This window comes from Gloeothece verrucosa PCC 7822, from assembly GCF_000147335.1.
In the GTDB taxonomy this organism is placed as follows: Bacteria; Cyanobacteriota; Cyanobacteriia; order Cyanobacteriales; family Microcystaceae; genus Gloeothece; species Gloeothece verrucosa.
This window is the reverse complement of the sequence record NC_014501.1, coordinates 4,929,290-4,984,955: the sequence shown is the minus strand read 5'-3', so window position 1 is coordinate 4,984,955 and position 55,666 is coordinate 4,929,290. Positions and strand designations below refer to the sequence as shown.

Genomic DNA, 55,666 nt, shown 5'->3' with positions numbered 1-55,666 from the left:
CTTTTGCCACTCTAGCCAAAGCTTCCAAGCATCAACAATAATTTCTTCTGGGTTAATTAAAATAATAGGAGTAGAGCAAGATTTATCAGATTTAAGAATATAAGTGACTTGTTGAGCTTGAGTTAAATCAAAGAACATTTCGCTAACTAAACCGCGAATGAGACGGAAAACTTGTTCTCGGTTAATCTTTTTCTGTTTTAGCCAGGAAGACAATAGGCGATATTGCCAACTCATTTCTTCGGTTTCAGGGGTAGGAATAGACTCATTGGCATCTATAACATTTAACTCACAAGCCAGCGCCGGACAGTACAATTTTAAATTACGAGTCCAGCGTTTGCTGGGTTGGTGTCCACCTGTCACAAAAACGATACGCCCATGAAACAGATGAAAGATAGACACCACGCCTTGTGGGTCCCAAAAAATCAACTGGCCACTAAACTGGTTTTGTTTTAAGCTTTTAAACAGGTTTGCTTGTTTGATGCCGCTAAATTCATCAATAGTTATCGGTTGGGCTGTAGAAATATCACTATTAACGGTTGGAGTCAAAGCTGGTTCTGAGATAGAAGAGAGAGCAGTAAGTGCGTTAGTCATAAGAACATTAAACTATTAGCTTATATTCCCAGAATCTCATTAATTCCCAAAAAGATCGGTGATGTCAGTCTTTTTACCCTGTGATCTATATCATACTCAAATAAAAGCTCCCGTACATTCACTCAAAGCTATGGTTAAAATTCAAGAAATTCCCCTAAACCAGATCCGTCGCCCCCTTCCCCGGCAAACTGATCCCCAAAAAGTAGAAGCCTTAATGCAGTCGATCGCCTCAGAAGGCTTAAGAGAACCGATCGATGTGCTAGAAGTGGACGGACAATATTATGGCTTTTCGGGGTGTCATCGTTTTGAGGCTCATCAACGCCTCGGTAAACAAACAATTAAATGTCGAGTTCGTCAAGCGCCGCGTTCAGTGTTACAGAAACATTTAGCATAATTGTGTTGTGATTTTTGTACTTGACCATGAGCAAATCCATCTACATTAAAAACCATCAGCAGTTAGAACACCTGATGCAACAGGTGGGAATTCCCACTGTAAAAGAATTAAGCCGCCTTTCTGAGGTATCGGAGTGGCAAATTACTCGGATCGAATACGGATTAATCCTGAAGATACCTGTAGAAATCTTGCTAAAATTAGCCAATACGCTAGAAATTTCTCTCAATGATTTCCTGACTCGATTTAGCTCTGATGAAGCGGTTTCTCTTCCTCTACCCGAACAGATGAGAAGTGATACTTACGCACTCGAGTCTCTAGAAGAAGACTATCAACAGTTACAACAACTGATAGAACAAGAGCGAGAAACCTCAAGAAATGAGTTTCATCGGCTGCAACAGCAAATGGAGCAACAAAAAGAAACTTTGAAGCAAGAGTTTCAACGCTCGAGTTTACAGACTCTAGAGTCATGGTTACTGCAATGGCCGACTGCCGCCCTATCGGCCCAGAAAAATCCCAAGTTACCCGCGATCAAATTATTACCGTTGCTTAAACCGATGGCAATTTTATTAAAGCAGTGGGGGGTAGAAGCGATCGCCTCTGTGGGTGAGTTAGTGCCTTATGATCCTCAATATCATCAATTGATGGAAGGACAAGCGGAACCTGGGGAGCGGGTACGGGTGCGTTATGTGGGATATCGTCAGGGTGATACGCTATTATATCGCGCTAAAGTGAGTTCTCTTGAGGCGGTAGCGGCTCCCAAAACAGAAAGCGTGAAAACAGTAGAAGATACAGAAGAGAATAAAGCTCCTACGACGGTGCTTGATATTCCTCAAAGTTCTACACCAACTAATTTAGATGCTCCTGATGATTCGTCGGCGACTATTTTAGATGTTTCTGAAGATGCGGCTGTGGATGAAGCAACAGCGAAGAAGATCATTCAATGATTGTAGAGTGCGTTAGGCGGTTATCCTCATCGGAAAAAACCTAGGTTGAAATATCCGTCGTAACGCACCATCTTAGCTGAAGATTTTGCCTTTTAAGACGGTTGAAGACCTGAACCTACCGGCGCAGTAGAAGTTAATTCTAACTTAGGATGGTCTTCCTTCACTTGTTGTAAATTCCACTCATTCTTAAACAACAAAACCGGACGACCCCACCCATCTTTAACCGTCATCGTATTAAATAATCTGCCTACCTCCTCCAAAGCTTTCCATCCGCCAGCCACCCAACGGGCTACACTATAAGATAAAGGTTCTGTGCGGGTTTCTACTCCGTATTCATTGAGCATCCGAAATTGCACCACTTCAAACTGTAATTGTCCCACAGCCGCCAAAATCGGATCGCGGATAAAATCATCCACAGAAAACATAATTTGAATGGCTCCTTCTTCGGTTAATTCCTGTATTCCTTTTTGGAACTGTTTAAACTTAGAAGGGTTCGGGTTTTTCAAATAGGCAAATAGTTCTGGTGAAAAGCAAGGAATGCCCTCATATTCCAACTTTTTGCCATTATAAATCGTATCTCCGATAGCAAACACACCCGGGTTATTTAATCCGATCACATCCCCCGGGTAAGCTTCTTCTATGGAAGCGCGATCTTGAGCAAATAATTTTTGCGGACGAGACAGCCGCACGGTTTTACCGGTTCTGGCATGATTAACGGTCATGTCTTTCTCAAATTTTCCTGTACATACCCGCACAAATGCTACCCGATCTCGGTGTTTAGGGTCCATATTGGCTTGCAGTTTAAAGATAAAGCCGCTAAATTCTGGATAGGTGGGATCAAGTACACCTGCCGAGGAATATCTGCCTCCGGGTTTGAGTGCATAATCTAGAAACGCTTCTAAGAAAAGCTTAACGCCAAAATTGGTCATCGCACTGCCAAAAAACACAGGTGTCATTTTTCCGGCGTGAACCTGTTCTAAATCTAGTTCTGAGCCAATTTCTTCGAGAATTTCTAAATCTTCTTTTAGCTGATAATAGAGGTCTTGTGGCAGATAATCCTCAATTTTGGGGTCACCAAGCTCGATCACCGTTTCTCGGGCTTCCTGGGAGCCGTGAGCGCGACGTTCAAACAGGTGTATCGCCTTGCTGCGTCGGTCATAAACGCCTTTAAAGCGGTCCCCTGTGCCAATGGGCCAGTTTACCGCATAAGTTTGTAATCCTAATTCCTGTTCTATCTCATCGAGTAATTCTAGGGGTTCTCGTCCGGGGCGGTCTAATTTATTGACAAAGGTAAAGATCGGCAATGACCGCATTTTACACACTTCAAACAGTTTGCGGGTTTGAGGTTCTAACCCTTTTGCCGCATCAATTAACATCACAGCATTATCGGCGGCGGCTAGGGTGCGATAGGTATCTTCACTAAAATCTTGGTGTCCTGGGGTATCGAGTAAATTAATTTGGAAATTTTTATAATCAAACTGTAAAACCGTAGAAGTGATAGAAATTCCCCGTTGTTTTTCCATTTCCATCCAGTCTGATGTGGCTTTACGTTGATCTCGTCTCGCTTTAACGGCACCGGCTTGATGAATGGCCCCTCCGTAGAGTAAAAGTTTTTCTGTTAGAGTCGTTTTTCCTGCGTCTGGGTGAGAAATAATCGCGAAGTTGCGTCTATAATTTACAGCCTGTTCGAGTTCGGTTTGGATCTCTGTTGTCATTGGGTTATTAATGGAGAGGTTTTCTTGATTAATTACTATGGGTTAAGTCTTAAGCTTACTTCTTCGTTTCATTATAACCTCTATTCACGGATGCCGGAAATTTGTTCGGGGTTAGACTTTTTTAGACTTAGGTGCGAATTTGCCTTTAAAAAGTGTGCCAAAATAGAGGGCTGCCGCACTTCCAAGCCAAGTTATCGGTTCAGGTGTCGGTGTCATGGCAAGCGGTTTCTTTGTCAAGAAATCTATTTCTCCCTCGTATTCGCCACTCACATAGCCCTGACCAATTTCTATCAAAACTAGCTCCCTATCAAAAACCCATTCTTGTTTCTCTTCATTCCAATAAAACTTGTCTTGCAGTTCATAGCGCTTAACTTCCCCTACTCCTTGGTTATAAAAGCTATTTCCTGTCCAGGTTGTGCTAAAATTTCCCTCAAAATCCGCACCAAAGTCATCATGGTAAGTGCCGATGGACAATGGCTGACTATCACTATAGTTAATCCCTACTAACGAGCCTAAACCTTTCTGAAATTCAAAAATAAATTCAGCGTCTTTGTCTTCTTTTTTCTTAAAATTAATGGTGGTTTCCCCATAGCCAAATCTAGCAGTATCCTTTAAGACAAAATTAAATTCTAAGTTAATTTTAGGGAGTTTAGCCAAATTCGATAAGTAAATTCTCTTTTCTCCATTTTCAGGCAGGATCAAATTCTTCCCTAGGCTTTTGAGAGCTAAATTATTAAACCGCAAGTATCCCGACCCCGAAGCCTGATAACCCTTAAATTTCATCTCAATGTTAGCCGCTTTTACCTCTTGTAGATGAACCCCATTTAAAGCTAAACTTATTCCCAAAACAACCCCATTTAATTTTTTCATTTTCCTCGTTTTTTTTACTTTATTAAAAGTGTTTTCTAAGTTAACATAAAATATTATCTAAGTCAAACAAAAAAGATTTTTTTAAATAAATGTTAACTCAAACCATTCAAGAAAGAGAAATAATTATTATTGGCAGTGGAATAGGCGGCTTAAGTTGTGCGGCGCTTCTGGCCAAATATGGCTTTAAGGTTACGGTTTGTGAAAGTCATAATCTGGCCGGAGGGGCTGCCCACAGTTTTGAGTATCAGGGTTATAAGTTTGATAGTGGCCCCTCTTTATATTCGGGTTTATCTTACAGTCCTTCTGCTAACCCCTTAAGACAGGTTCTAGACGCAATAGAAGAAGATTTATCCTGGTTGAATTATGATACTTGGGGTTGCTGTCTGCCCGAAGGGGATTTTAACACCTCTGTCGGCGTAGATCAATTTTGTCAGGTGGTGGAAAGGTTGCGAGGAAAAGAAGCTCTTAGAGAATGGCGTTCACTGCAAAAACTCATGCAGCCTTTAAAAGATGCGGCTATTGCAATTCCGCCGGCGAGTATTCGTTTGGATGCGGGGGTTTTGTTGACTATCGGTCAATTTTTGCCTTCTCTTGTGGCCCAAGCCCCCAATATGTTTAAATTAACTGGCCCCTTCAGTAATATTATCGATGGAACGATTCGAGACCCTTTTCTTCGCCACTGGTTAGATTTACTCTGTTTTCTTCTTTCTGGACTTCCTGCAAAAGGAACCATTGCCGCAGAAGTGGCGTTTATGTTTGCAGATTGGTATCGCCCTGGCGTAAGTTTAGATTATCCTATGGGCGGAAGTGGGGCACTCGTTGAGGCGTTGGTACGCGGCTTAAAAAAATACGGGGGTGAATTGTTACTTAATGCCCATGTTGAACAAATTTTAGTCAAAAATAAGCGAGCCGTAGGAGTACGTTTACGCAATGGCCAAGAACTTAGGGCAAAAAAGGCTGTCATTTCTAATGCTTCCATTTGGGATACTCTCAAATTAATTCCCGAAGGAATCATCCCAAATGCCTACAGAAAACAAAAAGAATCCACTCCTCAATGTGATAGCTTTATGCACTTTCATTTAGGGATTGATGCGGCCGATATGCGTCCTGATTTAGCTTGTCATTATATTGTGGTCAATGATTGGGAAAAAGGCATAACAGCGCCGCTTAATGTCATTTTAGTGTCTATTCCCTCTGTACTTGATCCGGGTTTAGCCCCACCTGGAAAGCATCTGATTCATGCTTATACTCCCGGCAATGAACCCTATCAATTGTGGCAAGGACTAGACCGCCGTTCTCCGGCTTATGCTCAACAAAAACACGAGCGTTCACAAGCGATTTGGACAGCTTTAGACAGAATTATTCCTGATATTCGTTCTCGTTGTGAGGTGACGTTAATTGGCACTCCTTTAACCCATGAACGTTTTTTAAGACGAAATCGCGGCACTTATGGGCCAGCTATTGCCGCCGGCACAGGCTTTTTTCCAGGGGCAAATACCCCTCTACCCGGCTTATTTTGTTGTGGCGATTCGACTTTTCCAGGCATTGGCTTACCGGCGGTGGCAGCTAGTGGCATGATAGTGGCTAATACTTTTGCTTCTTTATCTCAACATTTATCGATGCTAAAAGAAATTGGCATTCGCGGCTAAATGATTCATTGAAATCAAGTCAACTCGTAAAATGTAGTGAAAGTTACACTATTTATTAAAAAAATGATTAAAAAAAGACAAGGTTTGTCTCAAATTTTGATAAGATAATAAATAAAGAATCGTCTCAAGACATAGATATGATTAAGAATGACTAAGCTAACAATAGGATTAGGTGCTGTAATCCTGGGGATTGGATTATGGGGATGTAGTAATGTTTCTAATCAAATGACTCCACCCATGACCCAAGTCACTGTACAGATATGTGGAGAACAACTGGTCAGAAACAAGATCGAAGAAGATTGTCTCTCCAATACCGGAGTTTACTGGGGAGAAGTGACTGAAAAAGATATAAAACTGGTAGGCATGGCCCGAGAAAATAAAGAAGAATTAGACTATTATTTTGTCGTCGTCTCGGCGGCTGGATGTGTGGCAGATTGGGCGGCACCGAGAGCCAAAGCAACAGAGATAGTGGCGATTAACTCGATGTATTCGGGAAAATTTTCCGGTCAAACGCCTAAAATTAAAAAGATAAACCTAGTTCAAGTAAAAGATGAAAAAAGAAAATTGCTAGTAGAAGAGACGAAAGAAAAATTGGCCTTTGCAACCTTAATGGGATCACAATCTACTTATACTCAACAGACTTGTCAAAACTTTAAGCAGTTTCAACACGCCCTAAAATTAAAAGGATATGAAGAAACAGTCTATTAATGGGCTTATTCTCCTTGCGGATATCTAAGCCATAAATCGGTAATTTGTCGTAAACTTTGATGATTCCCATTGCCTAAAATAAGATGATCCAAGATAGGAATATTTAAAAAAGTCGCTCCTTGTAATAATTGTTCAGTCAGATCAATATCTTCTTGAGAAGGTTCGACATTACCGGAAGGATGATTATGTCCTATAATAAGTTTGGTCGCTCCCTGTTTAATCACTTCTCGAAAAATTTCTCTAGGATGAACTAAGGTTTCTGTTGCTGTTCCAATGGTAATCACTTTAGTGGCGAGAAATTGACTTTTGACATTGAGTAGAACAATAGCAAACCGTTCTTGATTTTGCCACATTAAATCATGACTCAATGCCGCCGCCGCCGCCACAGGATTATCTATCACCATCTTCTCCATCGGACGTAATTGAAACGAGCGCTTTCCCAGTTCAATGGCGGCTAAAATAGTAGTGGCTTTAGCAGGGCCAATGCCATGAATGGCCATTAATTCTTGGGGACTAATATCTCGCAACACATCCAGGGGTTCACGCTTATATTTACTTAACTCAGAAAGAATATATTGCCCTAACCCCACTGCGGAAAGTTTGCCCTTCCCTTGTCCAGTGGCTAATAAAATCGCCAAGAGTTCAGCATCCGATAAGCTTTTTGCCCCAAGAGAGAGTAAACGTTCCCGGGGTCGTTCGGTGAGGGGAAGATCAGCAATTCTAATATTATAGCTCATAAACTCGGGTTTTTAGGCATAAATTTAGTTATATTAACCCATTTATAGCTGATAATCATCAGAAAAATCACCAATTGTACAAAGGCAGAAAAAACCCATCTAGGAGGAAATGGAAGCTTACAATAGTTAAAAAGCACTCTCCCTCATCCATGATACCCATTGTCTACCATCCCAACTATGTCACCCCGTTACCCGATGGTCATCGTTTCCCGATGCCGAAATTTAAATTACTCTACGACCTATTAATTACAGACGGTATCACTACACCCGAACACACTCACATTCCCGAAGTCCCCGCTAGAGAAATTATCGAATTAGTTCATACTCCCGAATACGTTCAAGCATACTATGGGGGAACCCTCGACCCCAAAGCACAACGCCGCATCGGTTTACCCTGGAGTCCCGGTTTAGTCACTCGTACCTGTACCGCCGTTGCAGGAACCATTCTCACTGCACAACTCGCTTTAAAATATGGCCTTGCTTGTAATACTGCCGGCGGAACTCATCACGCTTTCCCCAGTTTCGGATCGGGGTTTTGTATTTTTAATGATTTAGCGATCGCCACTCGTCGGCTACAACAACTCGAACTGGTTAAAAAAGTGCTAATTATCGATTTAGATGTTCATCAGGGAGATGGTACAGCTTATATATTTCAAAATGATGAGAGTGTTTTTACGTTTTCCATGCACTGTGAAGCCAATTTTCCCGGCACAAAACAAAAAAGCGACCTTGATGTTCCCCTCGCTGTGGGATTAGATGATGAAGGCTACTTAAAAATACTATCCCAATATTTACCCGATCTCCTGGGAGAGGTTAACCCTGATCTGGTCTTGTATGATGCTGGTGTAGACACTCATATTGAGGATCGCTTAGGCAAACTTTGCATGAGTAATATAGGTATTTACCGCCGAGACATTCAAGTTTTAAGCACCTGTGTCGCCGCAGGATACCCAGTGGCCGCCGTCATTGGAGGAGGTTATGCTAAAGATTTTCAGAACTTGGTTTATCGTCATTCTCTATTACATCGAGCCGCTAGAGATATCTATCATCAATATTTGTGACCTTGAGATTTTAAGCGCTGCGACCAACTGACTTTTTTCAAGGCGTAGTGTACTACCATCACTAAATTTTTGCAAGATATGGAGGATTGAGCTAATAAACCTTTTTGTTGAAGAAATAGCTGTAATTCTTGCAGGGCCTTTTTCGCTTTTTGGTACTGTATATGAGCTTCAGAAACAATCGGTTTTGATGTTCTTAGGGGATCTCGTTCCACTGCGGCTATAGCTCGACGCACAGCTAAGGTAATCTGTTGTTGATACTTTTTGCCTAATGCTATTTGATAATTTTTTCCATCAATAGTAGACGCATATAGGGCCGGTAATCGATTGAGTGCAAAAGTCGCTACTTCAACTCGATTAAGGTAGGGTTTTAGCCGGCAAGAATAGTCTCTCAGTTGCTTTTCTATTTCTTGCTGAACCAGTACCTCCATAACATTTATATGAATACATGACTGATTCACAGCTTGAGGTTCTTCGGTTTGAGATAGATTGTTCATTTTTTTTAGTCTCCCTTTTGGCTATTTTTATCAATATTAATCCTCAATTTTTTCAAGGTTTAACTAATAAAACTTGAATCCCATCCTAGACTCGATTCCTCATCGATTTCCTCCTCTTTAAAATTCCTAGAATCCGATTTTTTATTTTCCTTCCAATACAATCTTTTTAAAGCTTTTTCAACGACACTCACTAAATTATCCCAAGATAAGTCTGTCGGGTAACCGTCGATTAATTGAGTTTGAATCAGGAGATCTTCTAGCATTTCTAAAGCACTTTGAGCTTCTCGACATTTGCTCTCTATTTCTGAAAAAGAAACCAATGGCTTTGAGTGTCTTTTGGGATTTTTTTCCACTGTAGCTAAAGCTCGGCGTACAGCTATACCGATCTCTTTTCGATATTTTTGTTTGCCGATTTCTTTTTGCATATCTCTTCCTTTTTCGCTAGAAGCATACAGAACAGGAAGCCGGTTAAGCGCATAAGCTTCTATCTCTACTATATTAAAAGATGACCTAATCTGTGCAGGATAAATTTTTAGTTGCCTTTGTATCTCTTCTTTTACCAGCACCTCCATGATATTTTGATAAATTTGCTCCGTTTTAAAACTATTGTCTTTTCTGTTCATCATTTTTCTGCCTCAGTTTTTTTTGTTTATTTTTTTCATCTCGTTTATAGAGACTTGAGCAAAATCAAATAAATGTTAAGATGGTAATATTTCGGACAAGATTCATTAGCTAATTTTATCTTTTAGCCGGATGCACAATGCTTGAAATATTATTATAACTAGAAATACGTAGAATTGTCTAGATTTTTTGGGGAGTTTTGAATTGATAAAAAAAACTACAGTCTGCAATATTTAAGCCTAGGTATCATCAGTTAGATCGAGCCATAAAAGTTCTGTAAAAACACTGATCTAATGGGTAATAAAAATTAACTTTTATCAAAACTGTCAGCGAATTTTATAAAAACTTAAAAAATAGAATGAATAATTTACGTGAATTCCGTCAGGAGTGAGATAATAAGAATCCACTGTAGCAAAAGAAAAAACGATGCGACTATCTCAAATGCTTTTTGTCACGCTGCGAGAAGATCCTGCCGAAGCAGAAATCAAGAGTCATAAACTTTTATTACGGGCGGGGTATATTCGTCGAATTGGTAGCGGAATTTATGCCTATCTCCCTTTAATGTGGCGAGTTTTGCAAAAAGTCTCTCAAATTGTTCGAGAAGAAATGAACGCCATTGGGGCACAAGAATGTCTCCTTCCCCAACTACAACCCTCAGAGTTATGGAAAGAGTCGGGGCGTTGGGATACTTATACCAAAGCAGAGGGCATTATGTTTGCGCTTGGTGATCGTCAAGAGCGAGAATTAGGGTTAGGTCCAACCCATGAAGAAGTGATCACCTTTATCGCTCGAGAGATGATTCGTTCTTATCGTCAATTACCTCTAAATCTCTATCAAATTCAAACCAAGTTTAGAGATGAAATTCGTCCTCGGTTTGGTTTAATGCGAGGGCGCGAATTTATCATGAAAGATGCTTACTCATTTCATACGGATGAGACAAGCCTGAAAAAAACTTATCAAGATATGGACCAAGCTTACCGTAATATGTTCAGACGTTGCGGACTAGCGTTTAGAGGCGTAGAAGCGGACTCCGGTGCCATCGGCGGCTCAGGTTCTCAAGAATTTATGGTCTTAGCGGATGCCGGAGAAGATGAAGTCCTCTACACAGCCGATGGAAACTATGCCGCTAACGTAGAAAAAGCCGTCTCTTTACCCCCCGATGTCCAAGCATCCCCCTTTAAAAGTTACGAAAAGCGAGAAACCCCAGGCACAGACACCATCGAAAAGTTAGCCGAATTTCTCAACTGTTCTGAGACCGTCATTGTGAAAAATGTTCTCTATCAAGCGGTTTATGATAACAGAATGTCGGTATTGGTATTAGTCCATATCCGAGGAGATCAAGATGTTAACGAAGTAAAACTGCAAAATGAATTAGTCAGACAGGCTTCCCGTTACCAAGCTAAGAGCATCTTAGCGCTGTTGGTTCCTGATGAGTCCGCGCAACAAAAATGGGCGGCTAAACCCTTACCTTTAGGATATATTGCCCCCGACTTAGGAGATGATTATATTCAATCTTCCCAACAAGTAGCGCCTAAATTTCTGCGTTTAGTGGATAAAACCGTGATCGACTTGAAAAACTTTGTCACCGGAGCCAACGAAAAAGGATCTCACGTTGTCGGAGCCAATTGGGGTAAACAGTTTAAATTACCTGAATTAGTGGTAGATGTGCGAAAAGCCAAACAAGGTGATCGCGCGGTACATGATCCCACTCAAACCCTTCAAAGTGCCAGAGGAATTGAAGTGGGTCATATTTTCCAACTGGGAACCAAATATTCTCAAGCTATGGGAGCAACTTATACCAATGAACAAGGAGAAGAAATTCCCTTAGTGATGGGATGTTATGGCATGGGGGTTTCTCGCTTGGCTCAGGCTGCGGTTGAACAGTCTTATGATAAAGATGGGATTATTTGGCCAGTTGCGATCGCTCCTTATCATGCTATTGTGGTTATTCCTGACCTTAATGATCCCTTACAGGTAGAAACTGCCGAAAAACTCTACCAAGAGTTAAACCAAGTAGGGGTAGAAACCTTATTAGATGACCGGGATGCCCGAGCCGGGGTAAAATTTAAAGACTCTGAGTTAATTGGTATTCCCTATCGCATTGTCACCGGACGCTCCCTCAAAGACGGTAAAGTAGAAGTGGTAGAACGAGCGAGCAAAAAATCTCAAGACATTGCCATTGAAGAAGTGGTTTCAACCTTACAACAATGGGTTAAAGCGGCAATATAAAATTAATGAGGGTGGGCATGGCCCACCTTAACAATAGACTTCTGACACAATTGACAAATTCTGGTAAAAAAGGCGCTCTTGCCCTAAACATTCAGGCAAAAGAATACAGAGAAAATTTAATTATAGAAGAGGTCGACTGGAGCAAGAAAAATGAAAACTGAAAACAACCCGATGTTTATTGCGCTCATTGCCTGTGCGGCCTTGATCGTCGCTGTGGGACTGCTGTTTTTGTTGCGCTCAGATGGAGGATTACAAGCGGCTCTATTGGCTCTATTTATTGTACCCTGTATGGCGATTTCTTTTATTAACCCTCGTTGGGGAATCTTAGCCCTACTCATCTATCTTCCCTTGAGCAATACGCTGACTTTTTCTGTGATCAAAGTCTATAAAGTCATCGGCAACATGATCGGATATACAAAGGCTTATCCTCTCTACAAAATAGCTAAGGATGGTTTTTATTTCCCCGCCTTATTGGGCATTTTAATCTCTACAAAAACCTGGGAACAGTTACGGCCCAAAATTAAACCCTTGCTCATTGCCCTGAGTATTTTACTAGGAATTTGTTTGTTAAGTCTGGTCTTTGTTAGCTTCGCTGACTTTCAGTTGCAAAATCTCGTTAAGGGACTGGTGGGCTTAAAAATTTTATTAGGCTATATTCCTTTAATTGTTTGCGGCTATTATCTCATACGCACTTCTAAAGATATCTTTTTTGTTAGTCGTTTGCAAGTGGTTTTAATTTTAATCTGTTGTAGTTTGTGCTTTATTCAATATTTCTTATTAACCAGCCAATTTTGTCCGGATAACATTACCCTCAATAAACTGCCTTCGCTTGTTCCCTTATCCCAAGACAAATATTATCCAGACATTACCGCTAAAGCTACCCTCAAAGGGATGTGTTTTGTGGGGGGATCTCTTCTCTATAACCCCCAACAAGGTTTAATTCGGCTACCCGGAACCTTTTCCGATCCTTGGCAGTGGGCTTGGTTTCTGATTTTTAGCGGTTTTATGACTTATGCGGCTAGTTTTAGTGATCCTTCGCCGCGTTGGCGAGTGGTGAGTTGGATAGGCATGGCAATGGTTTTAGCCACGACGCTCATTTCAGGGCAAAGAGTTGCTTTATTGGTAGTTCCCGTGACTTTTATCGTGCTTTTAGTGGTGAGTGAAAGACGAAAAAAGTGGCTACCCGTTAAGTTAGGAATTATCGCCGCACTCACTTTATTAGTTATCAGTCAAATGAGTTTTGTACAACAGCTTCTTAGCAATTTTATCGCTCGTTGGCAGTATTCTCCGCCGCTTGAGTTTATGACCAAGCAATTACAATGGTTACTGGGAATACAAGGCAAAAATATTAATTTATTGGGAGTGGGTGGCTTAGGTGGAGCCACCAGTGGGGCGCGTCGCTTAGTTGATGAAAATGCCACTCAGCTAATAGAAACCTTTTATGTAAAACTTTTATACGAAATTGGAATCTTAGGATTTTTAGCTTTTATGGGAGTGGTTACTATTTTATCTATATTAACGTTTCGTGCCTATAAAACCGTAAACAATCAGGCTTTGAGTCATTGGGCAATTTGTTTATGGATCTTTATTTTGTTTATTAGTTATAATCCTTGGTATTATCCTTTAACGGTAGAACCCGTAGCTGTGTATTATTGGCTATTTGCTGGCATTCTGCTAAAATTACCTGAGTTACAAACTTTCTCAGATAACAGCACTCAAGAAGATTCTACGGAACAGTCTCAAAACAACGATTTTTAAGTTTTCTTCTTTATATTATCTTCAAATTATGGAAAAAAACCTCCTGCTTAGAAGTGAGTCAGAAAAAATAACTTATGAGTATCAAGTTGGAGGAAGTTTACCGAGTAATGCTCCAACTTATGTGATCAGAAAAGCTGACAGACAATTATATCAAGCCCTCAAACAAGGAAATTTTTGTTATATCCTTAATGCAAGGCAAATGGGGAAATCTAGTTTGCGTGTACAAGTCACCAAGCGTTTAATAGAAGAGGGAGTCAGATGTGCGGCGGTAGATCTTTCTATGATCGGCAGTCAGAATATTACTTTAGCACAGTGGTATACTGGCTTAACGTATGTCTTAGCCAGTGAGTTAAATCTTTTGGAACAAATCTCGATTCGTCGTTGGTGGAAAGAACATCAAAGTTTATCTCCTGCACAACGTTTAGGAGAATTTATTGAGCAAGTTATTTTAAAAATTATTCAAGAGAATATTGTGATTTTTATTGATGAAATTGATAGTGTTCTGAATTTGAAATTTAATCTAAAAGACTTTTTAGTTTTGCTGACCAATTTTTACCATCAACGGCAAGTCAATAAGCCGTTAAATCGAATTAGTTTTGTCCTTCTTGGAGTAGCGAATCCATCTCAATTCGTGGCTTCAAACAAACTTGATTTTTTTAAAATTAGTGAAAAAATCGAGTTAGAAGGATTTAAATTAGGTGAATCTCAAGCTCTAATGTATGGATTAAAAGATAAAGCCAGTAATCCTAATAACGTTTTAAAAGAAATTCTTAATTGGACTAATGGGCAACCCTTTCTCACCCAAAAACTTTGTCAGATAATTGAAGATTCAGGTGCGACTATTCCTCAAAATGAGGAGCAAAAATGGATTGAAAATTTAGTCAAAAATGAAATTATAGAGCAGTGGGAAACAAAAGATAACCCAGAACATTTAAAAACTATACGAGATCGCCTATTCACCAGTCCTCAAGTCATTAGCCTGCTTAAACTGTATCAACAAATCGAGCAACAAGGAGAAATCAAGGCCATAGATAGTTCAGAGGAAAACGAATTAATCCTATCCGGGTTAGTCATTAAAGAACAAGAAAAGCTAAAAGTTAAAAACAAAATTTATCAGCAAATTTTTAACCTCCATTGGATTGAGCGAAATTTAACTCATTGGCAATCACAAGGAAGTAGAGACTAGGAAGTAAAAAATAAGATGTAGAGGATTGTTTGGGTTCAAGCTAAAATAAAAAAAGTATCTAGCCCTAAAAATAGGAGAAGACAGGTCTATGGGTATCGCCACAGTTAACCCAGCCACCGGAGAAACAGTAAAAACCTTTGAACCCCTTACCCCCGAGGAGATTGAAGCAAAACTGGCTAAAGCACAAGATCGGTTTTTAGAATACCGTCACACCTCTTTCGCCCAACGAAGTCAATGGATGAATAAAGCCGCCGAGATTTTAGAACGGGATCAGGTGGAACTCGGGAAAATAATGACCCTGGAAATGGGCAAAACCATCAAAAGCGCCATCGCGGAGGCCAAAAAATGTGCCTCTGTCTGTCGTTATTATGCCGATAATGCAGAAGAATTTCTCAAAGATGTGCCCGCTTCTACAGATGCCTCCTCTAGCTTTGTTCGCTTTCAACCCCTCGGGATTATTTTAGCGGTGATGCCTTGGAATTTCCCCTTTTGGCAAGTTTTCCGCTTTGTGGCACCCACTTTGATGGCGGGGAATGTGGGCATCCTCAAACACGCTTCTAATGTGCCTCAATGCGCCCTCAAGATCGAAGAAATTTTAACAGAAGCCGGTTTTCCTGACGGTGCTTTTCAAACCCTCCTGATCGGCGCTTCTCAAGTGGAAAGTATTATTAATGATGATCGCGTCAAAGCGGCTACCCTGACGGGAAGTGAATTTGCCGGGGCTTCTTTAGCGGCGGCGGCGGGCAAACAAATTAAAAAGACGGTGTTAGAGTTAGGCGGAAGCGATCCCTTTATTGTCTTAGATAGTGCTGACATTGAAGCCGCAGCTAGTAGCGCCACTGCCGCTAGAATGCTTAATAGTGGGCAGTCTTGTATTGCGGCTAAACGGTTTATTGTCGCCGAGTCGGTGGCTGATCACTTTGAAAAGCTTCTCGTCGAAAAATTCTCTGCCTTAAAAGTGGGTGATCCGATGGATGAAGCTACGGATATAGGCCCTTTAGCTACCCCAGATATTTTAGATGATATTGATCAACAAGTACAAAAAAGTGTGGCGATGGGGGCAAGAGTTTTAATTGGAGGTAAAGCTTTAGAAGGTGCGGGCAATTTTTATCTCCCTACCATTCTCACCGATATACCGCCAAATTCTCCGGCAGATAAAGAGGAATTTTTTGGGCCGGTGGCTTCTCTTTTTCGGGTTAAAACTCTCGATGAAGCGATCGAATTAGCTAATAGTACCACTTTTGGACTGGGGGCGAGTGGCTGGACTACTGATCCCCATGAACAAGAACGTATTATTAATGAGGTTGAAGCCGGCGCGGTTTTTATTAACGGAATGGTGAAGTCTGATCCTCGTCTTCCCTTTGGCGGCACTAAAATTTCCGGTTATGGACGGGAATTAGGCATCTATGGAATTCAAGAATTTGTCAATATCAAAACCGTTTGGATTAAATAACTATTTAATCTCATAATTTTAGAGTAGGTTTGTAGTCAAAATATGGGTGTATCCATAGCACTTTCATCAGAACTATAAACCTTTTTTAGTGATTTTTGGGAAAATTTATAATTAGGTGGGCATAAATAAATGAATACTCTCATTAACTCTTAAAAATGCCTCTATTCTTTTCCTGTGGACTGTTCCCTCTCGGGTGTTTTACGCTTAATGGCAGCCGACTTATTTAGTTTTGATTTTGTTTGTTCCTTTTATCGATTTTTCTTTTACTATGGAATCAATCTTGCTCTAACTACTCATTTTGTGTTGGTTTATGCAAACAACCCTTAAAAATCAAAGCACAGCTAAAATTATTTACTTGGATTATTGGCGAATATTTGCTTGTATTGGAGTATTTACTTGCCATTTATGGGTAGGAATATTTTTACCTAAATTAGCCACTTCTGTTCCCAGTTTACAATCAATTAAAACCCTTACACCCCAATGCTTAGGAATTCAGGGAGATGCCTTATATGCTTGCGGTATTACCCCTTTTATTATCTGGCCAACTTTTAACCTAGAAAGTGTTTTTTTTAATCTCAGCAATATTGTCTTTGGTTTAGGTTATCAAGCGGTTCATCTTTTTTTCTTTCTTAGTGGTTTCGGCTTAACGCTTTCGGCTCTTAAAAATCTTAAGAAAATGGAAAACAACCCATCGATTAACTGGATTGATTTTCTGAAAAAAAGATTTGTTAGACTATATCCTTATTACTGGGTAGTCTTAACTATATATATGTTCCTTAATATCTTTAATTATTCAAGCTTTTTAGGATTTTTAAAGGTTTATTTTCTAGGAATGGTATTTCTCAATGTCATTCCGGCTACCTGGTTTATTCCTATTATTCTTCAACTTTACTTACTTTTTCCTTTTCTGTTTTATTTGCTTAATAAAACATCTTCTTCTCTTTTTTTATGGCTGACTTTACTGATAAAAGTAATAAGTAGTTTAGCTATTATTATTGTTTCTATACTGGTCTGGGGAAAAATAGTAGGATTTGGTCATGGAGGGCTTGCCCCAGGAGGAATTGCTCTCACTAGATTATTTGAGTTTTGTTTTGGTATGGGAGTGGCAAAAAGATTTTTCAATGCTCAAAACAGCCTAAAAATTTTGTTTAATTTTAAAGGGGTACATAATATAATATTTGGATTAATTTTAGAAGGCTTAGGCTTATTTTTATCCTCAAAATATGCTAGTATTTCCTGGGGAAATCATACATTTCCCATAGGTCTGGCTATATCTGATGCTTTAATCGGCGTTGGAATAGTTATCCTTTTTATCAATATTACTTTTGCCTTAGAGCCGTTTTTGAGCAAAATTAATGATAAGCTTATAGATTCCCTCAGCAATGCCACCTATCAAGCCTATATTTTTCATGGCCTATGCCTCAACTATGTGTCTATACTTGTAGCTTTACCGATTTTCCAGCTAACTACCATAGATAATCTGACTAATTCTACTTTTTATATCTTGTTTGTTTATGGATTTATGTTGTTAGTGTTTTCGAGTTGGAATTTAGGCTGGGGCTGGTATTTATCTCAATGGAAGTTTTGGTTTTTAAAATGAGATGAATTAAATTAAAATATCGAGATTTACAGCACTACGCATTAAAGTTAGGACATGGCGAGAAGATAAAACCTTGTCATAATCAACTGTAGCCTGTTCCCTGTTCCCTAGCGCGTAGCGCTATAGTTTTTGCTCACAATTGATATTTTTCAGAAATTTTTTAGCGGCTCTAATAAGGCATCCGCTACAACTTCTAAAGCTTTTTTATCACTCACCATCCAAGCATGAACAAGAACCGGCAGTATAATTTCTTTTCCTACAGGCATTCGGGAACTTTCGGGAGGAACTATCATTAAATCAAAGGGAGTCCAAAGGATAGTGCAGTTAATTTTTTCTAATAACTCGACACTATCATTATTTAATTCTTGTAAAAATTGACTATCTGGGCGCATTTGCATTACGCCTTTAAAAGGTAATCCATAAGCTAATAAGGTTCCGTTATTGGGGGCGGAAATATTGATATAACGTTGAACTCTGTTAATGCCGCCAAGTCGTTGTAAATAGTAACGGGTAACAAGGCCTCCCATGCTAAAACCAATTAAATCTATGGGTTGGGAAGGGTGAAAGGTTTTTTCAATATAGTCTGCCACTTGTTGGGCTAATTGATCTAATCCTATCCATCCCGTATTAGGAATTAAGTTGATGCTGTGAACTTCCCACCCTAACTGACGAAGATAGGCTGTCATGACATTAAATTTAGCAATAGTGTCAGTAATTCCATGAATCAGTAAGACGGGATTACGTTGATTTGAAGAAGAATTAAAGCTCATAATTTCGGGTTTTTAATAATAAAATCGTCAAAGTTTAAGCGGTTACGATGATTAAATTTTAAGCAATGTAGCCATTTTGGGGTTTATTATAATAGCAAAAAAATCGGAAAGTATTCTTAATTTTTTATAAAAGATTAGTTTGACAATTTGTCTTTTGACTCAAAAAAAATTTTTTAGCATAATGGGCATCGTTTGGTATTTAGAGCAAAGTAATGTCAATAAAAATATTTAACCCAACTCAGAGCTTATTTGTAAGTTCTTCAGTAGCTATTTTAGCAGTTTGTGCTACGGGTCAAGCCGCTTTTGCCCAAACATCTCACGGCGATCATCACCACTTAATGATTGGGGTAGACAATTTAGAAATTTTAAATAGAGAGACAGATCCATTCAAAGGCTTTTTAAACCCCAATTATAAGCGTCTTTCTTTGCTATTTCCCCATCTACATCAACCTGTTAATACCAGTGGTTTTCATGCTATTGGTATTTATGGGTACCAGGGAACGGTCAGCAATTATACCGTATCAAATAGCATTAATAATCAACTGCCTGAAGCTTCATATAGTCAATCAACATTAACACTTTTTCCAGGAACAGGGGTTTTTGAAGGTAAACTCATTAGCCTTAAAACAGAGGCAAATATGTACTCTGATCTGAAAATGAAGCCAGTGGCTCATCTTGTACCTGAGCTAGACGATCCCTATGTAAATTCCATATATCATAGTCCTCGCGGCGAAAATCGTTGGAATCAAGAACTCGGGGCCCAAACCAAGATCGCTTTGAAATTAATTTCCCTTACGCCAGGTTTAGGAGTAGCAGATTCACAAGGTAATCAATTGTTTACTTCAAGTGATACAGAGGTACTGGGAACGGGAGATAATTGGGGTTTTACACCAAGGTTTTTTGTCCAAGAGTCAGCCCCCAAAAAAACTTACTCAGCAACACTTCAATTGTTAGATGTGACTGATCTTAGTCAATATCCAACTCATATCCCTTGGGGTGAGTCGGGACGCTTTACCTTCAATTTTCAACCCGTTCCTGAACCGATGACTATTTTAGGAGTCACGACTGCTTCTTTATTTGGCAGTTTGTTTAAACGAGAACTTTCTAAAAAGCCAAAGAAAAAGTAATTTCCCTAAGATTAGAGACGTTACAGCCCACGTCTCTATGAGAATTGGATATCGGTCTTACCTTCTAAGCAAAAAATATTTTTTCTCGTTCAACTTTTTGTAGAAAAGCTATTTGGCCTAAGCGTTGAACTTCTTTAGCCATCTTGTCAGCAAAATGCAACACCATTGGTAGCCGACTGTAAAAATAGCCACTAGCCGGATTTAACATAGTTAAACGATCAATTTGTTGAGCTAATACTTCTAGGGGTGCGTCTCCTGTATCTCTAAAAATTTGTAAAGGACGAGCGCTTCCACCTGCTTTAGCTTCAGAAGTGACAATCTTAAAAGTTTTCCCATCTTGAGAAAAAATAGCCATTCCTGGTGGTGCATCTTTTAACTGAGGTAATTCAGTTGGTGAGGGTGAGTAACTAAGTGCCATTCTTCCAGCACCACTTTTTCTAACGCCTAATAAGTCGACTGAAATGTTTTCTTGTTTTAATTCTGCAATTGTGCTGTCAAACTCATCTCTTTGCACAAAACCATCTCTTAAAAGTAAAAGCCGCTTAGGAGGTCGTTTTTCCAATTTCTGAAAGCGATCGACAATATTAAGAGTTGCTCGTAAAACTGCCTGTCCACTTAAGCGCTCTCCGGGTTGTGCTTCAGGAAGTTCCCATCCTAAACTTTGACCATTAGCCAGAACAGCAAAGGCACTTGTACCATAATAAAGACTTCGGTTAGTTCCTGCATCAAAACCAATGACTAATTCTGCGGCTTGCTCATGCTGTAACGGTTCTAGTCCTACAGGTTGCCATTTAGCTTTAAGTAAGAGTCCCAAAACAATATTAACTGCTCGATAGTCCTCTTGCTTAAACATCGGTTGCATAAACTGGAGAGCAATGTTAGCTTCTAAAGCTTCTCGACGAAGTTGTGTTTTTTCATTATTTCCTAGCCAATTGCTCACGACTAAAACTGTGTTAGTTCCTTCATCTGCCCAATTTTGCCAAAATTGTCTCCGACTTAGGGAACTATCGGGTAAATCTTTTTTTATTTTGGGTTCTTCTAAAATAATTTCTACATCGCTACTTTTAGCGGCAAGTTGGAGTTTATTTTTAATTAAGTTCGGCCAAATATTACTATCGATTAAGCTTAAACAACCAAACTTTTGTTCTCCTGTTCGTAAGCAACCTTGCTTAAGACTAGCTTCAGGTTTTCTAATATTACTTTTTTTAGTCAGAAGTAAAGGAGTTTTATTTCTGAGCAATACTCCGTTGGTTTTTTGAGGTTTATAAGATCTAGTTGGGAGAGAATAGATTTTTTCAGCTATTTTTTGAATCACTTCTTCAGCTTTACTAAAGCGAGCTTGTGCAGATTTACGAACTTGATTAAATACTTTAGCTGCTTCTTTATCTCCAAATTTAACTAAATTGCTTAATATTTCCATCGTTATACTAGGACGAAGGCGACTCGATAAATGAGCTATTTCTTGTCCATTATTATTTTTTACATAAACAACATGAGAGTTTTTAATTTCCTCTTGTGTAGCTGGATATTTTTTATGATTTCGATGATAATCTGCTAAACTCATTCCCAAACCTGGAATCATAACTGTTTCTGGTTTTTCATCGCTGACTCTAGCATATTTCCAAGTTTGATCGTCATAAGTATTACGAACATACTCAATCGGGAGATTTTTATAACCAGAATTTAACCATTTGTTTAATTTCCAAAGAGAATAAAATATATGATGATCATCTATCTCGATAAAAAGGGCCCCTGAATTAATTAAAATATCTAAACAAACACCTGTATGAACTTCCCATCCTAGATTTGACAAAATAACTTTTTCAGCATTCCACCAAATTAAGCAGCTTTGCGTATCTCTCTCAATCTTACTGCTCTTAAATGATTTTTTTATTTTTTGTTCTAACCAGCGTTTTTCTAGCCTTTTAAGGGCTTCATTCTCAGATTTATTTGAAGTGTCTAAAACCTGCGCTCCCTGATCTTGTAAACTCCAGTTATCGTTATTTAAAAACTCAGGTGCTATTTTCTCTTTGGTAATTATAGTTTCCTGAAATCTGGTAGCAGGAGTATTAACTTTCCAACAAATACTACTAATAGCTGAATATTCTTTTCCGGCTTCTGGTGATTGCTTAAAATTATATTTATAAACTTGTACTGTTCTATCTTGTTCGCTTAAACGTTTAAGTGGAAATGAATTGAGAAAAACTTCAGCATTAGAATTTAGGTTCATAAGTTAATAATAAAAAAATCCTGGTCACGAAAACCCATAGGAGTTACGCATTGACAGAAAATTAGACTTATTTTGCTGCAATCGCCTTATTGGGTAAATAGTATCATCCCAAAATCTTCAATATTTTGTCAATAACTTTGAATCCAATTATATTTAAAAACTTTACTTGTTCAAAAGCTCCCTCGCCTTATAGGAAAGGGGGTTTGGGGGAAAGGTAGATAAAAACTATTTGAGTTATCGGTGCCATTTAGTTACACCGCCGCCAGCATCAATTAAAGTAATACCGTTGGCTTTCAATTCATCTCGAATGCGATCACCTTCAGCAAAATTTTTAGCTTTTCTGGCTTGGGCGCGTTGTTCGATCAAGGCTTCGATATCTGCATCGCTTAACCCGGTAGTCTCTTGTTCGGGTTGTGCGGCTATCGCTTCTAACCCCAACACTTGAGATAATTCTACTAAAGTCTGCCATTGGGCTTTTAACTTCTCGGGTGAGGTGTCAGTTTTCCCTTGATGCACCAAAATATTACCCTCTTTGCGGAGTTCTTTGGCCAGTTCAAACAAAACTGCTAACCCACCCGCAAAGTTAAAATCATCATCGACAATTTCTCGATACTTTTGTACTAATTCGGGGACAGTAGCACCAGGCAAGTCATCCCATGCCAATTTTTCCCCGTAGTGATGACCAAATAATAAGCCTTCTTGTAGCGTCTGCCATCCATTGCTTGCCGCATCAATAGCTTTCTCGGTAAAATCCACTGGATTACGGTAATGTGTTTGTAGAATAAATAGCCGCACTACCATTGGTTCAACTTTGTCTAATAAGTCTCGAATGGTGGTAAAATTCCCCAAAGACTTAGACATTTTGTCTCCCCCGACTTTCACCATTCCATTGTGCATCCAATAGCGGGCCAGAGGTTGACCGGTAGCGGCTTCTGATTGAGCAATTTCATTTTCATGGTGAGGGAAAATCAAATCACTACCCCCCACATGGATATCAATGGTTTCTCCGAGTCTTTCTCGTACCATAGCAGAACATTCGATGTGCCAGCCAGGACGACCCTCACCCCAAGGAGACTCCCAAGAGGGTTCACCGGCTTTAGCCGCTTTCCAGAGGGCAAAATCAAAGGGGTCTTTCTTTTTCTGAGTTTCTGGGTCCTCGAGTTCTACCCGTCCACTCGCACCGGCTTGTAAATCTTCTAGTTTACGTCCTGAGAGCTTTCCGTAGTCAGCAAAACGGCGCACCGAGTAATACACATCTCCATCAGCCGCATAAGCATAGCCTTTTTGTTCTAACTCATACACGAGCCGCTTAATTCCATCTAGGGTATGGGTAGCCCTTGGATAGGCATCGGCTTTTTCGATGTGAAGACGGTCCATATCCTCAAAATAGGCTTTTATGAAGCGCTCAGAAACCTCTTCCATTGAAGTTCCTTCTTTTTTAGCTCGATTGAGGATTTTATCATCAATATCGGTAAAATTTTGAATATATTTAACTTGATAACCTCGCCATTGTAAATAGCGGCGTACCACATCCCAGACTACACAAGTACGTGCATGACCTAAATGGCAATAATCATAAACCGTAATCCCACAGCAATACATCCGCACCTTACCAGGTTCTATGGGCTGAAAAGGTTCTTTACGCCGAGTGAGGGTATTATAAATCGTTAAGGTCATGGCTATTGGGATGAGATCTGATTATTGTAGCTGTTAGCTATTAGTCCCTATCATATAAACTTTTTGACCTTTTTGAGATGCTTGAGCCTAAATTGGTATAACAAATCCCCAACTAATTCAGTAGTACGGACATTTGCATTAAAGCACTAAAATCTACAGAGAAACCCCTCAATGGTTGAGGGGTAATTTTGTGTAGGGAACGCTTGAGCGGCAAAACCTATTCCCTACAAATTCAATAAACGGTTAGCTGCCGGTACCAATAAGATGCCCTGCCCGCTATTTGACCAGCGCAGTCCAAGCCATTAACTATCATCCGTGCTTTATAAAAATTAGTCTGTTTGGAGTTAATCCAATTTTCCAGGGAATATCCTGTAAAGCTTCCAGTCTTCATCCCGTGAACGAGAATATATAAAGCTAAGTTTGGTTGAAGCGCAAGGTCTGGCTTTTGGGTCAATTTGATTCCGGTGAGGCGCTCATACTTCCGATAGTTAAAGTCCCAAGTCATCTGACCATAGCCACGCCCATACCAAGGCCAGTATCTAAGATTCTGCCGCCGCCAAGCTTCACCCATCCACCAAGCCTCACGCACTGGCTGAAAGTTTGATTCATGTTCAGCCGTCGCCAATACGTAAGCACATTGAGATTTAAGCAGTCCCCACCGATGACATTCGCTTACGATCGCTTTAATCGTTGACACCCTATCTCCTCCCTTGAAATCACTCAAGTTCAGAGGGTAATCCCCCATGTGAAAATCCACATCAGCTTTTTTAAATTTCCATCGACCCGCGTCGCCAGCAAGTTGAACATCCCAATAGTCCTGCGCGTTGGCGACCAAGCTAACCCCGTAAGTTTTGCCCCTGGACAAATTTAAAACCTTTGAGCCGTCGGGCTTATAAGCTTTCGTTTGAACGATAGCTGTTAAGGATCGGCTCTCGGCCATCACATCTCTTGGCCAAAAAAAAACACTAGAAAATACGCCAGCTAAAAAGACAAGCGTCAACAAAAACGTTTTATACTTATTCATAGAAGAGAATACCAGCCCCCCATTAGGGGGCTTACTACTTAAGAATTCACAACTTGAAATAATCGAAAAATGATAGAGGAGTCAAAGTCTTTGGGTAAGCTTTGCAAAATTTTAGAGATTTCTTCCTTAGTGAATTTTCGGACAGTTGTCCATCGCTCATCAACTGAGATAATAATCATCACTTCACTACCTCATAAGGTTGCAAATTAACTTCTAGCAAAGCGGTTACTAAAGGGTTTTGCTGTTCTTTAAAATAGGTTTCTATTTCAGGAACTTGAGCAACCATAGAATGTAAAAGTGTTTGAGCATTCGCAAGGTAAAACCCTCTTAAATAAGGATTTTGCTCGCTCATGGCTTTGTCAACAGTAAGCTCCAAGGCATACTGGAGGGCAATTATAGGAATTGCCAATTTAACTGAAGAATTTCTTAAAAGGTCTAAATATTCAATCCGATTCATAGATACCTGACCTGTATATTAAACTGATAATCAGAAATATAGGACAGAGCTTTAAAAGAAAACTGGCTTAAATCAATCGGCTCTAACCTAATCAATCTTCCTTCTTGATAGAGTTTCCGACGAGTCAAAACATAGGGGGATGTTCCTAAAGTTATCTGCCTAAACCAACCGATGTTTACCCAGTCAGGACGGGAAGGTATTTTTAAGGAAATAAGCGCGTAGTCAGCCGCATTTTCTATTAAAAAATTAAGCTCCCATCCGTAGTAGCCCGGGGGACTTACCCCCTCGGCTACCAATTGCCAGTTACCGTCACTTATCATGAGAAAATGTCATCTAAGGGGTTGACAACTTTTTTGATAGTTCCGCCTCTATAAGTTTTTGCTTTAACGGCATTATCGAACGCGGCCGCCTTGACATCAGCCACAATAATTTTATGTCGGTAAGTTTTTCCCCCCTTAAGAACATCCACCACTTTGCGAACAGCCGTACCAGTAGAGAGAAGTTCCTCAACGCTGCAAGCGGGGAAATCACCGAATTCATCTGGCTTATCAGATGCGGGCGCTTTTACTCCTGTTTCTGTTTCGATGCCTGTGTAAGCATCAGGGGGAGCATAAAATGCCAAAATCATCGTTTTACTATTGTCGGCGGGGTCGCTAACGGTGATTTTGTGCTTGACTAAAATTCTTGCCATTTTTTGCTATTTCTCCTTTATTTAAATCTTTTTATCCTTTATTTAAATCTTTTTATCCTCGGCGGCGGCGGCGCGGAAAGCCAGCCCCCACGATGTTATTGCCCTCAAAATTTTTGCTGAGAATTTGAGTTACTGCGGTAGCCGCCTTGTCAACAGGGCAGGTAATTATAGAATTTTTTTTCTTTGTCCCTTGGAGATAAGAAATTCTCATTTTGACAAGCTTTCCTTGTTTTTGTCCTTCGCAAACAGATATGGAAATGTCTCCAGCTTTAGGTTCATAGTTATCTGCAAGTTTTTTAATCCCAAGTGCCGCCCCTATTGTGCTTCCATTGCCGTCGTAAATATCGGGCAACCTAATTAGGTAGGTTTGATTTCCCTCGGTAAAGCTATGAGGCTTAAGAATTTTTCGAGAAACTGTTGCCATTTGTACTCAGTTGATGTTTTACAGTTGTTATCTTAATCTTGGCACCGATTCGGACTATCGCCGGCAGCCTGGAACCTATATAGGTTCCCCAAGTCGGCCACAGATTAAAAGAAATTTGCAACCAAGATGAATCAAGGATCTTAGACTAAGCTGTTTTTGCGTCCCGACAAGTCGACTAGGGTCATTAGACGAGGGATGCCATTAATGCTAATTTTCGCGTTTCTAAATCGGCAGTTTCCAGTAGGTCTGTAGCGTCGTCCTTTTCTTGATTCGCCTAGTATATGGCGTGTTGGGGGATTGTTTACGGTTGATTTTTTGGGGTTATGCTCTGTTAGCTTTTCATCGTCGTATGTCGCACCTACAATTGAGCATAATTTGTGTATTACTTCTTTCGCTTCCGCTTCACTAATGGAATATATCTGTAAATTTAGTCCTTTTTTAAGGTCTTTATAAGTGTATAAATACGAACCTTTTTTCCACAGATACCCATCGTTAGTAGCAAATTCAGCTTTGATTTTATTTGCTAATGTTTTAAGATTTGCTTCAGTTATAGTTTCTGAAGTCTCATCTGTTAAAACAAAACTACATTCAATTTCTAAGGGTTCAAATCCTTCTGGTGATGCGTCTTTATCTTGCTTAAAAAATAAATAAACGTGAGGGGCATAAGGGTAAGAATCGTCCATCTCTTGCTTGGGTTTGCCGCCCACGTAGTCGGGTCTATCTTGAACTCTTTGGCAAATATAATAAAAATTCATTCGTTTATGTAAAGCCCTAATCATTGTTTCTTTGGGCAGAATCAGACAGGCTCTTTTTGCCGCTTTTCGAGGCTCGTCAATCTCTTCTAGAACCTCGTCGGGAATATCATTAAAAAATTTGTTTACCTCGTGATTATAGGTTTTGTGTAAGAAACTTTTTAAAAAATCCCACTCTTTACTAACTGCCATTGTTTTGTCTTCCTTCTACTAAATCCACGGGTGTAATATCTGCCTTTGTACTAGATTCAGTTGTCTTTTGTTCCTCCTCGGTTTTTTTGGTATTTTCATTGGTTGAAATTTCAGTTTTGAGGGTTTCCCAATTTTGCTTAATTTGGGTAACTGACTCTTGAGTTTCGACAACGGCAGAGGCTAATTGATTTATTGATTCCGTTGCCTCTGTTAAACTTTCTAAAACCTCTTGAGCGCGTCCTAGATGATTCCTAAAATGGGGGGATTCGTCATGGTAGCCCACGCCTTCTGATAGGATACCTTCCCGAACTAAATCATTATTGAGTTTTCCAACCCATCCCCCAATAGTTTCTAATCCGTCTTGAACTGCGCTCTGCATTGCTTTTACGGAATCAAATAAATTTGTAGTAGCTGTTAATATCCTGTTAGCTTTGATAAAGCCAGTGGCACAGGTTTGGTAATTGTGTTCGCCGATTAATGCCTTAATCCAACTTGTAAAAGTCTGTCCAATAATTTGCGAGACGGGGAAGGGGTTCCCGTCAACATCCTTAAAAAAGATGGATATAACAGTATCAAGAGTTTGTCCAAGACTTTGAGATAAATTGGCTGATAATTGGGCGGCGTTATGGAGAGCTAGAATAAAATTAAATGTGGCTAAGGCTCTATCGACTATTCGGTGTTGAAATAATTTAGTAAATTTCCCTGTAATCAAGCTTTTTAAAGCCTCTATTTGAGCCAACACATCGGCTATTCCTAAATCTCCTAATCCTGATAAACCGGCGGCTAGTCCATCAAGTTTTTTGCTGTTATCTTCAATCCCCTTTTTAATAGGCGCTGAGCATTGGTTCATGATGTCGCATTGGGCATCAGGAATAGGGGGTTCAGGGGTTGGGTCTGGATTGGGTTTGGGGTTGGGATTCGGGTTAGGGTTGCGGGTTGTTGTTCGCCCCGGTGCAGTGGGAGATTCCGGGGCCGGTGGGGCAGCCACCGCGTTACTTGGTCTAATAGTGGGGATTCTTGGCTGGGGGTTGGGGATGATTGGGGGAAGATCAGGGTTTTTGGTCGGCTTTCGCTCTGGGTCTTCGGTCGGCTTTTTTGCTGGTTTTTTGCTCGGGTTTATTGTTGGGGTAGGGGTAATGGTAGGGATTGGGGTAATAGTTGGGTTTTGAAAATTGCTAGGGTTGATTGTTGGGTTAGGAGATTTATTTTGAGAAGGTGGATTTTCTGGTACAGATGGAGTTGCCCCCTCCGGTGGTGGAAAAAAAAGTTGATTAGGGGAATATTTTGAGGGTGGGTTTGTCGGTTCGGGATCTCCTCCAGTATCAGGCAACCCGTCGGCGCGGGTGACTTTAGTTATCTGTATTGCTCCCCCCAATCCAACCTTTTCGTAAAAATAAATAATATCTCGGTTGTTGATGTAACCCAAATATAGTCTGCCGTATGTTGGGTCAACCCCACCGGCAGGCTGGGCAATTAGCTTGACGGGACCATAGACCCAGGTTGAGCCAGGTATATAGGGAGAGCCAGTCGTTGCGCCGTTGTCATTCCGCAAAAATTCAATATTATAGGCAACTCCGGCTGATTGCCCTCCCCTAAAAGGATATTCAGGGGGCGAAATTTCGCGGGGCCCGTCCTGAATCCCCCCCTGATTCTGGGCAGCCCTCGCTTTAGCGATCGCGGCTCGCTCTTGAGCCTCGGGGGTGATCTCCGAGGACTGATTGAAGAATTTCTTCAGTAGCCATTTAGAAGCCTGCCAGCCCAAATAACTGCCGGCAGCAACGGCGGCTGCGTTTGCTCCTGCTCGCCAGGCTCCTCCCCCCCCTGATGGCTTATATCCTCCAGGCGGGGGTTTATTCGGCGGTTGAACGGTTCCGTTAGGAGCGCCTGGAATATGCCCTATCGCACTGGGCGGTGGGGCAATGATTGGGGGAAACCCCACAAATCCAATAAACATAAATTTTATTCCTAGTTAAAGTATCCAGGGGGAACATCGACGGTGGCCGGACTGGTGGCGTATGTCCATTGGTTCGCGCCTCCAGCAAGAACGCTTACATCTTTGGGGATATAAATATAAAAGAGGTCGTAGTTTTTCCCATTGTTGTCCTGCGCTTCACTGTTTTGCGTTGCTATCGAAAAAGGGCGTTCCCCTGCGGTATCGAGGAGGCAGATTTTTCTATAGCTGAACATCTGACGATAAAGCCGACACCAAAAATCACAGGCTTTAGCGGGAGTATCAACAGTATTTGGAATAGCGAAAGTGCTTTGGGGTGAGGACGAAACTAGCCAGGTTTCGCCGCTAATTGTAGAAGATACTGTGCTATCTGGGTTAGTTACGTATGTCCAAGGTTTATTTCCTCCAGAGACCGAGTCCGAAGTCTTGGGAATCATGATAACGAACTTATCCCAAACATTCCCATAGGCATCATTCGAGTCTCCATCCATTTGTACGAGTGGGAACAATAAATTTATCCCCTTATCATCAGCCGTGTCTATCTTTACGTGCTTGTACATTCTGTGATAATAGCGGCAAGCAAAATCAGTAGAGCGGGCAACTGTATTACACGAGCTAGGAAATTGATCATAGACAGCCATAAGCACTTATTCCCTTTGCTAAATAAATCTCTATATATCTAGAATCTCTTAAAAAATTAACAGTCGCAACGACAGAAAATAGATATTTTCTGTCGTTATTCGGATGAGTCAAACCCACCCCCTGAGCTATTCTTGAGTCATAGGAGTTATCAACCAATGTTGACCACTACAGAATTTATATTAATAGCAAATAAATTCTGTAGTTATTTTAAAAGCTGGAAACTATGACAGGACAAGCGGCTAGTTTAAGTAATTCAGATTGGGCAAAGTTAGAAAAACATTGCCAGAGCGATTTACACAAATTCATCTGGGCTTTGCTTCGTTTTACGGGAGCAAGGGTCAATGAGGTTTTAAATTTAAAAGTTTCAGATGTCTATGATAATAATGGAAAGCCTTTTGACTATATCCTTTACCGAAAAGAAACCCGCAAAGGAAAGGATAAAAATCATAGCGTCCCTGTTACTAACGCTCTTCACTCTTACCTCGCGGCCTACAAGCCCCCAACAGATGGTTATCTTTTTCCCAGTGACCGAACCAGTAGCGGTCACCTGTCTTATGAGGCGGTTAGGGATTATTTGATGAAATGTGCAACCAGTGCAGGATTATCCCACAAGGCGGTTAAAACTCATTCGGGCAGGCGGTCATTAATCACTAATCTGATTAGTAACGGGGTTGACCTGAGAACCGTTCAAGCCATCACCGGGCACTCATCGATCCAAAACGTCATCCGCTATGCGGATTCCAATCCTCACAGATGCAAACTGGCCCTCGAGGGGGCCTATAGCTAGAATGGCAATTTCTCCTCACAGTAAATGGGCAATGCCTGGTACTGCTCGGGAATCCCTTCTCGTTTTGCCGATAGATACTTTGATGTCTTCCTCTTGCCCTCTTTGGTGATCAGGTAGTAGTAAGGTCCTCGAAAAGTTTTAATACCTTCTTTGTTCCTGTAAGGGAGTTTTTTAGCCTCAATGTAAAGCTGTGGTATTTCCGACGGCGGCTCATCATCCACTTCATCATCACCAAGAACGCTATCATCTTCCATCTCAGAAAGGCGCACAACTACGGCTTGACTCAGCTTCTTTAGATAGTCCAGGGGCAATCCCTCGAGGGATTCGTAAAGCTCATCAATAGTAGCTTTAGGGGATTGGTTAGCTGCGTCATTCCCTACAGAGTTTTGTGTAGGGAATGGGGTTAGCGGCTCGTCGTTCCCTACAGAGTTTTGTGTAGGGAATGGGGTTAGCGGCTCATCATTCCCTACAGAGTTTTGTGTAGGGAATGGGGTTAGCGGCTCGTCGTTCCCTACAGAGTTTTGTGTAGGGAATGGGGTTAGCGGCTCATCATTCCCTACAGCTACCTCGATGTAGGCGGCTAGTTTTTGGTCAATTTCCTTTATCAGGTCTCGACATTGCTTGATATTGGCATCAATTTTTTTCTTAGTAGCCTCTGAGGGGTAGGGCGGCAGCTTGCCTTTGATTTGCTGATTGTAGTTGAGTATTCGTTTCTGTAGGGTTTGTTTTTTCCCCTGGAGCATTTGTCGTTTAATCTCGTCCGGTGCCCTAACGGGGCACTCCTTCTCGCTGATTGTCCATCCATCAGGTAGGTGGTGGCCATCGGGCGGCACAGCTTCTTTTTCCCCAATAGGCAATTCAAGCTGGATGCTTTTATCAGTTAGGTCATCTATGTCGACATTGAACTCTTCAAAGTCTCTTGTACAAACCCGTGCGCGTTTCTTCCAGGGCTTCATCAAGAAAACTGCTCGCCCGTCGGTCTTGAGATAGTATTTGTGCCCTATTTCTAGGGCTAATTTCTTCGGTTCCTCTTTTTCTGTAGGGAATGGTTCAGCCGCGCTTTGATTCCCTACAGGATTTTGTGTAGGGAATTGGTCAGCCGCGTCATCATTCCCTACAGAGTTTTTTTGGATAAGTTCAACCTCTCCAATGGGAGCGGTGATCGTTTTTGCCTCAGTTAATGACAACAGCTTCAGCGAATTTCTTAAAACCCTAAAAACAGTTGCCTCTTGACCTTTATACGCGACGCGGTCACCTTCTTCGATGAGCTTGAGCCAGTCATTTTCTATGACCGTAGGGGAAGGCTCGTCAGCTTCTTGTTGCCCTACAGAGTTTTGTGTAGGGAATTGGTCAGCCGCATCTTGATTCCCTACAGAGTTTTGTGTAGGGAATGGTTCTGCCGCGCCGCTATTCCCTACAGAAATCTCTACCGTTTTCGCTAGTGGGGTCAATTCCCTAATGGGGACAGTCTGCATTTTGTAGTCTCCATCGGTAATGATTCTCACCGAGCGGCTCCAAACTCGGCTGACCGTCGCGGGCTTCCCTTGGTAGAGTACCCGATCGCCTTTAAAAAATGCTTCTTGCTCCATCTCCCAATCGGGGCAGTAGGAGGGGTGTTCTGTAGGGAATGATTCGTTCCCTACAGGGGAGGGGGGTAATGCTAATCCTAAGTCTAGTTGCTGCATAATAATTGGTTGATACTAAACTACTAAGATGGGCACGTTAAGGGTGCCCACTGTTTACTTAAAATGGTGGGTCGTTTTGATCACTCGGCTGTCGGGTTACGGGTTGAACTTCTTTTGTTGCCGGTGACTGAGGCGGGGGTTTGATAAGCTCTAATGCGCTTGACACTATCTCTTTAAGATTTTTAGCCTCAGCTATTGGGTCCTCGCCCGGTTCGAGTTCGCCGTACATCTCTAGGTGTTCAGAGTTATAGTTCCCTAGATTGACTATTCGCTTGTATGAAATGGTTTTAATCTGCATTTTTTTACCTACCCGTCGGCTCATGAACGTTTACGTTGTCGAGATAAACGGAAAATCTTCCAGGCTCTAGGCGACGGGGGTAGAATTTCCCGTTAGTGGTATAGCTGATCAGCCCTTTTTGAGGAGCAGCCAAAACAGCAAAAATCGCCATCATGACTTCTACCTCTAGTTGTGTTCCTGTGATCCGAATCTCCATTGTTAGTCTCCAAAAAAAGGTATAACTATAGCGGGATTGGGGGCGAGTGACGGGACTCTACCCTTACACCGGTGCCGAATTCCATCAAGTCCAAACGGTAGCCAGCCCGCCGCACCGTTGGCCCAGGTGATAGGCTCATGGCAAAATCGGCAAAATTTCTTGGGCTTGGGGGTGGGGGGGAATAACTCCTCAAGCAGCCATTCCTCCTGGTTTAAGAATTCCCAAGCCTCCCGTAAATTTTTAAATTTCCTTTGTAGGTTGCCCAGGGTCACCAAGACTTTCCCCCCAGATCGCTTTAGTCCCAAGCAAGCCTGACGAGCTAGTTCAAGCAATCGTTTAAAAGAAACTCGCTCAATGGGGCTTGGGTCTTTAGCGTTGCGAAGTCTTTTTCTTAGATGGGCAACTTCTTCGCCTAGGCGCTCGTTGTCTCGCCTGAGCCGTTCTAGTTCTTGTTGTAGGTCATTTGCATTCATAATAAAGATAGATGTAGTTGAGTTGACCACTGCACTTGAGAGAAAATGCAGTGGTTGAATTTTTAGTCAGACGATGAGCCTTCATCATCTGGGATATTATTCACATCAATCCCAAAAGCCTGAGCTAAAACTTTAAAACTCACGCCTAACTCACGAGCGAGCAAAGCAGCATTGTCAAGACTTGGCATTCGACGACCCGCAACATAGGCGCGGATAGCATCTCTAGATAGTCCTGTTAGTTCTGCTAGTTTGACTTGTTTAATGTCTGCTCGTTTGAGAAGTAAGCGCAAAGTTATCTCCGAAGTATCTTTTTTTTCGATCATACCTAAAAGAGTGACAATCGTCACGCTATGCGTTACAATTGTCACTATGAATAAAAACAACATCCTTACCCCTAGGGAGGCGGGTAGGCACTCATAGCAGGGGTTAAGGCTGTTGTAATCGTAATGCTTAGGTGTTTGGCTCTATAACACCATCCTTAGCGGGCACTTAATAGTTGCTCTCCCTAGACAACCATTCTTAGAGACTACAACTCAAATAATTGTTGATCAGGATAATTTCATGCCTGGGATTACCCAGGCTTCACTACTCACTAAAGATTAAAAATGCAATGTCCAAATTGTCACTCAAATAACTTTGTGTTGTCTAAAAGCAACTCATTCGAAGGATATGGATACTGTCAAAACTGTGGTCACGAGGATTATGTCTCGCTCGACCCAGGTAAAAAATATGACGATGATGATTATTACTTTGATGAGGATGATTTTGATGAGGAGGAATCATGAAAACAGAAACTCGTTTGACTAAAACTCAAATTCTTTTTCAAGAAATTGGGCAAGAGGCGCATCAAGCCTCCCTAAAATACCAACAAAAAGTTACTTTAATAGCCCAATCCGTTAATAATTTAGAGCGAGAAGAACGACCAATAGTTGAGATGCTGCGACATCACGGCGGCGAACTCACCATAGGGGAACTGGTTTTTGTCTTTTCTTATCACCGATATCTCATAGAGGAGTTGCTCAAAAAAGGTGTAGTTGTTATTGAGGAGTAATTACACTATGAACCACACAGAACAAATCAAAAAAGACATTGAACTATTAACCGAAATGAAGAAGAGAATCTTGACGATTGTCGCTTCATCTAAATTAGAAACCCTTCATCTTGATGATATTGATGCGGCTCTAGAACAAGCTATCGTATCTATGACAAGTTTCTTGGAGTGTAAACAATGAATTTTGAATACCGAGGAAAACCGTTGGGTCATTGGCTCTTAATCCGCTTTGAATTTTGGCGGGAATATTCCGAGGGGTGTGGGGTATTTGCCCCCCATGAAATCACCTCATTACAAAGACTTCAGTTATTTTGTCTAGGGGCTTCAATTAGTGAGTATTTCCCTTTTGGTGATGAAAGTTTAATTGATTTTCCTTCTGATGAAGCTAGAGACTTTTTTTGCTGGCTTAATGGCGGTTGGAAAAACTTAGAATCTCAAGGATGGAGTTCGTAATAATGGGACAAAAAGACCTCTTAAACTTAATCGGGGAATGTGCCCAATTAGCCCGAGCCAAGGGGATTAAAAATGTATCAGTGATCCTAAACCAACGCTACTCACTCCCCTATTTATCCATGCTCACTCATCAGCAGTTGATTGATTTTCAAAAATGGTTAGAAGAAACTTATGAACAATGAAGCAAATAAAGCCCAATATCTTGTAGAGATTACCAAAGAGATTATGGAGGAACATGAAGCGTCTTTTGCCATTGTCCCTATTGAATACTTACATTTGTGTGTTAGTTCCATGTTATGCTTATGCGCTTTTGAAGAAGTGCCGCTTGATACTAAACATGGACATTTAATAGTCGCCCAGAACATCGCTCAAAGACTCCTTCATGTCGCGCCTGAACTAGAAGAAGTTTATCAGGAATTATTTAAGGATTTCCCCAAGATGTATCATCCTCAAAGACCAAGTTTAAATCTCGGATAATTAACAAGGACAAATAGTCATGAGTACAGCAACGGTATGCGAGTTAGTTTCAATAAAAGAATGTGTCAATATAAATCAAGATAATATGGTTTATTTTGACGTGACCATTAGTTCCGCATCGGAAATTAATTTCTCGGTTAGAGCCGCTAACCTTGACACAATATTGTTTATTTATGAATTATGTCAAGTTATCCCTTCGATCATGAAATATGACATGACCATGATGCAGATAGCAGACGGGGTAAGGAACTTAAAAATAGAACCCAATTGGGTGCATCAGATAAAACGGTTTAAGAGGCTGTATGGTGACCATTTTTTAGTTCCCCTAGAAATTTGTGATCAATAAAAAAACAAAAACACCCCTAAAGGTGTTTATTCGGTATATATTCAATTTATTTAATTCTACCATGACCACTATCGTACAAACCAAAATAGCAATGTACCCCGTTTATCTCCCTCAAGTTTCGGGTTCTCCTTCGACTTGGATCAACTTAGCTAATGTGTTAACAGTTGAATACAACCCAGAAAAAGAAGATGAAATGCTTATCGTGACTTTTATCACCGGGAAATTTAAGGCTTATCGAGGCGAACAAGCCAAAGAAATTATCAAAGCGCTAAAGGAGGCACAAGCTAAATACTGTTAATCATTCCCCGATGCTTACTGATAGAAATATCGGTGAGCATAGGGGAGTGATTAGCTACCATTCCCGCTCTTAGATAGGCTAGTGGCTTCGATAACAAAGTAGGCTCTTATCGCCTTTGGTCTTTTATAAGCCTAAGCCTTTTTAATCTAGGAGCAGCACCCCTTCTAAAAGCTTCCAGAATAAATTAAGCCCCCTTGAGGAGGACACGAGTGAGCCGTCGCACGGCTCACCGTGAGATGTCCGTTGTGAGGGCTTCCGGGAGATTTGTAAGCATTGCCGAGAAGGGTTTTAGCTTGTGGTTATCTCCCTCAAAAAGTTAAGGTAATTATGGTCAACATTTTAGGTTTAGATGTTGGTCGAAATTTTGCTGTGGGCATAATTTTAGACCAATTCCCTATTAATATTAAACGATACTTTAACCAGCACCGCAAAGACTTTATGCGGCTTAAACCCGTATCCCATCTATCTCAAAAGCTTATTGAGAAAGGATTTAAGGATTTTAATTATTTAGAGCAGCTAACAATTGACGGGATTGTACTAGAGCCGACGGGAATGTGGTACTCAAGCATTTGGGTGGCTTGGGCAAACTATTATCACATCCCGGTTTACTGGGTGGGTCATGCCGATCTAAGTAAGTCAAGGGGACATTATGGGTTTACCAATAAAAGCGATGAACATGATGCACTGACCTTAGCGTCCGTGTATTTTGACCCGACCTGGATCGATGAGTTTGACCGAAAGAAGTGGTTGACTTTCTACACTTCGGAAATATTGACCATCCGTCGTCTATACCTTGATATCCTTCAATGTGAAAAACTCCGCACGGCTAACGTCAACGGGAACCGCCAGCGACTATCACTAGAATTTCCCGAAGCTTCAGACCAACGGATAGAAATTTCCGAAAAAAAAGGCTTTTCCCCTTTCTGGGGTTGGCTGGCTGGGGATTACTCCTATACTTGGGCTAACAGAAGATATGAGGAGAGTAGTGCTAAGAGGCTGGGTATTCCCATTTCAAGACTAAGTCGCCTCAAGGCGAAACACATCACCGATTTAGAGTCAATCATCACACACAACTTAAGTGAACTGAAAGAGCAATTGAATAATAATCAAGAGTTTCAAGATTACCTAAAAGTTTTCAAGCTTTTTAGTTTCGGCTTTGACAATTGCATATTGTTGTTAATTCAGTGCTACCCATTCAAGAAATTTCTAATCGATGGTAAACAGTGGATTGAGTGGATAGAGCATGAAAAGGATGGGAAATGGAAAAGAAGGAAGGTAAACCATAGTATAAGACAGTTTCAAGCCTACTTGGGGATGAGTTACAGCTATGAGCAATCAGGCGATAAAAATAAGAAAAAGTTTCATGGCTCATCCATGTGTAGAGCAAAGCTCTTTATGTGGGTAACGAGCGTAGCTCTTAAGGGTTTTAAAACAAATTACCAAGACCTGATCGACGATCCTAAATTGACTAATGACGAGATTGACGAATTTACTATTGAGCATCCCAACATTAAAGGAGAATTAGGGAACATGATCGCAAAGAAGACTCTAAAGATTTACCGCGCTGGGGTCAGGGGGAATGACATTCAAACTCGATTACTGTTTTATGTTACCCGTCTCTTGTTCCAGGAGTTGTTAAAAGAAATTAGTTAGAATAAAAGACCAGCAAATACTTGCTCTCAGGCGCGTTTTGATCTTTGAGGGTGTCTTAACCTTTTGTTCGACTGCCATCACTCCGAAACAGAAATAGGGGAACGGCTACACTAGGAGATGATGTTTAAATTTTCAGTTAATATGCTAGGGAAGTTTCAACAGAGCCATCTACGTCTTGAAGTACAAGCGAGTGAGGCACTTATCCGCGACAGTCTAGTTCATACCAGTAAATTACGTCAGTGGTTGTGGCCACAAAATTTTTCTCTTGAAGTCCCAGAAACTTTATCACAGGGCTTAACTTTAAATAGCTTCGTTGGATTTGTTCCCATTCAACATTATGTGGAAGTTCTTAACGATAATTGTTTACGAATGCTTTTAAGTCAGGGAATAGACGGTTATCACGAATGGTACTGGGGTGACGGTTGGATTCAATCTCGCCTAGAAGGAATTTCTCTATTACCCCTCAATTTAGGTCAAACCGTCAGTTTGCTCAGTTTACGTCAGTTTCTCACCGTTCAGAAAACAGGGAGCAGGGTCTAGGTAAATGGGAAAGGATAGGAAAAAGACGCTCTAACTAAAACTAATGACTAGGTACAACAAGATGTAAAGTAAGTTTTACTTATCTCTCAAATAATCTTAACTTTTGTAAAGTTTCCTTGCTTTACCGGTATGGATCATTACAATTTGAAACAGTTAAACATTTTCATTGACATTTAACCATCTAAAAGTTAAGCCTGAGTAAAGTTGAGCCAATGACAGAACCCTTTATCCTTTCCCCCCGTTACCGTCTCGATGATGAAGATTGCTGGTTAGTTGGAATTGATCCTTCGCGTCAGTATTGGCTATCTGTTAACGGCGATCCTCTAGTGGAAGTCGTTATCCCAGGACTGATTGTATCTTCAATTGAGGAATTAAAAGCGGCAATGCAGCAGTTTCGCTCGCTCCAACCTAACGAAACCATGAAAATTACACGGGTTTCGGGTAGCTGCACGCTTTACTGTATCAATCAAAACTGTTACGCCATCGAAGGGAGAGTTAAGGGCGCTTTAACATGGCATCTGTTTGATAAAGAAAGCTTAGAAAGTCTTTTACTCACCAGTCATCCTAATTGGCTCCCTTCCCCATCTGATATTGAATTAGGACGTAAATTGCTGGCTCGTGCTTTTGAACAACCCGCTTATGCTTACGTTCAATAAGATTTAAAATTAACGCCGCAAGTTCAATAATTCTTGGGGAGAAGCTAATAGCTTAACCTCAACAAAAATAATCTCTTGAAGAGGAGTTAAAATAAATTTCCAACCAACATTGACGCTAAATAAAGGGGTTTTTACTTTACCGCTAATTTGATACTGTTGGGAATCATCTTCTAATGTCTCCATAATGCCTTGACGCGGAGCGAGTTTCATGCCTTTAGCTTCTGCTTGTAAATAAGCGGTGATGGCTTCTGCTCCTACTATAGGTTCTTCAAAAGGTGGATGTAAAGCCCCCTCCGGTGCAAATAAGCTGGCGGCGGCTTGATAATCTTCCCGATTGAGATTTTCAAAATAAGCTAAGATGACAGGGTTGGTAATACCTTCAATGCTGATTGTTTGAGGTAAAGCTTGAGTTAACTCAGTCATGATTCTGCTTGATTCCTAATTAATTAGAGTGGGATATTTTTCAACAATACTCAAAGCTTATGCTTGTTTCGTGCCTCGCCTCATCAGCCAATAGAAACAAATTCGCCCTTTAGTTATTAGTCAAGAGTCATTAGTCATTAGTTATTAGTTAAAAGGCAAGAGCAGGAACGGTCCTGCCCTTAGTTTTAGGAGAACTTAGGAAGTACAGCGAGAAATAGGGCTTAAGCTAGTGGATCGACTCCCATATCCACAGCCGCATTACGAAGAACGGTAATTTGTTGATTAAACTCTAATTTTTGAAGGGCAACGAGTACGGTGTTAGCTTCTTTGCTGAGTTTGTAGTTAGAAGGAACGGGAATAACGCTACCTTCTGTCATGAATTCGGCAAGTTGATACCAAAAAGCCAGTTTAGTATTATTGGTGAGAATACCGTAAGCACGGGTAAGAGGAGTATTAACTTTGTTAATGAGGTCGCGCATGACTTTTAATTGCTCATCGCCGGACATTTGCTTGATCTCATTGAGCAGTCCTTCAGCAAATTGCAGGCGAGCCGCTCCAGGTGCGGCAGGCGTAATGGTGCGCCCCATTTCAGTATAGGCAAACCAAAGTAAAGCAAGCTTGTCATCTGTGCTGAGACGTTGATACTGTGCTGTGACAGAAGGAACGTCAGCAGTTTGTAAATTGAAGATAGAGGCAGTGGTTGCTGAATAAGCCATAGTCAATTCAGGAGGTTGTTTACAATAAACTAATAGGACTCTGTTGGAGGGTTTTTTTAATTGTTTAGCCTCCTTGGCTCCTATTATGTAATAAATTTTTAAGAATTGTCAATAAATATTACAAATACTTGACTTAAGATTTATATATGATATTGAGGGATCAAATCAAACAACAAGCAATCAGATTAGGATTTCACAAAGTCGGTATTGCCGCAGCCAAAGGTCAAGAAGCGGCGGTTAGTCAGCTTAAAGCCTGGTTAAGCTTGGGGTATCAGGCAGATATGGAGTGGATGGCCAACCCAAAACGGTTTGATGTGCGTGCCTGTATGCCAGAGGTAAAATCAATTATCTGTGTTGCCCTCAATTATTACACTGCCCATCAACGTCCAGAGGGAAAAGAGTATGGAAAAATTGCTCGTTATGGTTGGGGAAGAGATTATCATCGAGTGATGCACAAAAAGTTAAAAGCCTTGAGTCAATGGTTAGAAGGGCACGAACCCGGCATTCAAACTCGTTATTATGCTGACACAGGTCCCATACAAGATAAAGTGTGGGCACAAGAGGCGGGTATGGGTTGGCTCGCTAAAAATGGCAATGTAATTACTAGAGAATATGGGAGTTGGGTATTTTTGGGGGAAATTTTAACGAATATAGAATTAAAGCCCGATCAGCCTCATACAGCCCACTGTGGCACTTGTCAGCGTTGTATAGAAGCCTGTCCTACAGGGGCAATTACTCAACCGTTTGTGGTGGACGCTAATCGCTGTATTGCTTATCATACCATCGAGAATAGACAGGAAAAGCTCCCAGAGGCGATCACCTCTAATCTTGGGGGTTGGGTAGCCGGCTGTGACATTTGTCAGGATGTTTGTCCTTGGAACCAACGGTTTGCGGTTGAGACAGATGTAGAAGACTTTCAACCCCTACCTGGGAATGTTGCCCCAAAATTAACTGAATTAGCGCAAATGTCTGAGCAAGAATGGAATGATCGCTTTCCGGCTTCAGCGTTACGAAGAATTAAACCTCAAATGTGGCGGCGTAATGCCCGTGCTAACCTAGAGACATAAAGGATGTTTCGGATGAGGTAGAAATGTTCTTAGCGGCTGATTATCCCCAATGAGTCTTGAAAAATCCCGATTAAATTCATATTTTCAAGTTTAAGACTGATAATCAACTTGTCCACTATCTTCTGGCAAAGGATCAACAATGGTAGTAAAAGTAATTATTTTTGATTTTGACGGGACAATTGCTGACACTTATAATGCTTTTGTAGAGATTGTCAATGATTTGTCTAAAGAATTTGGATATAAGCCTCTTACGCCAGAAGATTTGGCTCGGTTGAAAAAACTCAGTTCGAGGGAAATCGTGCAACAGTCAGAAATTTCTCTCATTCAAATCCCTTTTTTATTAAAAAGAGTTAAAACAGAATTAAGTAAAATTATTAGTGATCTAAGCATTTTTTCTGGATTAAAATCTTGTTTAATACAATTGCATAAAAAAGGATATATTTTAGGAATTGTCACTTCTAATGACCAAGCAAATGTTCAATGTTTTTTAGAAAACAATCAATTAGATAGCCTTTTTGATTTTGTTTATTCAGGCACAAATTTATTTGGAAAACATAAAGTCATTAATCAAATTATCAAAAAATATAATTTTAGCCGCGATGAAATTGTTTATGTAGGAGATGAAACAAGAGATATTCAATCAGCTAAAGCCAGTCATATTAAAGTGATTGCTGTGGGATGGGGATTTAATGACCCTGAAGCTTTAGCCAAATATGAACCCGATGCTTTAATTAATTATCCTTATCAATTAATCGGAGCAGTAGAATGTTGTAATGATGATTGTTTAGAGATGTTATTGGTTGATGGTTAAAGCACAGGGAGTAGGGGAAGGAGGAAGGGATAGGAAAAAGACGCTCTAACGTATAACTAATACTAATAAAATAAATATTGACCGGAAATTTTGGGTACAAGCCTCCCCCTTCTAGGGGGACTTTAAGGCAAGTTTTTAACCAAGCTCTCTAGATAATAATTCTTTTTAAGGTTGGCTTAATAATTTTAATAATTTTTAATTTTAAATTTTTAATTTGTGCTATTTATGGTTATTTGATGCTAAAATAATCTAAGAGTTAGTTAAAATAAATGGCTAAACCAACGAAAACAATTAAACGAGAGTTAACTCCCCGTAAACTAGAATGGCTGGCGAGGACAAAGGTCTTGTTTAATCAAGTCGTTGAATTTTATGTCCGAGTTTTATCTACTCATCCCAACTTGTTAAATACTCATTCCGACGACTTATATTCGGTTTTTGAAAGATTAACTATCAGTAATAAAAAGCATCCGTGTGTTCCTTATCCTTTGCCTTGGTCTATTCCAGCAATGTTAAGACGTGCCGCCATTAAAAAGGCTTATGGTGTTTATCAATCTTGGCATAGTCATCGACAAAGATGGGAGAAACAGAAAAACAAGGCAACTCTTAAAGGTAAAAAATTCGCTCATCGTCCTCCTTTACTTACTCGTAAATATAACTTCAGCGTACAGTTCTATAAAGGGGCTTGGAAAGGAACAGGTGTTGAGAATGAACTTCTTTTGAATTTATGGACGGGAACTTCTTGGACTTGGGTAAAGTATAAAATAAGTGGTAGAGATTTACCCGATAACTGGAAAGCTTTATCCCCTACTGTAGTTGTTAAGGGAAATAAGCCTAGGCTACATATTCCCCTTGAAAAAGAAAACTTTAACTATCCTAAAAAATTGGAGGTACAAACTAAAAAGAAAGACTTTAAAATCGTTGCAGTTGACCTGAACATGGGAGATAAATTAGCCGTTTTTACTCTTCTCAATAGCGACGGTAAGGCATTAGCTACTAAATTTATCAAAGGAGGTAGCTATCTGCAAAGCCGTAGGAAGCGATTATTAGGAAAGATAGCTAAAAGCTATTCTAAAACTGGCATTATCTCTTCGGGTCACAGTCGTCATAAATGGGACAAGATTAAGCAGATACAAGATTATGAGGCTCATCGAATCAGCCGTAGAATTGTCGATTGGGCTACAAGTCAAGGAGCTAACGTCATAGTCTTTGAACATTTGGGAAATTTAAAACCTCAAAAAGGCAAATATAGCCATAAACAAAATCAGAAAAGAGCTTATTGGTTAAAGTCAAAAATCTTTGATTACACTAAGTATAAAGCCTTTACCAATGGTATTATTACAAGTCGGGTAAATCCTGCCAATACATCAAGATTATGCGCTTGTTGTGGGGAATGGGTTAGTCGGCATCATGCCGATGAACCGATTGGTAACTACCGAGTGGGAGCCGATAATTTTACTTGTTTAGCTAACCCTCTTCATCGAGGAGATGCAGACAGAAATGCCTCGGTTAATATAGGTCTTAAATTCTTGTCCCGTTACGATTTAGTCTCTTTGAAAGGAAAGCCGTTGGTTGAAAGACCTCGGTTAGTTTCAGGATTATATATTCAGGGTAAAAGCCTCGCCCTGAGCGGGCGAAGGGTTGGAATGTTCTGAAGCTAAGGGTATTGGCAACCCTAGATTGATTCCTCCTAAATTTAATAGGTTAGAGAACGGTCAGTTAAGCTTCGCTGATTGGTTAGCAGAGTCCACGACTCAGACGCTTTCTCTATCCCGTACAGACGAGTCAATCAGAGAAAAAACTTCTGCTCTTTTGAGAAGCAGCAGCACAACGGAAGTTTTGAATCCTCACCGTTCACGGTGAGGAGAATGTCAACAGCCACAGGACTAAATAAATGGCACTCACTGAGTCAACAATGTTAACGCTAGGGACTACAGCACCCGACTTTCAACTACCCGATACGGTGTCTGGGAAAACCATTTCTTTAAAAACATTTGAAGATAAACAAGGGCTTTTGGTGATGTTTATCTGTCAACATTGTCCCTTTGTTAAGCACGTTAAAGAAGAATTAGCCAAATTAGGTCAAGACTACAGCCAAAAAGGGTTAGGCCTTGTAGCTATTAGTGCCAATGATGTCGCTAACTATCCCAATGACTCCCCCGAAAAACTTAAAGCAATGGCCCAGGAATTAGGCTTTAATTTTCCTTTTTGCTATGATGAAACTCAAGCAATAGCCAAAGCTTATACAGCCGCTTGTACTCCCGACTTTTTCCTATTTGATCGGAAGCGAAAATTAGTTTATCGAGGACAACTTGATGATAGTCGTCCTGGTAATAATAAACCCGTAAGCGGCAAAGATTTACGGGCAGCTATTGAGGCGGTTTTGGCAGGTAAACCCGTCGGTCCTGATCAAAAACCCAGTATTGGTTGTAATATCAAATGGAAACCCGGCAATGAACCCTCTTATTAACAGCAGATAACAGCAAGGAGGTGGGATCTAATGACCCGTCAGTTTAACCATACCGATCCCACCAAAATATAGCCCCAAAACAGCACCCGCTAACAGAGACTGAGTTAAAGGATCAGTGGATGGGGTTAAGACAGCGCCTAAAATTACCCCTGCTAAAATTACATAGCGCCAACCTGAGAGCATTTTCGCCGATGAGACAATGTTTAAATAGCCCAAGATTAACTGAATTACAGGTATTTGAAAGGCTAATCCTGTACTAAATAATAACAACAGAACAAATTCAAAATATTTATCAATAGACCAAGATTGTTCTACCAGATCAGCGCCATAACTAATAAAAAATTTGAGGGCGGCAGGAATAAGGGCAACATAGGCAAAAACCAGTCCCGCAAAGAAAAGAATACTCGATCCTAATACCACTGGTCCGAGTAAACCACGTTCTCGACGAGTCAGTCCGGGTAAAACAAATTGAATAACTTGATAGAGAATAAAGGGACTCGCTACCACTATTCCACTATATCCAGCGACTTTTAAAGAAACAAAAAAGAATTCACCTGGGGCGAGTTGAAGAAATTTTACCCCTTGGGCCGGCATTTCTAGGATTTGAACTAGAGGTCTAACAAAAATAAAACACCCGATGACTCCAACAAGCACAGCAATTAAAGCATAAAAGATCCGCATTCGCAGTTCTTCGAGATGATCGAAGATAGACATCTCCACTTCATCGGGTATTTCATCTAGATAAGGGGTGTAATCATGTTCGGAAGTTTGTGTGTCTGTTGGTAACATCTTTATTCGCTTATTGATTTAACGGTTCGATAACTGCGGCTTTTAAGCAGAGTGGCTTTAAGTTAGTAATTTTTTATGGCTTTATCTGTCTAGTATAGCTATCATTTGTTCAAACTTAGAGGGGCAGGCACGGGGGCACTGCCGCTACCATTTAATTAAATCTAACAATGACTTCGGTTTGACTCAAATGAGATGTATCTCCTTTTAAAAGCATTTCCCAGGTATGAGTATTACGGACTATTTTAACTAAGCAGCATAAAGACGCTTGAATCTGAGGATTCCCCTCAACTAATCCCCAAGTTGCCCCTAAAACTGATGCACCATGACCCACTAATAAAATATCTTCGCTGAATTGTGTTACTAATTGTCTGGCTGTTTCTGCGCTGCGCCGCATCATGGTTTCTTCGCTTTCGGGATACTGGGGAATAACGCGAGAGGTATAGCGCCAATCAATCCGAGGATACTCTAATTGTAATAATTCTTTAGGGTGGGTTTGGGGGGCTTCCGTCATCCATGCAGGATTTAGCCATTCACTCAGTCCGGCTTCGAGTTTAATGGGTAAATCCAAAGCTTCGGCGACTTGGTTGGCTGTTTGGATGGTTCTTAAAAAGGGGGATGCAAAAATATGAGCGATATTTTCTGATTTTAAACGTTGTCCTAGTTGTTGGGCTTGGATAATTCCATCTTCAGATAAGGGGGGATCATAGCGCCTGATAGCTGTATTGAACCATTCAGGGTTAACAAAGTCTAAGCGGTTTCCGTGTCTAGCGATCCAAACAGTTTGATTGACCATGAGAGAATAAAGCTCTAAAATAATTATTTGAACCCCTCTAACTAGAGCTTTACTAGAGAAATACTCGAGTCTAGTCAAAGGGCTAGAACCTTGAAATTTCAAGAATTACAGCTATTATGGTACTGCAAAAACTCAGCTATGGGAAAGTCGAGCTAAATTTTTCTTGAGAGATATAAAAAAATTTTCCGAAAACCTTTCTAGTTTCTGTGAAGTGATGAATAGTTATTATTAAAAAGTTTTGCCATACTGTCATAGATTTAGCCGCCCTTTTCTAGAAAAAAATAACGGTTACTGAAAAACTCATCAACAAAACTAGATCAGTGCCTCGATGGCAACAAAATGCTGAACGGAACTGATACTATAGTGGTTGGCGGGGGTTAGTTAATCTGTTCTATAACTTCCGATATACAAATTATTGACCCTGAAATGGGAATACTAAAGATAAAAGATAAATTCTACTAACATTCCGCTTATGAAAGCAACAAAAACATTTTTTCAAGGCTTCACCATCACCGCCAGAGAGAGCAACGGACTCTACAGTGCTATTGCCATCAGTAATCGAGCCTCTACGCCAAAGGTTTACGGATTATCCAGCGAAGAAGCCATAAGAGCCTGTAAACTTCAAATTCTTAAATATTTAGCCTCTACCAACCGTAAACCCTGTATTGTTGCTCAAGATAATTATGTACTATTTCTGAATCTTCCCGCACAGTTAGCTTTAAAAACAACTCAAACAGCCGGACTCAGTGTCGAAGCCGTATTTTTACACCTCCTCAATCTTAAACCATCTCTACAAATTATAGGATTATTAGAATCGCCGCCCATGAGAATGATTGCTTTTAAATAGAATAAATAAATTAGTTCAAGTCTGTAATTTATGAAAAAATCCTTATGCAACGTCTCAAAAATTGTTCTCAGGAACTTTAACCGCACTAAATAAGACTATATTTTAGGCAACTTAATCAAGAGTTTTAAGCCATAACTATTAAGTCGGGTTGCCTCTAAGCTCCTTTGGCTTTATATTTTATTTTAAACTGCCACTGATATAAAATAAAAATTTAATGACCATCTCTCCTCTAAAAGTCTTTTTTAATCGTAAGATGGCATCCCTTCTGTTCTTGGGAATTGCTTCTGGTTTGCCTTTATTTTTAACCAGCCGCACTCTACAAGCTTGGATGACCCTGGAAAAAGTTGACCTCAAATCCATAGGTCTATTTAGTTTAGTAACCTTACCCTATTCTCTTAAATTTCTTTGGTCGCCGCTATTAGATCGCTATATCCCGCCTTTTTTGGGTCGCCGTCGCGGATGGATATTACTGACACAAATTGGGTTAACCTTTGCTATTGCTTTGATGGCTTTGCAACAGCCACGACAATCTCTACAACTGATCGCCATTAACGCCTTTCTAATTGCTTTTTTAAGTGCTAGTCAAGATATCGCTTGTGATGCTTATCGTACCGATATCTTAGAAGGAGAAGAAGAAGAGGGAGCCGGTGCATCAGTATGGGTTTTAGGCTATCGAATAGGACTGTTAATTATTGGCTCATTAGCTTTTATTTTAGCGGATCAAATCCCTTGGCAAGGGGTTTATTTATGTTTAGCCGGGTTAATGGCACTCTGTATTATTCCCACCTTTTTAGCACCAGAACAAAAGCTTAAAACTCGTCCTCCTTCGACTCTTGCTAAAGCTGTGGTTTTACCCTTTAAAGAATTTTTTCGGCGTAAGGGTTGGCTCCAAGCGGGTATCATTCTCTTGTTTATTATCTTCTATCGCTTCGGAGATGGCCTGATTAACAATATGGCTACCCCTTTTTTAATCCAAACTGGCTTTAGTCAAGCCTATATAGGTACTATTCAAGGAGGAATGGGACTTTTAGCCACCATTGTGGGTGCTTTATTGGGCGGCGTAATGGTTACTCAGTTAGGAATTAACCGTTCTCTGTGGGTTTTTGGTGGACTGCAAGCCCTCAGTAATGCGGCTTATTGGGTTCTTTCCCTTGTGGGTAAAGATTCTACAACGATGGTGTTAGCGATTAATATTGAAAATTTTTGTGGGGGAATAGCCACAGCCGGCTTTGTCGCTTTTTTGATGAGTCTGTGTAATCCTCGCTTTTCAGCAACCCAATTTGCTCTACTATCTAGTTTGATGGCTGTTAGTCGAGACATTTTAGTGGCTCCTGCCGGGGCAATTGCTCAACAGACGGGTTGGTCGTTATTCTTTTTGTTATCGATTGTGGCATCATTGCCCGGATTTCTTTTATTACCTTGGTTTGCACCTTGGAATGAGCGAGTCATTCCTTTACCTCGTCCGGGTTTAAAGTAAAACAATTTTACTGGGCTGGAAAAGCAACATATTTGCCCCCAAGCCCTTCTAAAATAGTCTGAGTATTGCTGATAAGCATTTTCGGGTAACTATCACCACTAGATCCCGGTTCGCCTAAACTATCAGAATATAGCTCCTGTTGTGCAATCTTCACCCTAGCATCCCTAGCAACAGCTTGAATCAGCTTAGGATTAACCACAACTTCGGCAAAAATCGTCGGGACATGACTCGCTTTAACTTCATCTACTAATTCTTTCACTCTAGCGGCTGTGGGTTTTTCATCAGTGCTTAACCCTTGTAATGCTCCTGCTACCGGAATTCCATAGGCATTCCCATAGTATCCTAGTGCATCGTGTGTGGTGATTAATTGGCGGTTATTTGGGGGAATTGTAGCAATTTGAGTTTTAATCCAATTGTGGATTTTTATTAATTCCGTCTTCAGCTTTTCAGCATTTTGATGATATAAAGCCGCTTTGGCTGGTTGTAATGTCTCGAGATGACTCTCAATGACTTCTACCATCTGCACACCATTTTCTGCATTATGCCAGACATGAGGGTCCGGCAGTTGCTCACCTTGGGCTTGTTGGTGATGATGTTCTTCTCCTAATAAAGGCTTAGGCACCGCTTCCTCGGCGACGGCTACTTTTGGTGCAGGGTTAGAAGCCGCTTTAATAAGTTTAATGAGTTCTGGTTCTAAACCATAACCCGAGTATAAAATCAGCGACGCATTTTCAATGGCTCTGCGGTCTTCTGGCAAAGGTTGATACAGATGAGCATCTATGCCGGGTTTAAGCAGACAGGTTAGATTAATGCTATCCTGGGCTATTCTCTTAGCTAGATCACAAATTACAGTGGTTGTTACTACTACTGAGGGAGTTTTGCCAGTGGTAGGAGATGTTAGACTAGAACTAGAATTCTCTTGATAAGTTGTATTAGATGTGCCACAACTGGCCATCATCCCTGCTATCAAAACAACGCCTGTAGTTTGCCAAATTTGTCTAGAGAAGATATTCATAATGATTGTTATCTCTAGGATACACACTTTAAAGTATAATGATTATCATTATCATACAAGACTAAATTAAATATCAGTTGTCATGTTAGAAGTTGAGCATTTAGCCGTTAACTACCGAGGATTGCGGGGACTCGAGGAAGTTAGTTTCCGTATTGAACCGGGGCAACTGGTAGGAGTGATAGGGCCGAATGGGGCTGGTAAAAGCACGATGTTCAAAGCCATGCTAGGATTAATTCCGATGGTCAATGGTCAAGTGAAATATTGTACTTGTCCGTTGTGTCGGCAATTAGAAAGAGTGGCCTACCTACCTCAGCGTTCACAGATTGATTGGGATTTTCCCATTACCGTGTGGAATGTGGTCATGATGTCGAGAACTCGTCACCTCGGTTGGTTTAAGAAACCGAAAGCGAGTGATGATCAAAAAGTCAAAGCCGCCTTAGAACAGGTAGAAATGCTCTCGTTAAGCTCTAGACGCATCGGAGAGTTATCAGGAGGGCAGCAACAACGAGTATTTTTAGCCAGAGCTTTAGCGCAAGAGGCTGATATTTTTCTCTTAGATGAACCCTTTACTGGGGTGGATCAAAAAACAGAAATGATCATGTTCGATGTGTTTGCTCAACTCAAAAGAGAAGGAAAAATTTTGCTAGTGTCGATTCATGATTGGGGACAGACGATGACTCAATTGGATCGTCTTTTGCTGTTGAATCGCTCTCTAATTGCTGACGGAACGCCGCAGCAGGTGATGACACCAGAAAACTTACAACAAGCTTACGGAATGAATTTACATAGCCCCCCGTTAGAAAACTGGGATAATCATCTTATTTGTTAAAGCTAGTTATGAGTCATTAGTCATGAGTTATTGTACTTATTAATCTTAATGCTAAATTTCCTATTAGACCCCCTTAATTATGAGTTTATGAGAAATGCCCTAGCCATCGCTATGATTGTGGGATTACTCTGTCCAGTGGTGGGAAGCTATTTAATCGTTCAGCGTATGGCACTTTTGGGGGATGTCATTGCTCATTGTGTTTTACCGGGACTTTCTATTTCTTTTTTCTTGGGTATAGATATTTTAATTGGGGCCTTTACTTCAGGAATTTTAGGAGCATTTTTAATTGCTTGGATTCGTTCCCAGTCTCGCATTAAAGTTGATTCAGCGATGGCTTTAACTTTCTCGTCGTTTTTTGCCCTAGGAGTTACACTAATTAGTGTTTTAAAAAATAAACTCGATCTCGATAGCTTTTTATTTGGGGACATTTTAGGAGTCACCCTTACCGATATCACTCGCACACTAATTATTACTTTGTTAATTCTATTGACAATTAAACTCTTTTATAAAGAACTTTTGTTTTATGTTTTTGACCGTAATGGGGCACAAGCGCTCGGTTTACCGATTAATACTATTTATACAGGCTTTATGGTAGTGATTACTCTAACCATTATTGCCAGTATGCAAGCTGTTGGCGTGATTTTAGTGATTTCTTTACTGGTGGGTCCGGCTTTAGCCGCTTATCTTTTAGTCAAAGAACTGCATCAGATGATGATGGTGGGGGCAGTGATTGGTATGATAGCCAGTGTAGCAGGAGTTTATCTCAGCTACTACTACAATTTACCCTCGGGTCCGGCCATCGTGCTAGTTTCCTCAACACTGTTTTTAGTGGCATTATTTTTTAGTCCCTCTCAAGGACTGTTGACGGGTAGTGAGATGTTTGCTCGTTGGTTTCGCCGTAATCACTGAATATTTAGGATGAGTTGCCTTAGTCAAACAAATATTGTTCGTATTGTGTTCCCTTTAAAATACTGACAATTTCTTCGTAGTTTTCCACCGTATTAGATAACTTCCGAGAAAGAATTTTTTTCTGGTTTAGGGTAACATCAATCGGCTCAACTTTTAAAAATTCAAAAATTTTTTTAGTCAATTCTCTTTGAGATTCCGGTGAAGCAAAATATTCTTCATAAGATATATTAAAAATAAACTTTTGCTCCAAATTTTCAATTAAATCAAATTGATCTTTTTTTTCTTTTTCGAAGATATTTAATCTTTCTAAAATTCCTTCAGGATTTAAATAAATTTTTATTTTTCCTAGTTTTTTCTGTGTGGACACAATACCAGTTGTTGTCATTGCCTCTATAGATACTAATCGTGCTAGAGAGTTTTCTCGGTATAAATTAATTACAAAAATATTTTTTTTGGAGGCTAAGTAGTTGTCTATATTTCTTCTAAAAAAATTTATACTAAATTCTTTTATTCCTAAACTTTTGATTTGTTTATAACTTTTAAAATTGATTTTTTCTTTTCTCTTTATTTTAGAATAGGCTGAGTAAATTTGGGCTGCATTGAAAAAAAATTTACTATTATACATATAATCTAAATAGCTTTCGCTGGACATTCTATATTTAAAAAATTTATCATAAATCATATATGGCACAGTCCATTCTCCTAAAACTTCTCCATAATTAGTTATGTGAGGATGTGAATTCAAAACTCCACTAATATAATTACTTCCGCTACGCCCATTGGTTAAAATAATATGTTTATTCATTAATCAAAATTCTCTAAAAATTGGTTAATAAATATTATATGAATGTCAATTAAAAGTCAAGACTATCAATGGGCTGAGTTTTTTGATTTTTTTTCTTTTTGTTAAAGATGCTCATGCTCTTTCAGGAATAACAATATTTCCTACCTCACAAACAACTCGAAACCCTGTATAGGGGTTACATTGATCTCGTTTTTCTAATCTACGAGCCGCCGAGCGACAGTCATCAGGAAGACCGATCCATGCACCACCTCGCACAGGAGAGGATACTCGATAATTTTGGTCTTTATTTTTAATCCATGCCTTGCCATCAGTAGGAGCATCTTGATAATTATCATGCCAAGTATCTGCACACCATTCCCCTATATTCCCATGTAAATCGTATAATCCAAAAGCATTGGGCGGAAATTGATTAACGACGGTGGTTTGGTGTCGGTCTTCTCCTTTAGGCTCTCCAGCATAACTAAAAATCCCTTTATAATTAGCGAAATCTGTAGTAAGGGTTTCACCCAAATAAAAAGGGGTATTAGTGGTGGCACGAGTGGCATATTCCCATTCAGCTTCTGAGGGCAGTCGATATTCTCGTTTACTGACAACCGAAAGCCTCTGACAAAACTCTACCGCATCATACCAAGAAACATTTTCGACGGGGCGGTTATCTCCTTTAAATTTTGACGGCTCAAGATTAAGAGAGCGCTTGACTTTTGGTAACATAGCGACCGCTTTCCATTGTGCCTGAGTGATGGGATATTTAGCCATGAAAAAAGGTTGAATAATCACTTCATGTTGGGGTTTTTCTTGATCTTTTCCTTCTTCGGCGGGGCTGCCCATAGTAAATATTCCACCTGAGAGGTAGGTCATGTCCAAATGAATATTATTACTCAATTTTTCGATAAAATATTGGGCTGAATATTCTCGACTATCAATAATATTTCCCTTGTTATCTAAAGTCGGAGTTGGAAATTTATCTCTATTAAATTCGAGAACTTGGAGAGATGAAATCGTTTCACTCAATTTTGAGGTTGAAAGCTTTAAACGGGAGCGAATCAACAATAATACTACTATTCCTATTAGTCCAACGCTTCCTCCAAAAATTAACAGTTTATCCAGAAAATTCCCCTGTAATTTGGCTGATGGCTGAGGTGTTTGAGCCATGTAAATATTCAAGGGTTTTGTTGAAAAATCAATAGACTGTATATTAGGATTAACATTGTGATAGAGAGTAACTGCCGCCTTAGATTTTTGACACCCAGTTACACTTAGGACAGCCATCGCCCAGCAAATCAGGACGAAATTATAATGGTAGAGTCGCATTTGATCTAGTTTTCCTCTCTAACCCCTGATCTGATTTCTCTTTCCATCTTATCTTTTGATCAGTTAATCAGTAATGGGGAAATTAAGTAAACCTCAAAATGTAAAGAATTGTAAATTCCTCAACAATGCCTCAGCCGCTTATTTTTGGTAGAATAACATAGCATTAATGAGCGCAGAACTCTATGAAAGCGATTGTCATGACTGAGTCCGGTGCCCCGGACGTGCTGCAACTACAAGATGTCCCTCAACCAAAAATTAAAAACCCCACTGAAGTTTTGATCAAACTTAAAGCGGCAGGAATCAATCCTGTTGATACTAAAATCCGCACCCGAGGAACCTTTTATCCGCAGCAAATGCCCGCGATTTTAGGCTGTGACGGGGCGGGAATTGTCGAAGCTGTAGGCGCAGAGGTAGAAAAGTTTAAACCCGGAGATGAGGTTTATTATTGTGCTGGGGGTTTGGGTAAACCCGATACCGGAAATTATGCAGAATATACAGTAGTAGAGGCACATTTACTCACTCATAAACCAAAATCATTAACTTTTGCCGAAGCCGCATCAGCGCCTTTAGTCTTGATTACAGCTTGGGAGGCGCTTTATGATCGAGCTAGACTACAGGCAGGGCAAAAGGCACTTATCCATGCTGGTGCTGGTGGTGTAGGCCATGTAGCCATTCAGTTAGCGAAACTAAAAGGCGCAGAGGTGGCTACAACCGTTAGCAATCAGGATAAAGCCAGATTAGCGCGTCAGTTTGGGGCAGATTATCCGATTATTTACACACAAACGGATTTTGTTAAGGCGGCTTTGGATTGGACTGACTCTCAAGGGGTAGATGTCGGCTTTGATACGGTGGGCGGAAAAACCTTTTTTGAGACTTGTCCAGCCATTAAGGTATATGGAGATTTAGTCACGATTTTAGAACCGGATTATGCTTTAGGAACCTTAAAAGTTGCTCGCAATCGGAATTTACGGATTAGTTTTGAATTAATGTTAAGTCCAGCTTTAATGGGGCTTCGTCGTGCCCTTGAATATCAAGCGGAAATTCTGGCTCAATGTGCTACTTGGATAGACGAAGGTAAGCTGAAAATTCATCTGAGTCAAACTTTTCCTTTAGCTGAAGCCGCACAAGCTCATCAACAAATTGAAAGCGGTTCGACAACGGGAAAAATTGCTTTATTAATTGATAATTAAAGGCTGTTGGCTTGGTTAATAAACCATTCCCTAGCAGCAATTGTAACCGCTTTATTGACTTGTTTCTATGTCATACCAGAAGCTTCAAGCTCGGCGGTTGATTCTTTTTGGATATCGCGCCCAACCCAACCCAAAAAAAGCCCTAGGGATTTGAGATCGGCAACTCCTTGGCATACTTCCACAAGGCCCTGTTCTAAACGTGCTGGAGTTTTGAACTTCAAATAAACTGAAAATATTATTATAAAGTAATAATCTATACTGCTCAGATAAAAAAAGCCGCTAAGATTAAAAGGTTAAATATTGAAATAGATGACAAGTCTTAGGGGATTAAAACATAAATGAATTCAACTCAACTGCGACTTTTTCCCATTAGAGAGGGAAGACTTGGTGGCTTTAGTGCCAGTTTAGATAGGGAACACTAATAGCTAACAAACATTACAGCAAAAGGTTAAAATAGAATAGATAAAGAGATAAAACAGCTAGTTTGGTGTGAGGAAAAAGAATGAAACTTGGAAGCGAAGCCCATAAAGAACTGTTCTGTCGCAGCTTTATGGAAAGTCATTTAGAATATGAACCCGAAACCATCCCTTGGCCAGAGCTAGACGGAGTTGCCCTTGAGCGGCTACAGGGGATTCCTTTCTGGTTGGAGGCGTTGAAAACCGAACGCAATGCGGGTAATATGGTCACGGCTTTGGCAGAAACCATTGAAGATCCGATGATTCGAGAAGCGATCGCCCTGCAAGGCCGAGAAGAAACTCGTCACGCCCGATTGCTTGAATTTCTGATTAAACGTTACCACATCTCTCTTCAAGAGCCTCCTGCTAAACCTTTACCCCAAAACATAAAAAGTGCTTTTATTGAATTTGGGTTTTGTGAATGTTTAGACTCTTATTTTGCCTTTGGGATGTTTGATATCGCTCGTCAAGCGCAATATTTACCCGAAGCATTCTTTACCATTTTCGATCCCATTCTCCATGAAGAAGCCCGCCATATAGTCTTTTTTGTCAACTGGTTTACTTATCTCCAAATCAATCAAGGGCAGGGGTGGAGCGGCTTGAGGGCGATGAATACCCTTTGGGGCTATAAAAGAGCAGTACAGGACTTAATTAATATCTTTGGTGTTGGTGGCGAAGAACAGCGCTTTACCACCAGTGGGGCAAACAGTTTTATGGATAATTTAACCCCTGAGTTATTTTTCTCGACTTGTTTGCAAGAAAACACTAAACGGATGAGTGTTTTTGAGCCAGAGCTATTAAGACCTGAATTAATGCCCAAAATTTCTCAACTGGCGTTAGGTGTTTTAAAACTTTTACCGAAGGGACAACCCACGCCGGCAACACAAGCTAGGTAATGGAAA

Annotated in this window: 61 protein-coding genes (1 of these 61 only partly in view); 32 read left to right on the top strand and 29 right to left on the bottom strand. The window is 40.4% G+C overall.

The window, feature by feature from the left end:
• Positions 1-591: the 5' end (the start) of a response regulator gene (locus tag CYAN7822_RS22290; protein WP_013324504.1), read on the bottom strand. The gene continues 663 nt to the left of window position 1, outside the view; the window shows 591 of its 1,254 coding nt (coding positions 1-591); it begins with the start codon at positions 589-591; the stop codon falls past the left edge of the window.
• 130 nt (positions 592-721) lie between these two features.
• On the opposite strand from CYAN7822_RS22290, the gene CYAN7822_RS22285 reads away from it, so the two are divergent.
• Both CYAN7822_RS22285 and grpE read left to right on the top strand, forming a co-directional pair.
• Entirely contained in the window at positions 722-985 is a 264-nt protein-coding gene (locus CYAN7822_RS22285) for a ParB N-terminal domain-containing protein (protein ID WP_041933929.1), read from the top strand.
• Positions 986-1,011: 26 nt separating this feature from the next.
• Complete coding sequence (gene grpE, locus CYAN7822_RS22280; protein ID WP_013324502.1) at positions 1,012-1,929, top strand: helix-turn-helix domain-containing protein; 918 nt, start codon at positions 1,012-1,014, stop codon at positions 1,927-1,929.
• Positions 1,930-2,021: 92 nt separating this feature from the next.
• Here the strand turns inward: grpE and CYAN7822_RS22275 are convergent, their stop codons facing one another.
• Both CYAN7822_RS22275 and CYAN7822_RS39570 read right to left on the bottom strand, forming a co-directional pair.
• Entirely contained in the window at positions 2,022-3,644 is a 1,623-nt protein-coding gene (locus tag CYAN7822_RS22275) for a peptide chain release factor 3 (protein WP_013324501.1), read from the bottom strand.
• Positions 3,645-3,755: 111 nt separating this feature from the next.
• A complete protein-coding gene (locus tag CYAN7822_RS39570; protein ID WP_013324500.1) occupies positions 3,756-4,514 on the bottom strand; it encodes a PEP-CTERM sorting domain-containing protein in 759 nt (252 codons plus the stop codon).
• 89 nt (positions 4,515-4,603) lie between these two features.
• Here CYAN7822_RS39570 and CYAN7822_RS22265 point away from each other — a divergent pair, with 89 nt between their 5' ends.
• Positions 4,604-6,163, top strand: a complete 1,560-nt coding sequence (locus CYAN7822_RS22265) for a phytoene desaturase family protein (protein WP_013324499.1) — start codon at positions 4,604-4,606, stop codon at positions 6,161-6,163.
• Positions 6,164-6,310: 147 nt separating this feature from the next.
• A complete protein-coding gene (locus CYAN7822_RS22260; protein WP_013324498.1) occupies positions 6,311-6,871 on the top strand; it encodes a hypothetical protein in 561 nt (186 codons plus the stop codon).
• Between the two features lie 5 nt (positions 6,872-6,876).
• Here CYAN7822_RS22260 and radC read toward each other — a convergent pair whose 3' ends face one another.
• On the bottom strand, positions 6,877-7,608 hold the full coding sequence (gene radC, locus CYAN7822_RS22255) for a RadC family protein (RefSeq protein WP_013324497.1): 732 nt from the start codon (positions 7,606-7,608) through the stop codon (positions 6,877-6,879).
• 149 nt (positions 7,609-7,757) lie between these two features.
• Between radC and CYAN7822_RS22250 the strand changes: the two genes are divergently transcribed.
• The gene (locus tag CYAN7822_RS22250) at positions 7,758-8,669 is read left to right on the top strand and encodes a histone deacetylase family protein (protein WP_013324496.1); all 912 of its coding nucleotides are present in this window, start codon (positions 7,758-7,760) and stop codon (positions 8,667-8,669) included.
• On the opposite strand, the gene CYAN7822_RS22245 is transcribed toward CYAN7822_RS22250, so the two are convergent.
• Positions 8,657-9,163: a late competence development ComFB family protein gene (locus CYAN7822_RS22245; protein ID WP_013324495.1), complete on the bottom strand. Its 507-nt coding sequence runs from the start codon at positions 9,161-9,163 to the stop codon at positions 8,657-8,659. The genes CYAN7822_RS22250 and CYAN7822_RS22245 overlap by 13 nt on opposite strands.
• A 59-nt stretch (positions 9,164-9,222) precedes the next feature.
• Positions 9,223-9,789 carry a late competence development ComFB family protein gene (locus CYAN7822_RS22240; RefSeq protein WP_013324494.1) on the bottom strand — a complete coding sequence of 189 codons (567 nt, stop codon included), beginning with the start codon at positions 9,787-9,789 and terminating at the stop codon, positions 9,223-9,225.
• Positions 9,790-10,210: 421 nt separating this feature from the next.
• Here CYAN7822_RS22240 and proS point away from each other — a divergent pair, with 421 nt between their 5' ends.
• From proS to CYAN7822_RS22215, 5 genes are all read left to right on the top strand, one after another.
• Entirely contained in the window at positions 10,211-12,013 is a 1,803-nt protein-coding gene (proS, locus tag CYAN7822_RS22235) for a proline--tRNA ligase (RefSeq protein ID WP_013324493.1), read from the top strand.
• 150 nt (positions 12,014-12,163) lie between these two features.
• Positions 12,164-13,771, top strand: a complete 1,608-nt coding sequence (locus CYAN7822_RS22230; RefSeq protein WP_013324491.1) for a hypothetical protein — start codon at positions 12,164-12,166, stop codon at positions 13,769-13,771.
• Between the two features lie 28 nt (positions 13,772-13,799).
• Positions 13,800-14,957, top strand: coding sequence for an AAA-like domain-containing protein (locus CYAN7822_RS22225; RefSeq protein WP_013324490.1), 1,158 nt, complete (start codon positions 13,800-13,802; stop codon positions 14,955-14,957).
• 88 nt (positions 14,958-15,045) lie between these two features.
• Entirely contained in the window at positions 15,046-16,410 is a 1,365-nt protein-coding gene (locus CYAN7822_RS22220; protein ID WP_013324489.1) for an NAD-dependent succinate-semialdehyde dehydrogenase, read from the top strand.
• A 310-nt stretch (positions 16,411-16,720) separates the two neighbouring features.
• Complete coding sequence (locus tag CYAN7822_RS22215; protein ID WP_013324488.1) at positions 16,721-18,010, top strand: acyltransferase family protein; 1,290 nt, start codon at positions 16,721-16,723, stop codon at positions 18,008-18,010.
• A gap of 149 nt (positions 18,011-18,159) precedes the next feature.
• Here the strand turns inward: CYAN7822_RS22215 and CYAN7822_RS22210 are convergent, their stop codons facing one another.
• On the bottom strand, positions 18,160-18,780 hold the full coding sequence (locus CYAN7822_RS22210; protein WP_013324487.1) for an esterase/lipase family protein: 621 nt from the start codon (positions 18,778-18,780) through the stop codon (positions 18,160-18,162).
• Positions 18,781-18,992: 212 nt separating this feature from the next.
• Here CYAN7822_RS22210 and CYAN7822_RS39565 point away from each other — a divergent pair, with 212 nt between their 5' ends.
• Complete coding sequence (locus CYAN7822_RS39565) at positions 18,993-19,907, top strand: all3515 family Zur-repressed PEP-CTERM protein (protein WP_013324486.1); 915 nt, start codon at positions 18,993-18,995, stop codon at positions 19,905-19,907.
• A gap of 64 nt (positions 19,908-19,971) precedes the next feature.
• Here the strand turns inward: CYAN7822_RS39565 and CYAN7822_RS22200 are convergent, their stop codons facing one another.
• The 10 genes from CYAN7822_RS22200 to CYAN7822_RS22155 all read right to left on the bottom strand — a co-directional run bounded on the left by CYAN7822_RS22200 (position 19,972) and on the right by CYAN7822_RS22155 (position 29,946).
• Entirely contained in the window at positions 19,972-22,137 is a 2,166-nt protein-coding gene (locus CYAN7822_RS22200; protein WP_013324485.1) for an argonaute PAZ domain-containing protein, read from the bottom strand.
• Positions 22,138-22,371: 234 nt separating this feature from the next.
• Entirely contained in the window at positions 22,372-23,814 is a 1,443-nt protein-coding gene (gene cysS, locus CYAN7822_RS22195; RefSeq protein ID WP_013324484.1) for a cysteine--tRNA ligase, read from the bottom strand.
• Between the two features lie 232 nt (positions 23,815-24,046).
• Positions 24,047-24,838, bottom strand: coding sequence for a hypothetical protein (locus CYAN7822_RS34780; RefSeq protein WP_013322689.1), 792 nt, complete (start codon positions 24,836-24,838; stop codon positions 24,047-24,049).
• Between the two features lie 178 nt (positions 24,839-25,016).
• A complete protein-coding gene (locus CYAN7822_RS22185) occupies positions 25,017-25,295 on the bottom strand; it encodes a hypothetical protein (protein ID WP_013322687.1) in 279 nt (92 codons plus the stop codon).
• A complete protein-coding gene (locus tag CYAN7822_RS22180; RefSeq protein WP_013322686.1) occupies positions 25,292-25,615 on the bottom strand; it encodes a hypothetical protein in 324 nt (107 codons plus the stop codon). Before CYAN7822_RS22180 ends, CYAN7822_RS22185 begins: the two co-directional genes overlap by 4 nt.
• Positions 25,612-25,986: a hypothetical protein gene (locus CYAN7822_RS22175; protein ID WP_013322685.1), complete on the bottom strand. Its 375-nt coding sequence runs from the start codon at positions 25,984-25,986 to the stop codon at positions 25,612-25,614. Before CYAN7822_RS22175 ends, CYAN7822_RS22180 begins: the two co-directional genes overlap by 4 nt.
• Before the next feature lie 52 nt (positions 25,987-26,038).
• A complete protein-coding gene (locus tag CYAN7822_RS22170) occupies positions 26,039-26,410 on the bottom strand; it encodes a hypothetical protein (protein ID WP_013322684.1) in 372 nt (123 codons plus the stop codon).
• 140 nt (positions 26,411-26,550) lie between these two features.
• Positions 26,551-27,354 carry a hypothetical protein gene (locus CYAN7822_RS22165; protein ID WP_013322683.1) on the bottom strand — a complete coding sequence of 268 codons (804 nt, stop codon included), beginning with the start codon at positions 27,352-27,354 and terminating at the stop codon, positions 26,551-26,553.
• On the bottom strand, positions 27,344-29,308 hold the full coding sequence (locus tag CYAN7822_RS22160; protein WP_013324482.1) for a hypothetical protein: 1,965 nt from the start codon (positions 29,306-29,308) through the stop codon (positions 27,344-27,346). Before CYAN7822_RS22160 ends, CYAN7822_RS22165 begins: the two co-directional genes overlap by 11 nt.
• Before the next feature lie 11 nt (positions 29,309-29,319).
• Positions 29,320-29,946: a hypothetical protein gene (locus tag CYAN7822_RS22155; RefSeq protein WP_013322680.1), complete on the bottom strand. Its 627-nt coding sequence runs from the start codon at positions 29,944-29,946 to the stop codon at positions 29,320-29,322.
• Positions 29,947-30,170: 224 nt separating this feature from the next.
• On the opposite strand from CYAN7822_RS22155, the gene CYAN7822_RS22150 reads away from it, so the two are divergent.
• Complete coding sequence (locus CYAN7822_RS22150; protein WP_013322679.1) at positions 30,171-30,734, top strand: tyrosine-type recombinase/integrase; 564 nt, start codon at positions 30,171-30,173, stop codon at positions 30,732-30,734.
• Here the strand turns inward: CYAN7822_RS22150 and CYAN7822_RS22145 are convergent.
• From CYAN7822_RS22145 to CYAN7822_RS22125, 5 genes are all read right to left on the bottom strand, one after another.
• On the bottom strand, positions 30,731-32,419 hold the full coding sequence (locus tag CYAN7822_RS22145; protein ID WP_013324481.1) for a hypothetical protein: 1,689 nt from the start codon (positions 32,417-32,419) through the stop codon (positions 30,731-30,733). The genes CYAN7822_RS22150 and CYAN7822_RS22145 overlap by 4 nt on opposite strands.
• A gap of 58 nt (positions 32,420-32,477) precedes the next feature.
• Complete coding sequence (locus tag CYAN7822_RS22140; protein ID WP_157871810.1) at positions 32,478-32,741, bottom strand: hypothetical protein; 264 nt, start codon at positions 32,739-32,741, stop codon at positions 32,478-32,480.
• Complete coding sequence (locus tag CYAN7822_RS22135; protein ID WP_013322676.1) at positions 32,722-32,913, bottom strand: hypothetical protein; 192 nt, start codon at positions 32,911-32,913, stop codon at positions 32,722-32,724. Before CYAN7822_RS22135 ends, CYAN7822_RS22140 begins: the two co-directional genes overlap by 20 nt.
• A gap of 2 nt (positions 32,914-32,915) precedes the next feature.
• Entirely contained in the window at positions 32,916-33,386 is a 471-nt protein-coding gene (locus CYAN7822_RS22130) for a coiled-coil domain-containing protein (RefSeq protein WP_013322675.1), read from the bottom strand.
• Between the two features lie 62 nt (positions 33,387-33,448).
• Positions 33,449-33,754: a helix-turn-helix domain-containing protein gene (locus tag CYAN7822_RS22125; protein WP_245602583.1), complete on the bottom strand. Its 306-nt coding sequence runs from the start codon at positions 33,752-33,754 to the stop codon at positions 33,449-33,451.
• Positions 33,755-34,167: 413 nt separating this feature from the next.
• Between CYAN7822_RS22125 and CYAN7822_RS22115 the strand changes: the two genes are divergently transcribed.
• The 10 genes from CYAN7822_RS22115 to CYAN7822_RS22075 all read left to right on the top strand — a co-directional run bounded on the left by CYAN7822_RS22115 (position 34,168) and on the right by CYAN7822_RS22075 (position 38,860).
• Entirely contained in the window at positions 34,168-34,437 is a 270-nt protein-coding gene (locus CYAN7822_RS22115; protein WP_013322673.1) for a hypothetical protein, read from the top strand.
• A gap of 7 nt (positions 34,438-34,444) precedes the next feature.
• Positions 34,445-34,618, top strand: coding sequence for a hypothetical protein (locus CYAN7822_RS37860; protein ID WP_013322672.1), 174 nt, complete (start codon positions 34,445-34,447; stop codon positions 34,616-34,618).
• On the top strand, positions 34,615-34,890 hold the full coding sequence (locus CYAN7822_RS22110; RefSeq protein ID WP_013322671.1) for a hypothetical protein: 276 nt from the start codon (positions 34,615-34,617) through the stop codon (positions 34,888-34,890). The genes CYAN7822_RS37860 and CYAN7822_RS22110 overlap by 4 nt, the downstream gene beginning before the upstream one ends.
• Positions 34,891-34,892: 2 nt before the next feature.
• On the top strand, positions 34,893-35,072 hold the full coding sequence (locus tag CYAN7822_RS22105; RefSeq protein ID WP_013324480.1) for a hypothetical protein: 180 nt from the start codon (positions 34,893-34,895) through the stop codon (positions 35,070-35,072).
• Positions 35,062-35,367 (top strand): hypothetical protein, encoded by a 306-nt coding sequence (locus CYAN7822_RS22100; RefSeq protein WP_013324479.1) that lies wholly within the window; start codon positions 35,062-35,064, stop codon positions 35,365-35,367. The genes CYAN7822_RS22105 and CYAN7822_RS22100 overlap by 11 nt, the downstream gene beginning before the upstream one ends.
• 19 nt (positions 35,368-35,386) lie before the next feature.
• On the top strand, positions 35,387-35,713 hold the full coding sequence (locus tag CYAN7822_RS22095; RefSeq protein WP_013322668.1) for a hypothetical protein: 327 nt from the start codon (positions 35,387-35,389) through the stop codon (positions 35,711-35,713).
• A gap of 61 nt (positions 35,714-35,774) precedes the next feature.
• Entirely contained in the window at positions 35,775-36,011 is a 237-nt protein-coding gene (locus CYAN7822_RS22090; RefSeq protein WP_013324478.1) for a hypothetical protein, read from the top strand.
• A 327-nt stretch (positions 36,012-36,338) separates the two neighbouring features.
• Positions 36,339-37,664: an IS110 family transposase gene (locus tag CYAN7822_RS22085; RefSeq protein WP_013324477.1), complete on the top strand. Its 1,326-nt coding sequence runs from the start codon at positions 36,339-36,341 to the stop codon at positions 37,662-37,664.
• 141 nt (positions 37,665-37,805) lie between these two features.
• The gene (locus CYAN7822_RS22080) at positions 37,806-38,204 is read left to right on the top strand and encodes a hypothetical protein (protein WP_041933926.1); all 399 of its coding nucleotides are present in this window, start codon (positions 37,806-37,808) and stop codon (positions 38,202-38,204) included.
• Positions 38,205-38,416: 212 nt separating this feature from the next.
• Positions 38,417-38,860 (top strand): hypothetical protein, encoded by a 444-nt coding sequence (locus CYAN7822_RS22075; RefSeq protein ID WP_013324475.1) that lies wholly within the window; start codon positions 38,417-38,419, stop codon positions 38,858-38,860.
• A gap of 9 nt (positions 38,861-38,869) precedes the next feature.
• Here CYAN7822_RS22075 and CYAN7822_RS22070 read toward each other — a convergent pair whose 3' ends face one another.
• On the bottom strand, positions 38,870-39,283 hold the full coding sequence (locus CYAN7822_RS22070; RefSeq protein ID WP_013324474.1) for a nuclear transport factor 2 family protein: 414 nt from the start codon (positions 39,281-39,283) through the stop codon (positions 38,870-38,872).
• 221 nt (positions 39,284-39,504) lie between these two features.
• The gene (locus CYAN7822_RS22065; protein WP_013324473.1) at positions 39,505-39,999 is read right to left on the bottom strand and encodes an orange carotenoid protein N-terminal domain-containing protein; all 495 of its coding nucleotides are present in this window, start codon (positions 39,997-39,999) and stop codon (positions 39,505-39,507) included.
• A gap of 146 nt (positions 40,000-40,145) precedes the next feature.
• Between CYAN7822_RS22065 and queG the strand changes: the two genes are divergently transcribed.
• The 4 genes from queG to CYAN7822_RS22045 all read left to right on the top strand — a co-directional run bounded on the left by queG (position 40,146) and on the right by CYAN7822_RS22045 (position 44,344).
• Positions 40,146-41,066: a tRNA epoxyqueuosine(34) reductase QueG gene (gene queG / locus CYAN7822_RS22060; protein ID WP_013324472.1), complete on the top strand. Its 921-nt coding sequence runs from the start codon at positions 40,146-40,148 to the stop codon at positions 41,064-41,066.
• Between the two features lie 139 nt (positions 41,067-41,205).
• Positions 41,206-41,877, top strand: a complete 672-nt coding sequence (locus tag CYAN7822_RS22055; protein WP_013324471.1) for an HAD-IA family hydrolase — start codon at positions 41,206-41,208, stop codon at positions 41,875-41,877.
• Between the two features lie 269 nt (positions 41,878-42,146).
• Positions 42,147-43,529, top strand: a complete 1,383-nt coding sequence (locus CYAN7822_RS22050; RefSeq protein WP_013324470.1) for a zinc ribbon domain-containing protein — start codon at positions 42,147-42,149, stop codon at positions 43,527-43,529.
• 239 nt (positions 43,530-43,768) lie between these two features.
• On the top strand, positions 43,769-44,344 hold the full coding sequence (locus CYAN7822_RS22045) for a thioredoxin family protein (RefSeq protein WP_013324469.1): 576 nt from the start codon (positions 43,769-43,771) through the stop codon (positions 44,342-44,344).
• 27 nt (positions 44,345-44,371) lie between these two features.
• Here the strand turns inward: CYAN7822_RS22045 and tatC are convergent, their stop codons facing one another.
• Positions 44,372-45,133, bottom strand: a complete 762-nt coding sequence (gene tatC / locus CYAN7822_RS22040; protein WP_013324468.1) for a twin-arginine translocase subunit TatC — start codon at positions 45,131-45,133, stop codon at positions 44,372-44,374.
• A gap of 151 nt (positions 45,134-45,284) precedes the next feature.
• On the bottom strand, positions 45,285-45,926 hold the full coding sequence (locus tag CYAN7822_RS22035; protein ID WP_041933925.1) for a histidine phosphatase family protein: 642 nt from the start codon (positions 45,924-45,926) through the stop codon (positions 45,285-45,287).
• Between the two features lie 472 nt (positions 45,927-46,398).
• Between CYAN7822_RS22035 and CYAN7822_RS22030 the strand changes: the two genes are divergently transcribed.
• Positions 46,399-46,773: a hypothetical protein gene (locus CYAN7822_RS22030; protein WP_013324466.1), complete on the top strand. Its 375-nt coding sequence runs from the start codon at positions 46,399-46,401 to the stop codon at positions 46,771-46,773.
• A gap of 214 nt (positions 46,774-46,987) precedes the next feature.
• Complete coding sequence (locus CYAN7822_RS22025; protein ID WP_013324465.1) at positions 46,988-48,250, top strand: AmpG family muropeptide MFS transporter; 1,263 nt, start codon at positions 46,988-46,990, stop codon at positions 48,248-48,250.
• 7 nt (positions 48,251-48,257) lie between these two features.
• Here CYAN7822_RS22025 and CYAN7822_RS22020 read toward each other — a convergent pair whose 3' ends face one another.
• Positions 48,258-49,265, bottom strand: coding sequence for a metal ABC transporter solute-binding protein, Zn/Mn family (locus tag CYAN7822_RS22020; RefSeq protein ID WP_013324464.1), 1,008 nt, complete (start codon positions 49,263-49,265; stop codon positions 48,258-48,260).
• 82 nt (positions 49,266-49,347) lie between these two features.
• Between CYAN7822_RS22020 and CYAN7822_RS22015 the strand changes: the two genes are divergently transcribed.
• Both CYAN7822_RS22015 and CYAN7822_RS22010 read left to right on the top strand, forming a co-directional pair.
• Positions 49,348-50,094 carry a metal ABC transporter ATP-binding protein gene (locus CYAN7822_RS22015; RefSeq protein WP_013324463.1) on the top strand — a complete coding sequence of 249 codons (747 nt, stop codon included), beginning with the start codon at positions 49,348-49,350 and terminating at the stop codon, positions 50,092-50,094.
• A 48-nt stretch (positions 50,095-50,142) separates the two neighbouring features.
• The gene (locus CYAN7822_RS22010) at positions 50,143-51,003 is read left to right on the top strand and encodes a metal ABC transporter permease (RefSeq protein ID WP_013324462.1); all 861 of its coding nucleotides are present in this window, start codon (positions 50,143-50,145) and stop codon (positions 51,001-51,003) included.
• Positions 51,004-51,022: 19 nt separating this feature from the next.
• Here CYAN7822_RS22010 and CYAN7822_RS22005 read toward each other — a convergent pair whose 3' ends face one another.
• Positions 51,023-51,808, bottom strand: coding sequence for a hypothetical protein (locus CYAN7822_RS22005; RefSeq protein WP_013324461.1), 786 nt, complete (start codon positions 51,806-51,808; stop codon positions 51,023-51,025).
• A 111-nt stretch (positions 51,809-51,919) separates the two neighbouring features.
• Positions 51,920-52,960 carry a formylglycine-generating enzyme family protein gene (locus CYAN7822_RS22000; protein WP_245602619.1) on the bottom strand — a complete coding sequence of 347 codons (1,041 nt, stop codon included), beginning with the start codon at positions 52,958-52,960 and terminating at the stop codon, positions 51,920-51,922.
• 341 nt (positions 52,961-53,301) lie between these two features.
• Between CYAN7822_RS22000 and CYAN7822_RS21995 the strand changes: the two genes are divergently transcribed.
• Positions 53,302-54,309: a zinc-dependent alcohol dehydrogenase family protein gene (locus tag CYAN7822_RS21995; protein WP_013324459.1), complete on the top strand. Its 1,008-nt coding sequence runs from the start codon at positions 53,302-53,304 to the stop codon at positions 54,307-54,309.
• A gap of 502 nt (positions 54,310-54,811) precedes the next feature.
• Positions 54,812-55,660, top strand: a complete 849-nt coding sequence (locus CYAN7822_RS21990) for a ferritin-like domain-containing protein (RefSeq protein WP_013324458.1) — start codon at positions 54,812-54,814, stop codon at positions 55,658-55,660.
• Positions 55,661-55,666: the final 6 nt, after the last annotated feature.

What these genes read in the sequence shown, in the direction of transcription:
- CYAN7822_RS22285 (WP_041933929.1), top strand. Translation starts at nt 722, where the DNA reads ATGGTTAAAATTCAAGAAATTCCCCTAAACCAGATCCGTCGCCCCCTT.
- grpE (WP_013324502.1), top strand. Translation starts at nt 1,012, where the DNA reads ATGAGCAAATCCATCTACATTAAAAACCATCAGCAGTTAGAACACCTG.
- CYAN7822_RS22275 (WP_013324501.1), bottom strand. Translation starts at nt 3,644, where the DNA reads ATGACAACAGAGATCCAAACCGAACTCGAACAGGCTGTAAATTATAGA.
- CYAN7822_RS39570 (WP_013324500.1), bottom strand. Translation starts at nt 4,514, where the DNA reads ATGAAAAAATTAAATGGGGTTGTTTTGGGAATAAGTTTAGCTTTAAAT.
- CYAN7822_RS22265 (WP_013324499.1), top strand. Translation starts at nt 4,604, where the DNA reads ATGTTAACTCAAACCATTCAAGAAAGAGAAATAATTATTATTGGCAGT.
- CYAN7822_RS22260 (WP_013324498.1), top strand. Translation starts at nt 6,311, where the DNA reads ATGACTAAGCTAACAATAGGATTAGGTGCTGTAATCCTGGGGATTGGA.
- radC (WP_013324497.1), bottom strand. Translation starts at nt 7,608, where the DNA reads ATGAGCTATAATATTAGAATTGCTGATCTTCCCCTCACCGAACGACCC.
- CYAN7822_RS22250 (WP_013324496.1), top strand. Translation starts at nt 7,758, where the DNA reads ATGATACCCATTGTCTACCATCCCAACTATGTCACCCCGTTACCCGAT.
- CYAN7822_RS22245 (WP_013324495.1), bottom strand. Translation starts at nt 9,163, where the DNA reads ATGAACAATCTATCTCAAACCGAAGAACCTCAAGCTGTGAATCAGTCA.
- CYAN7822_RS22240 (WP_013324494.1), bottom strand. Translation starts at nt 9,789, where the DNA reads ATGATGAACAGAAAAGACAATAGTTTTAAAACGGAGCAAATTTATCAA.
- proS (WP_013324493.1), top strand. Translation starts at nt 10,211, where the DNA reads ATGCGACTATCTCAAATGCTTTTTGTCACGCTGCGAGAAGATCCTGCC.
- CYAN7822_RS22230 (WP_013324491.1), top strand. Translation starts at nt 12,164, where the DNA reads ATGAAAACTGAAAACAACCCGATGTTTATTGCGCTCATTGCCTGTGCG.
- CYAN7822_RS22225 (WP_013324490.1), top strand. Translation starts at nt 13,800, where the DNA reads ATGGAAAAAAACCTCCTGCTTAGAAGTGAGTCAGAAAAAATAACTTAT.
- CYAN7822_RS22220 (WP_013324489.1), top strand. Translation starts at nt 15,046, where the DNA reads ATGGGTATCGCCACAGTTAACCCAGCCACCGGAGAAACAGTAAAAACC.
- CYAN7822_RS22215 (WP_013324488.1), top strand. Translation starts at nt 16,721, where the DNA reads ATGCAAACAACCCTTAAAAATCAAAGCACAGCTAAAATTATTTACTTG.
- CYAN7822_RS22210 (WP_013324487.1), bottom strand. Translation starts at nt 18,780, where the DNA reads ATGAGCTTTAATTCTTCTTCAAATCAACGTAATCCCGTCTTACTGATT.
- CYAN7822_RS39565 (WP_013324486.1), top strand. Translation starts at nt 18,993, where the DNA reads ATGTCAATAAAAATATTTAACCCAACTCAGAGCTTATTTGTAAGTTCT.
- CYAN7822_RS22200 (WP_013324485.1), bottom strand. Translation starts at nt 22,137, where the DNA reads ATGAACCTAAATTCTAATGCTGAAGTTTTTCTCAATTCATTTCCACTT.
- cysS (WP_013324484.1), bottom strand. Translation starts at nt 23,814, where the DNA reads ATGACCTTAACGATTTATAATACCCTCACTCGGCGTAAAGAACCTTTT.
- CYAN7822_RS34780 (WP_013322689.1), bottom strand. Translation starts at nt 24,838, where the DNA reads ATGAATAAGTATAAAACGTTTTTGTTGACGCTTGTCTTTTTAGCTGGC.
- CYAN7822_RS22185 (WP_013322687.1), bottom strand. Translation starts at nt 25,295, where the DNA reads ATGAATCGGATTGAATATTTAGACCTTTTAAGAAATTCTTCAGTTAAA.
- CYAN7822_RS22180 (WP_013322686.1), bottom strand. Translation starts at nt 25,615, where the DNA reads ATGATAAGTGACGGTAACTGGCAATTGGTAGCCGAGGGGGTAAGTCCC.
- CYAN7822_RS22175 (WP_013322685.1), bottom strand. Translation starts at nt 25,986, where the DNA reads ATGGCAAGAATTTTAGTCAAGCACAAAATCACCGTTAGCGACCCCGCC.
- CYAN7822_RS22170 (WP_013322684.1), bottom strand. Translation starts at nt 26,410, where the DNA reads ATGGCAACAGTTTCTCGAAAAATTCTTAAGCCTCATAGCTTTACCGAG.
- CYAN7822_RS22165 (WP_013322683.1), bottom strand. Translation starts at nt 27,354, where the DNA reads ATGGCAGTTAGTAAAGAGTGGGATTTTTTAAAAAGTTTCTTACACAAA.
- CYAN7822_RS22160 (WP_013324482.1), bottom strand. Translation starts at nt 29,308, where the DNA reads ATGTTTATTGGATTTGTGGGGTTTCCCCCAATCATTGCCCCACCGCCC.
- CYAN7822_RS22155 (WP_013322680.1), bottom strand. Translation starts at nt 29,946, where the DNA reads ATGGCTGTCTATGATCAATTTCCTAGCTCGTGTAATACAGTTGCCCGC.
- CYAN7822_RS22150 (WP_013322679.1), top strand. Translation starts at nt 30,171, where the DNA reads ATGACAGGACAAGCGGCTAGTTTAAGTAATTCAGATTGGGCAAAGTTA.
- CYAN7822_RS22145 (WP_013324481.1), bottom strand. Translation starts at nt 32,419, where the DNA reads ATGCAGCAACTAGACTTAGGATTAGCATTACCCCCCTCCCCTGTAGGG.
- CYAN7822_RS22140 (WP_157871810.1), bottom strand. Translation starts at nt 32,741, where the DNA reads ATGAGCCGACGGGTAGGTAAAAAAATGCAGATTAAAACCATTTCATAC.
- CYAN7822_RS22135 (WP_013322676.1), bottom strand. Translation starts at nt 32,913, where the DNA reads ATGGAGATTCGGATCACAGGAACACAACTAGAGGTAGAAGTCATGATG.
- CYAN7822_RS22130 (WP_013322675.1), bottom strand. Translation starts at nt 33,386, where the DNA reads ATGAATGCAAATGACCTACAACAAGAACTAGAACGGCTCAGGCGAGAC.
- CYAN7822_RS22115 (WP_013322673.1), top strand. Translation starts at nt 34,168, where the DNA reads ATGAAAACAGAAACTCGTTTGACTAAAACTCAAATTCTTTTTCAAGAA.
- CYAN7822_RS37860 (WP_013322672.1), top strand. Translation starts at nt 34,445, where the DNA reads ATGAACCACACAGAACAAATCAAAAAAGACATTGAACTATTAACCGAA.
- CYAN7822_RS22110 (WP_013322671.1), top strand. Translation starts at nt 34,615, where the DNA reads ATGAATTTTGAATACCGAGGAAAACCGTTGGGTCATTGGCTCTTAATC.
- CYAN7822_RS22105 (WP_013324480.1), top strand. Translation starts at nt 34,893, where the DNA reads ATGGGACAAAAAGACCTCTTAAACTTAATCGGGGAATGTGCCCAATTA.
- CYAN7822_RS22100 (WP_013324479.1), top strand. Translation starts at nt 35,062, where the DNA reads ATGAACAATGAAGCAAATAAAGCCCAATATCTTGTAGAGATTACCAAA.
- CYAN7822_RS22095 (WP_013322668.1), top strand. Translation starts at nt 35,387, where the DNA reads ATGAGTACAGCAACGGTATGCGAGTTAGTTTCAATAAAAGAATGTGTC.
- CYAN7822_RS22090 (WP_013324478.1), top strand. Translation starts at nt 35,775, where the DNA reads ATGACCACTATCGTACAAACCAAAATAGCAATGTACCCCGTTTATCTC.
- CYAN7822_RS22085 (WP_013324477.1), top strand. Translation starts at nt 36,339, where the DNA reads ATGGTCAACATTTTAGGTTTAGATGTTGGTCGAAATTTTGCTGTGGGC.
- CYAN7822_RS22080 (WP_041933926.1), top strand. Translation starts at nt 37,806, where the DNA reads ATGCTAGGGAAGTTTCAACAGAGCCATCTACGTCTTGAAGTACAAGCG.
- CYAN7822_RS22075 (WP_013324475.1), top strand. Translation starts at nt 38,417, where the DNA reads ATGACAGAACCCTTTATCCTTTCCCCCCGTTACCGTCTCGATGATGAA.
- CYAN7822_RS22070 (WP_013324474.1), bottom strand. Translation starts at nt 39,283, where the DNA reads ATGACTGAGTTAACTCAAGCTTTACCTCAAACAATCAGCATTGAAGGT.
- CYAN7822_RS22065 (WP_013324473.1), bottom strand. Translation starts at nt 39,999, where the DNA reads ATGGCTTATTCAGCAACCACTGCCTCTATCTTCAATTTACAAACTGCT.
- queG (WP_013324472.1), top strand. Translation starts at nt 40,146, where the DNA reads ATGATATTGAGGGATCAAATCAAACAACAAGCAATCAGATTAGGATTT.
- CYAN7822_RS22055 (WP_013324471.1), top strand. Translation starts at nt 41,206, where the DNA reads ATGGTAGTAAAAGTAATTATTTTTGATTTTGACGGGACAATTGCTGAC.
- CYAN7822_RS22050 (WP_013324470.1), top strand. Translation starts at nt 42,147, where the DNA reads ATGGCTAAACCAACGAAAACAATTAAACGAGAGTTAACTCCCCGTAAA.
- CYAN7822_RS22045 (WP_013324469.1), top strand. Translation starts at nt 43,769, where the DNA reads ATGGCACTCACTGAGTCAACAATGTTAACGCTAGGGACTACAGCACCC.
- tatC (WP_013324468.1), bottom strand. Translation starts at nt 45,133, where the DNA reads ATGTTACCAACAGACACACAAACTTCCGAACATGATTACACCCCTTAT.
- CYAN7822_RS22035 (WP_041933925.1), bottom strand. Translation starts at nt 45,926, where the DNA reads ATGGTCAATCAAACTGTTTGGATCGCTAGACACGGAAACCGCTTAGAC.
- CYAN7822_RS22030 (WP_013324466.1), top strand. Translation starts at nt 46,399, where the DNA reads ATGAAAGCAACAAAAACATTTTTTCAAGGCTTCACCATCACCGCCAGA.
- CYAN7822_RS22025 (WP_013324465.1), top strand. Translation starts at nt 46,988, where the DNA reads ATGACCATCTCTCCTCTAAAAGTCTTTTTTAATCGTAAGATGGCATCC.
- CYAN7822_RS22020 (WP_013324464.1), bottom strand. Translation starts at nt 49,265, where the DNA reads ATGAATATCTTCTCTAGACAAATTTGGCAAACTACAGGCGTTGTTTTG.
- CYAN7822_RS22015 (WP_013324463.1), top strand. Translation starts at nt 49,348, where the DNA reads ATGTTAGAAGTTGAGCATTTAGCCGTTAACTACCGAGGATTGCGGGGA.
- CYAN7822_RS22010 (WP_013324462.1), top strand. Translation starts at nt 50,143, where the DNA reads ATGCTAAATTTCCTATTAGACCCCCTTAATTATGAGTTTATGAGAAAT.
- CYAN7822_RS22005 (WP_013324461.1), bottom strand. Translation starts at nt 51,808, where the DNA reads ATGAATAAACATATTATTTTAACCAATGGGCGTAGCGGAAGTAATTAT.
- CYAN7822_RS22000 (WP_245602619.1), bottom strand. Translation starts at nt 52,960, where the DNA reads ATGGCTCAAACACCTCAGCCATCAGCCAAATTACAGGGGAATTTTCTG.
- CYAN7822_RS21995 (WP_013324459.1), top strand. Translation starts at nt 53,302, where the DNA reads ATGAAAGCGATTGTCATGACTGAGTCCGGTGCCCCGGACGTGCTGCAA.
- CYAN7822_RS21990 (WP_013324458.1), top strand. Translation starts at nt 54,812, where the DNA reads ATGAAACTTGGAAGCGAAGCCCATAAAGAACTGTTCTGTCGCAGCTTT.